This is a genomic window from Rhizobium sp. P1_B8 (genome assembly GCF_056406515.1).
Map to the genome: position 1 here is coordinate 1 of NZ_JBFTZZ010000024.1, position 55,969 is coordinate 55,969.

The 55,969-nt window shown below is 61.9% G+C and carries 55 protein-coding genes and 1 pseudogene (1 of these 56 cut by a window edge); 31 read left to right on the forward strand and 25 right to left on the reverse strand.

Translation table 11 applies throughout. The features are described 5' to 3' along the window. Positions 1-189: 189 nt before the first annotated feature. A complete protein-coding gene (locus tag AC1D2N_RS25055; protein ID WP_018246832.1) occupies positions 190-1,101 on the reverse strand; it encodes an alpha/beta hydrolase in 912 nt (303 codons plus the stop codon). Between the two features lie 225 nt (positions 1,102-1,326). Here AC1D2N_RS25055 and AC1D2N_RS25060 point away from each other — a divergent pair, with 225 nt between their 5' ends. Next, positions 1,327-1,851 carry an RNA polymerase sigma factor gene (locus tag AC1D2N_RS25060; RefSeq protein WP_130653981.1) on the forward strand — a complete coding sequence of 175 codons (525 nt, stop codon included), beginning with the start codon at positions 1,327-1,329 and terminating at the stop codon, positions 1,849-1,851. Beyond that, the gene (locus AC1D2N_RS25065; protein ID WP_477982223.1) at positions 1,848-3,821 is read left to right on the forward strand and encodes a vWA domain-containing protein; all 1,974 of its coding nucleotides are present in this window, start codon (positions 1,848-1,850) and stop codon (positions 3,819-3,821) included. Before AC1D2N_RS25060 ends, AC1D2N_RS25065 begins: the two co-directional genes overlap by 4 nt. Before the next feature lie 61 nt (positions 3,822-3,882). On the opposite strand, the gene AC1D2N_RS25070 is transcribed toward AC1D2N_RS25065, so the two are convergent. Next, complete coding sequence (locus tag AC1D2N_RS25070) at positions 3,883-4,809, reverse strand: SMP-30/gluconolactonase/LRE family protein (RefSeq protein ID WP_130653979.1); 927 nt, start codon at positions 4,807-4,809, stop codon at positions 3,883-3,885. Between the two features lie 214 nt (positions 4,810-5,023). On the opposite strand from AC1D2N_RS25070, the gene AC1D2N_RS25075 reads away from it, so the two are divergent. After that, complete coding sequence (locus AC1D2N_RS25075) at positions 5,024-6,100, forward strand: LacI family DNA-binding transcriptional regulator (protein WP_130653978.1); 1,077 nt, start codon at positions 5,024-5,026, stop codon at positions 6,098-6,100. A 101-nt stretch (positions 6,101-6,201) separates the two neighbouring features. On the opposite strand, the gene AC1D2N_RS25080 is transcribed toward AC1D2N_RS25075, so the two are convergent. Together AC1D2N_RS25080 and AC1D2N_RS25085 are read right to left on the reverse strand one after the other, a co-directional pair. After that, entirely contained in the window at positions 6,202-7,233 is a 1,032-nt protein-coding gene (locus AC1D2N_RS25080; RefSeq protein ID WP_130653977.1) for an L-idonate 5-dehydrogenase, read from the reverse strand. Positions 7,234-7,243: 10 nt separating this feature from the next. Further along, on the reverse strand, positions 7,244-8,185 hold the full coding sequence (locus AC1D2N_RS25085) for a 2-hydroxyacid dehydrogenase (protein ID WP_130653976.1): 942 nt from the start codon (positions 8,183-8,185) through the stop codon (positions 7,244-7,246). Positions 8,186-8,320: 135 nt separating this feature from the next. Here AC1D2N_RS25085 and AC1D2N_RS25090 point away from each other — a divergent pair, with 135 nt between their 5' ends. The 13 genes from AC1D2N_RS25090 to AC1D2N_RS25150 all read left to right on the forward strand — a co-directional run bounded on the left by AC1D2N_RS25090 (position 8,321) and on the right by AC1D2N_RS25150 (position 22,787). Beyond that, positions 8,321-9,085 (forward strand): SDR family oxidoreductase, encoded by a 765-nt coding sequence (locus AC1D2N_RS25090; RefSeq protein WP_130653975.1) that lies wholly within the window; start codon positions 8,321-8,323, stop codon positions 9,083-9,085. A gap of 13 nt (positions 9,086-9,098) precedes the next feature. Continuing rightward, positions 9,099-9,656: a gluconokinase gene (locus tag AC1D2N_RS25095; protein WP_130654229.1), complete on the forward strand. Its 558-nt coding sequence runs from the start codon at positions 9,099-9,101 to the stop codon at positions 9,654-9,656. Next, positions 9,646-10,539 carry an NAD(P)-dependent oxidoreductase gene (locus AC1D2N_RS25100; RefSeq protein WP_130653974.1) on the forward strand — a complete coding sequence of 298 codons (894 nt, stop codon included), beginning with the start codon at positions 9,646-9,648 and terminating at the stop codon, positions 10,537-10,539. Before AC1D2N_RS25095 ends, AC1D2N_RS25100 begins: the two co-directional genes overlap by 11 nt. Before the next feature lie 108 nt (positions 10,540-10,647). Further along, entirely contained in the window at positions 10,648-12,144 is a 1,497-nt protein-coding gene (locus tag AC1D2N_RS25105; protein WP_130653973.1) for a sugar ABC transporter ATP-binding protein, read from the forward strand. A gap of 18 nt (positions 12,145-12,162) precedes the next feature. Next, the gene (locus tag AC1D2N_RS25110) at positions 12,163-13,203 is read left to right on the forward strand and encodes an ABC transporter permease (RefSeq protein WP_018449098.1); all 1,041 of its coding nucleotides are present in this window, start codon (positions 12,163-12,165) and stop codon (positions 13,201-13,203) included. A gap of 51 nt (positions 13,204-13,254) precedes the next feature. Next, positions 13,255-14,352, forward strand: a complete 1,098-nt coding sequence (locus AC1D2N_RS25115) for an ABC transporter substrate-binding protein (protein WP_018246844.1) — start codon at positions 13,255-13,257, stop codon at positions 14,350-14,352. A gap of 95 nt (positions 14,353-14,447) precedes the next feature. Beyond that, complete coding sequence (locus tag AC1D2N_RS25120; RefSeq protein ID WP_130653972.1) at positions 14,448-14,786, forward strand: hypothetical protein; 339 nt, start codon at positions 14,448-14,450, stop codon at positions 14,784-14,786. Between the two features lie 287 nt (positions 14,787-15,073). Continuing rightward, the gene (locus AC1D2N_RS25125; protein ID WP_130653971.1) at positions 15,074-16,099 is read left to right on the forward strand and encodes an ABC transporter substrate-binding protein; all 1,026 of its coding nucleotides are present in this window, start codon (positions 15,074-15,076) and stop codon (positions 16,097-16,099) included. Between the two features lie 33 nt (positions 16,100-16,132). Beyond that, on the forward strand, positions 16,133-17,029 hold the full coding sequence (locus AC1D2N_RS25130; protein WP_047620511.1) for an ABC transporter permease: 897 nt from the start codon (positions 16,133-16,135) through the stop codon (positions 17,027-17,029). Further along, complete coding sequence (locus AC1D2N_RS25135) at positions 17,005-17,754, forward strand: ABC transporter ATP-binding protein (protein WP_130653970.1); 750 nt, start codon at positions 17,005-17,007, stop codon at positions 17,752-17,754. The genes AC1D2N_RS25130 and AC1D2N_RS25135 overlap by 25 nt, the downstream gene beginning before the upstream one ends. A 37-nt stretch (positions 17,755-17,791) precedes the next feature. Next, a complete protein-coding gene (locus AC1D2N_RS25140) occupies positions 17,792-19,168 on the forward strand; it encodes an LLM class flavin-dependent oxidoreductase (RefSeq protein ID WP_018246849.1) in 1,377 nt (458 codons plus the stop codon). 58 nt (positions 19,169-19,226) lie between these two features. Next, on the forward strand, positions 19,227-20,297 hold the full coding sequence (locus tag AC1D2N_RS25145; protein WP_115157874.1) for an LLM class flavin-dependent oxidoreductase: 1,071 nt from the start codon (positions 19,227-19,229) through the stop codon (positions 20,295-20,297). 528 nt (positions 20,298-20,825) lie between these two features. After that, positions 20,826-22,787: a HAMP domain-containing methyl-accepting chemotaxis protein gene (locus AC1D2N_RS25150; RefSeq protein WP_130653969.1), complete on the forward strand. Its 1,962-nt coding sequence runs from the start codon at positions 20,826-20,828 to the stop codon at positions 22,785-22,787. A gap of 90 nt (positions 22,788-22,877) precedes the next feature. Here AC1D2N_RS25150 and mctP read toward each other — a convergent pair whose 3' ends face one another. From mctP to AC1D2N_RS25175, 5 genes are all read right to left on the reverse strand, one after another. Next, positions 22,878-24,353 carry a monocarboxylate uptake permease MctP gene (mctP, locus tag AC1D2N_RS25155; RefSeq protein ID WP_115157876.1) on the reverse strand — a complete coding sequence of 492 codons (1,476 nt, stop codon included), beginning with the start codon at positions 24,351-24,353 and terminating at the stop codon, positions 22,878-22,880. Further along, positions 24,343-24,540, reverse strand: coding sequence for a DUF3311 domain-containing protein (locus AC1D2N_RS25160; RefSeq protein ID WP_018517713.1), 198 nt, complete (start codon positions 24,538-24,540; stop codon positions 24,343-24,345). The genes mctP and AC1D2N_RS25160 overlap by 11 nt, the downstream gene beginning before the upstream one ends. Before the next feature lie 271 nt (positions 24,541-24,811). After that, positions 24,812-25,456, reverse strand: a complete 645-nt coding sequence (gene mctR / locus AC1D2N_RS25165; RefSeq protein ID WP_018246854.1) for a two-component system response regulator MctR — start codon at positions 25,454-25,456, stop codon at positions 24,812-24,814. After that, on the reverse strand, positions 25,453-26,838 hold the full coding sequence (gene mctS / locus AC1D2N_RS25170) for a two-component system sensor histidine kinase MctS (RefSeq protein WP_018246855.1): 1,386 nt from the start codon (positions 26,836-26,838) through the stop codon (positions 25,453-25,455). The genes mctR and mctS overlap by 4 nt, the downstream gene beginning before the upstream one ends. Positions 26,839-26,940: 102 nt before the next feature. Next, on the reverse strand, positions 26,941-27,405 hold the full coding sequence (locus AC1D2N_RS25175) for an Lrp/AsnC family transcriptional regulator (protein WP_065277281.1): 465 nt from the start codon (positions 27,403-27,405) through the stop codon (positions 26,941-26,943). 162 nt (positions 27,406-27,567) lie between these two features. On the opposite strand from AC1D2N_RS25175, the gene AC1D2N_RS25180 reads away from it, so the two are divergent. The 6 genes and pseudogenes from AC1D2N_RS25180 to AC1D2N_RS25205 all read left to right on the forward strand — a co-directional run. Beyond that, on the forward strand, positions 27,568-28,347 hold the full coding sequence (locus AC1D2N_RS25180; RefSeq protein ID WP_018246857.1) for an ABC transporter ATP-binding protein: 780 nt from the start codon (positions 27,568-27,570) through the stop codon (positions 28,345-28,347). A gap of 47 nt (positions 28,348-28,394) precedes the next feature. Then, entirely contained in the window at positions 28,395-29,168 is a 774-nt protein-coding gene (locus AC1D2N_RS25185) for a transporter substrate-binding domain-containing protein (protein ID WP_027683029.1), read from the forward strand. A 12-nt stretch (positions 29,169-29,180) separates the two neighbouring features. Continuing rightward, a complete protein-coding gene (locus AC1D2N_RS25190; RefSeq protein WP_018449087.1) occupies positions 29,181-29,906 on the forward strand; it encodes an ABC transporter permease in 726 nt (241 codons plus the stop codon). A gap of 12 nt (positions 29,907-29,918) precedes the next feature. Next, entirely contained in the window at positions 29,919-30,608 is a 690-nt protein-coding gene (locus AC1D2N_RS25195) for an ABC transporter permease (protein ID WP_065277280.1), read from the forward strand. 120 nt (positions 30,609-30,728) lie between these two features. Continuing rightward, positions 30,729-31,637, forward strand: coding sequence for a homocysteine S-methyltransferase family protein (locus tag AC1D2N_RS25200; protein ID WP_065277279.1), 909 nt, complete (start codon positions 30,729-30,731; stop codon positions 31,635-31,637). A 47-nt stretch (positions 31,638-31,684) separates the two neighbouring features. After that, positions 31,685-31,858, forward strand: a pseudogene (locus AC1D2N_RS25205) (chloride channel protein); the annotation flags it as partial. Positions 31,859-31,878: 20 nt separating this feature from the next. On the opposite strand, the gene AC1D2N_RS25210 reads toward AC1D2N_RS25205, so the two are convergent. The 5 genes from AC1D2N_RS25210 to AC1D2N_RS25230 form a co-directional block, all read right to left on the reverse strand. Beyond that, the gene (locus AC1D2N_RS25210; protein ID WP_028732415.1) at positions 31,879-32,649 is read right to left on the reverse strand and encodes an ABC transporter ATP-binding protein; all 771 of its coding nucleotides are present in this window, start codon (positions 32,647-32,649) and stop codon (positions 31,879-31,881) included. 9 nt (positions 32,650-32,658) lie between these two features. After that, positions 32,659-33,642 (reverse strand): ABC transporter substrate-binding protein, encoded by a 984-nt coding sequence (locus tag AC1D2N_RS25215; RefSeq protein WP_028732416.1) that lies wholly within the window; start codon positions 33,640-33,642, stop codon positions 32,659-32,661. 41 nt (positions 33,643-33,683) lie between these two features. Next, complete coding sequence (locus tag AC1D2N_RS25220) at positions 33,684-34,535, reverse strand: ABC transporter permease (protein WP_130653966.1); 852 nt, start codon at positions 34,533-34,535, stop codon at positions 33,684-33,686. 10 nt (positions 34,536-34,545) lie between these two features. After that, positions 34,546-35,898, reverse strand: a complete 1,353-nt coding sequence (locus tag AC1D2N_RS25225) for an LLM class flavin-dependent oxidoreductase (RefSeq protein WP_130653965.1) — start codon at positions 35,896-35,898, stop codon at positions 34,546-34,548. Positions 35,899-36,305: 407 nt separating this feature from the next. Continuing rightward, a complete protein-coding gene (locus AC1D2N_RS25230) occupies positions 36,306-37,091 on the reverse strand; it encodes an IclR family transcriptional regulator (protein ID WP_018246869.1) in 786 nt (261 codons plus the stop codon). A gap of 217 nt (positions 37,092-37,308) precedes the next feature. Here AC1D2N_RS25230 and AC1D2N_RS25235 point away from each other — a divergent pair, with 217 nt between their 5' ends. From AC1D2N_RS25235 to AC1D2N_RS25270, 8 genes are all read left to right on the forward strand, one after another. After that, on the forward strand, positions 37,309-38,382 hold the full coding sequence (locus AC1D2N_RS25235) for an ABC transporter substrate-binding protein (RefSeq protein WP_026188806.1): 1,074 nt from the start codon (positions 37,309-37,311) through the stop codon (positions 38,380-38,382). 22 nt (positions 38,383-38,404) lie between these two features. Then, the gene (locus tag AC1D2N_RS25240) at positions 38,405-39,919 is read left to right on the forward strand and encodes a sugar ABC transporter ATP-binding protein (protein ID WP_166465934.1); all 1,515 of its coding nucleotides are present in this window, start codon (positions 38,405-38,407) and stop codon (positions 39,917-39,919) included. After that, a complete protein-coding gene (locus AC1D2N_RS25245; RefSeq protein ID WP_065277274.1) occupies positions 39,916-40,878 on the forward strand; it encodes an ABC transporter permease in 963 nt (320 codons plus the stop codon). The genes AC1D2N_RS25240 and AC1D2N_RS25245 overlap by 4 nt, the downstream gene beginning before the upstream one ends. Next, positions 40,875-41,816, forward strand: coding sequence for an ABC transporter permease (locus AC1D2N_RS25250; RefSeq protein ID WP_065277367.1), 942 nt, complete (start codon positions 40,875-40,877; stop codon positions 41,814-41,816). Before AC1D2N_RS25245 ends, AC1D2N_RS25250 begins: the two co-directional genes overlap by 4 nt. Further along, positions 41,813-42,769: an amidohydrolase family protein gene (locus AC1D2N_RS25255; protein WP_130654227.1), complete on the forward strand. Its 957-nt coding sequence runs from the start codon at positions 41,813-41,815 to the stop codon at positions 42,767-42,769. Before AC1D2N_RS25250 ends, AC1D2N_RS25255 begins: the two co-directional genes overlap by 4 nt. Then, a complete protein-coding gene (locus tag AC1D2N_RS25260) occupies positions 42,762-44,072 on the forward strand; it encodes an alanine racemase (RefSeq protein ID WP_130654226.1) in 1,311 nt (436 codons plus the stop codon). Before AC1D2N_RS25255 ends, AC1D2N_RS25260 begins: the two co-directional genes overlap by 8 nt. A 36-nt stretch (positions 44,073-44,108) precedes the next feature. Next, positions 44,109-44,453 carry a RidA family protein gene (locus AC1D2N_RS25265; protein WP_477982238.1) on the forward strand — a complete coding sequence of 115 codons (345 nt, stop codon included), beginning with the start codon at positions 44,109-44,111 and terminating at the stop codon, positions 44,451-44,453. 135 nt (positions 44,454-44,588) lie between these two features. Beyond that, a complete protein-coding gene (locus AC1D2N_RS25270; RefSeq protein ID WP_130654225.1) occupies positions 44,589-45,602 on the forward strand; it encodes a succinylglutamate desuccinylase/aspartoacylase family protein in 1,014 nt (337 codons plus the stop codon). Between the two features lie 15 nt (positions 45,603-45,617). Here AC1D2N_RS25270 and AC1D2N_RS25275 read toward each other — a convergent pair whose 3' ends face one another. The 7 genes from AC1D2N_RS25275 to AC1D2N_RS25305 all read right to left on the reverse strand — a co-directional run bounded on the left by AC1D2N_RS25275 (position 45,618) and on the right by AC1D2N_RS25305 (position 51,620). After that, entirely contained in the window at positions 45,618-46,802 is a 1,185-nt protein-coding gene (locus AC1D2N_RS25275) for a hypothetical protein (RefSeq protein ID WP_115157888.1), read from the reverse strand. Positions 46,803-46,969: 167 nt separating this feature from the next. Then, entirely contained in the window at positions 46,970-47,644 is a 675-nt protein-coding gene (locus AC1D2N_RS25280) for a 4-carboxy-4-hydroxy-2-oxoadipate aldolase/oxaloacetate decarboxylase (protein WP_026188807.1), read from the reverse strand. A gap of 84 nt (positions 47,645-47,728) precedes the next feature. After that, positions 47,729-48,565, reverse strand: coding sequence for an ABC transporter substrate-binding protein (locus AC1D2N_RS25285; RefSeq protein ID WP_047620532.1), 837 nt, complete (start codon positions 48,563-48,565; stop codon positions 47,729-47,731). A gap of 31 nt (positions 48,566-48,596) precedes the next feature. After that, the gene (locus AC1D2N_RS25290) at positions 48,597-49,361 is read right to left on the reverse strand and encodes an amino acid ABC transporter ATP-binding protein (protein WP_018246881.1); all 765 of its coding nucleotides are present in this window, start codon (positions 49,359-49,361) and stop codon (positions 48,597-48,599) included. Then, on the reverse strand, positions 49,358-50,116 hold the full coding sequence (locus AC1D2N_RS25295; protein WP_018449058.1) for an amino acid ABC transporter permease: 759 nt from the start codon (positions 50,114-50,116) through the stop codon (positions 49,358-49,360). Before AC1D2N_RS25295 ends, AC1D2N_RS25290 begins: the two co-directional genes overlap by 4 nt. Next, positions 50,113-50,820, reverse strand: coding sequence for an amino acid ABC transporter permease (locus tag AC1D2N_RS25300; RefSeq protein ID WP_047620533.1), 708 nt, complete (start codon positions 50,818-50,820; stop codon positions 50,113-50,115). The genes AC1D2N_RS25295 and AC1D2N_RS25300 overlap by 4 nt, the downstream gene beginning before the upstream one ends. Next, positions 50,817-51,620 (reverse strand): SDR family oxidoreductase, encoded by an 804-nt coding sequence (locus AC1D2N_RS25305; RefSeq protein ID WP_130654224.1) that lies wholly within the window; start codon positions 51,618-51,620, stop codon positions 50,817-50,819. Before AC1D2N_RS25305 ends, AC1D2N_RS25300 begins: the two co-directional genes overlap by 4 nt. 193 nt (positions 51,621-51,813) lie before the next feature. Here AC1D2N_RS25305 and nac point away from each other — a divergent pair, with 193 nt between their 5' ends. Then, on the forward strand, positions 51,814-52,773 hold the full coding sequence (nac, locus tag AC1D2N_RS25310; RefSeq protein ID WP_018449055.1) for a nitrogen assimilation transcriptional regulator NAC: 960 nt from the start codon (positions 51,814-51,816) through the stop codon (positions 52,771-52,773). 19 nt (positions 52,774-52,792) lie between these two features. Here nac and AC1D2N_RS25315 read toward each other — a convergent pair whose 3' ends face one another. From AC1D2N_RS25315 to pxpB, 4 genes are all read right to left on the reverse strand, one after another. Continuing rightward, positions 52,793-53,995, reverse strand: a complete 1,203-nt coding sequence (locus AC1D2N_RS25315) for a pyridoxal phosphate-dependent aminotransferase (RefSeq protein WP_130654223.1) — start codon at positions 53,993-53,995, stop codon at positions 52,793-52,795. Between the two features lie 61 nt (positions 53,996-54,056). Then, positions 54,057-54,824, reverse strand: a complete 768-nt coding sequence (locus tag AC1D2N_RS25320) for a 5-oxoprolinase subunit PxpA (RefSeq protein WP_130654222.1) — start codon at positions 54,822-54,824, stop codon at positions 54,057-54,059. A 37-nt stretch (positions 54,825-54,861) separates the two neighbouring features. Beyond that, positions 54,862-55,857 (reverse strand): 5-oxoprolinase subunit C family protein, encoded by a 996-nt coding sequence (locus AC1D2N_RS25325; protein WP_130729847.1) that lies wholly within the window; start codon positions 55,855-55,857, stop codon positions 54,862-54,864. Continuing rightward, positions 55,854-55,969 carry the end of a 5-oxoprolinase subunit PxpB gene (gene pxpB / locus AC1D2N_RS25330; RefSeq protein WP_130654220.1) on the reverse strand. 592 nt of this gene lie beyond the right edge of the window, so only the last 116 of its 708 coding nucleotides appear in the window; the start codon falls outside the window, past its right edge; its stop codon occupies positions 55,854-55,856. The genes AC1D2N_RS25325 and pxpB overlap by 4 nt, the downstream gene beginning before the upstream one ends.

A 55,969-nucleotide genomic window follows, 5' to 3' on the forward strand; every position in this document is an offset into this window, starting at 1 on the left:
CCAGTTCTACGGCCAAGCCGGCCGGTCGATCAGCTGGCCCGTTTCAGCCAACCCGAAGGGCCGGGCATCTTTCCGCCAGGATCAAAGGCGATCGGCTCGGACGTACCGGGAGGTATGCCCGTCGCCAATCGCCTCTGCCCTGACGAAAACCTGCTCCGGCAGAATGCTTCAATCTAACCCGGAAAGGCTCTAGGCCACTGCCAAACGCCTTATGGCCTCGCACACGGCACGGAAGCCGTCCCGCGCGCCATCGCTCATGTGGCGGGCGCGCAGCCACGCGTGCACCATCTGCGGCTCCTCCCGGAACCAGACTTCGACGCCCTCCGCGGTGAGCCGGGCGGCATAGTGCCGGCCGTCGTCCCGGAGCGGATCGAAATGCGCGACCGTGATGAAGGCCGGCGGCAGCCCGGCAAGCGAAGCTGCCTGCAGTGGTTCGGCAATCTCGTTGCCTGCTGGCGCCCGCAAGATCTCGCGATAATAGGCGACATCCGCTGTCGTCAATCCGGGGGCCGCGGCCATTTCGACATAGGAGCCTGCAGTAAGGTCACCGCCGAGCGCCGGATAGATCAGGACTTGGCCGACGACGCCTGACAGGCCCGCGTCGCGCGCGCGCAACGCAAGGCCCGCCGCAAGATTGGCCCCAGCGCTGTCGCCGATCAGCACGACCTTGCTGTTGGCGGAAAGCAGATGTTTCAACACGGTAAAGCCGTCATCCGTCTGTGCCGGCCAGCGATATTCTGGGGCTAGCCGGTAATCGACCGAAACAAGTTCTGCGCCGGCAAAATCAGCAATCTCGGCGCAGATGGCATGATGGCTCTCGAGCGAACCGACAACGAAGCCACCGCCATGAAGATAGAGCAGAATGGTGCGCGTGCTGATTTTCCGCGGACGGTAACGCCGGATCGGTATGCGCTGGAGCATGCCGTCCGCAAAGATCATCTCCGGGGGCAGCGGGCGATCGAAGCGTGCGCAGAGAGCGTCGTACCAATGTCGCTGCTGTTCGATCGATGCTTGAACGGCGTCTGGCGGATAGAAGGCATCGCAAATCGCGAGAAACTGCAGGATGCCCTTTTCGGTGGGGGCAGGTGGTTGAGCGGACATGGAGGTCCTTTCGCGATTTGGGACGTGACAGGTCATGTCCCTGGCCGACTCTGTCCTCATCATGCGCCTACGTGGCGTGAACAACCTGTCTGGTCGCGACCCGTGAATGTCGCGCCAACTCAAAATTCCCGATAATTTTTTGGCCATCGACCCAAGGAAAGCCATCCGAGAAACGTCTCAATCTGGAAATAGCATCTTGCTTGGCAGCATGGGGTAGGTGCGGAATTGGACGCGGAGCTCATAGAACGAGCGCAGGGCGGCGACCGGGAGGCCTTCGGGCAACTGGTCTCGCGCCATTATGATTTCGTCCATGCGACGGCGTGGCGTTGGTCGGGCAGTTCCACGCACGCCGACGACATTGCCCAGGAAGTCTGCGTCAAGCTCGGCGCGGCCATCCGCAGCTTTCGCGGCGCCAGCCGCTTCAGGACATGGCTCTACACTCTGACGCTCAACGCCGCCCGCGACCATAGACGCAAGCTTGCACGAGAGGCGCAGACATTCCGCGCTTACGCAGCCGAACCACCGCAGGATGCGCCGGGCGAAAATGACGACGAGATATCGAGCGAATTGTGGGCGGCCGTGCGCGCCTTGCCGGAGAGGCAATGCGACGCCGTGCTGCTCGTTTACGGCGAAGGTCTCAGCCATTCGGCTGCTGCCGATATCATGGGCTGCTCGGAGGCGACCGTGTCCTGGCAGGTCCATGAGGCGCGCAAGAGGCTGAAGGCCGTGCTTGGGAAGGAAGAGGTATGACCGTGGACAAGGAACTCGAAAAGCTCTCCCACTCCACACCGCCGGCAGCGACGCCGGAGGCGCGCGCGCGCGCGCTTACTGCTGCGATGCAGGCCTTCGACACCGCCGGAAATAATGCGCTGGCGCCCCAAGGAAATGCGAAAGGCTGGCGTCAAAGCTCCATCATCAACTGGATATGGAGCCCTGCCATGAACAAGAAATTCCTCGCCGGTTCAGCCCTTGCGACGCTGCTCGTCATTCCGGCCGCCGGTTATCTCGCGATCGAGCTGACCCGCAACGGATTGCCGATCGTCGACCAGACTGAGATCGCCGGCAACCTTTCGCGAGGTGAGGCGTCGAAACAACCGGTCGCGGTCGCGCCGCAAGCACCGGCCGAAAACGGTACCCTGGCTGAGCAATCTGTCGTTGACGCGCAAGCGCTGCAGGACAAGGAGACACCGGCCGTCGCGAAACCCGGCGCGGCGCGGATATCCGAATTCGACGCCAACAACATCGCCGCCCTCACGAACAAATCGGAGGGTTCCGCCACGGCACTTGGGGCCGCCAAACGCTCTGCGCCGGCCGCTCCCGGCATCGCCCCCCAGCAGCAATTGGCCGAACCGATGGCCGTCATCGCCCCCTCGCCTGCTCCGCCTGCGGAGGGGCGTGTCCAGATTCAGCTCGATCCCAATCGCGAGCGGTTTGCCAATGCCGCGGCAAATCCGATCAAGAGCGTCGCGACGGATCCGGTCTCGACCTTTTCCGCCGATGTCGACAGCGCGTCCTATGCCTTCGTCCGCCGGTCCCCGTGGAACCACGACACGGAATTGATGCATGTGGCGATCAAGGGCTATGACATCGCGCCGGCGACCACGCCGCATGCCAATCTGGTCTTCCTGATCGACGTGTCGGGTTCGATGGACGAGCCAGACAAGCTGCCGCTGCTCAAGAGCGCCTTCCGGCTCCTCGTCAACAGGCTGAAGGCCGACGATACCGTCTCGATCGTCACCTATGCAGGCAATGCCGGCACCGTGCTGACGCCGACACGCGTGGCGGAGAAATCGAAGATCCTGTCGGCGATCGACAAGCTGGAGCCCGGCGGCTCGACCGGCGGCGCCGAAGGCATCGAGGCGGCCTACGATCTTGCCAAACAGGGCTTCGTCAAGGACGGCGTCAACCGCGTGATGCTGGCGACGGACGGCGACTTCAATGTCGGCCCGTCGAGCGACGAGGATTTGAAGCGGATCATCGAGGAGAGACGCAGGGACGGCATCTTCCTCACTGTTCTCGGTTTTGGGCGGGGCAATCTCAACGATGCCCTGATGCAGACGCTGGCGCAGAACGGCAACGGCAGTGCTGCCTATATCGACACCCTGGCGGAGGCGCAAAAGACGCTAGTCGAAGAAGCCGGATCGACGCTGTTTCCGATCGCCAGCGACGTCAAGTTCCAGGTTGAGTTCAACCCGGAACGGATCGCCGAGTACCGCTTGATCGGCTACGAGACGCGGGCGCTGAAGCGCGAGGACTTTAACAATGACCGTGTCGATGCCGGCGATATCGGCTCCGGCCACAGCGTCACGGCGATTTACGAGATTACGCCGAAGGGAAGTCCCGCGGTCATGAATGACGACCTGCGTTATGGCGCCGCCGATAGGGCGCCGGCCGCGAACGCCGATACCGCGCATCAAGGCGAGCTTGCCTTCGTCAAGATGCGTTACAAGCGGCCGGGCGAGGACAAGAGCGCCCTCATCACCACGCCCGTCAACGACGGCAACGCCGTCGCCGCCGTCGATGCCGCGCCGCAGGATGTCCGGTTCTCGGTGGCCGTCGCCGCCTTCGGTCAGAAACTGAGCCGGATCGCCGCCGTCGATTCCTATTCTTACCAGGCGATCGCCGATCTCGCCGCGGCATCGCGGGGAACGGACACTTTCGGCTACAGGTCGGATTTCCTCAGCCTCGTTCGTTTGGCGGACGGCCTCGGCCAACGGTGAGGCAAGACGTAAAAACCGCGGCAAACGAGAGGCCGTCCCGGAAGGCGGCCTCTTTTCGGCGTTATCCGAGTCTCGATCCGTTGGCAGTCAGATAAACAGCGTAAAGAGAGGTGCTCGCGGTGATGAAGAGACGGTTCGATCTCTCTCCGCCGAAAGTGACGTTGGAGACGCCCTCGGGAATATGGATCTTGCCGAGCAGCGTTCCATCCGGATCATAGGCGTGGACACCATCGCCGGCGCTCGTCCATATCCTGCCTTTGCGGTCGACGCGAAAACCATCGAACAGACCTGAGGTGCATTCTGCGAAAACGCCGAGATCGGTCAGCCTGCCCTCATTCGAGACTGCGAGCTTTCTGATGTGGCGCGGACCGCCGGGCAGATGCGTTGCGCCGGTGTCTGCAACATAGAGCACCGTCTCATCCGGGGAAAAAGCCAGCCCGTTCGGCTTGACGAAATCGGACGTCACCTGATCGGTCGTGCCCGTTGCCGGATCATGCTGGTAGACGTGGCATCCGCCGATTTCCTCCTCGCCGTAGTCGCCCTCATAGTCGTGGAGGATGCCGTAGCTCGGATCGGTGAACCAGACGGTCCCATCGGACCTGACGGCGACGTCATTTGGAGAATTGAGCCGCTTGCCTGCAATTCGATCGGCCAGAACGGTGATCCTGCCGTCGAATTCGGTTCGCGTGACACGGCGCGTCAGATGCTCGCAGGTGATGAGCCGTCCCTGATTGTCGACAGTGTTGCCATTCGCGTTGTTGCTGGGCGAGCGGAATACCGATGTGTGCCCGCTGGTATCGTCGTAGCGCATCATCCGGTTGTTGGGGATGTCCGAGAAAACCAGATAGCGCCCGGCGGCAAACCAGGCCGGCCCCTCCAGCCAGCGGCCACCCGTCCAAAGCCGCTCGACGCGAACGTGACCGACGAAGCAGCTTTCAAAGCGCGGGTCGAGAACCTCAAAACCCGTACCGTCAATTTGCCCGAACATGATGCTCCTCCGTTTCCTCTAATTGTTATCGATATCATCTTGTCGCGTTTTGAGGGGTTCGTATAGACATCGATCTGCCGACCGCTGCGAAAAAACTTGGTTTTCAGACTTTGGAACGGTGCATTCCTGCAATAATATTGATTGTGCGATGATAGCGATAACTTTATCGTGTCTTGAATTGCCCAACTCGGAAGCTTTGTGAAAGCGGAGACCAGTGAAAAACGAGGATGAGCCGAAAGACAAGCGTCTCAAGCCGGGAGACGCTCAAAAGCTGACGATGGCGGAGGTCGCCAAATATGTCGGCGTCTCCGCCATGACCGTCTCGCGTGCCTTTCGCCAGGATGCGAGCGTTTCCGAGGAGACCCGCAAGCGCATCATGGAAGCCGTCGACGCGCTCGGCTATGTGCTCGATCTGTCGGCCGGCAGTCTTTCGTCGCGGCGGAGCGGTTTCATCGCCGCCCTGGTGCCTTCCATCAACAATTCGAATTTTTCCGACACCGCACGCGGCATTACCGATGCGCTGCAGAATACCGGCCTTCAACTCCTTCTCGGCTATACCGACTATTCGGCGGAGAAAGAGGAAGAGCTGATCGAGGCGATGCTGCGCCGCCGCCCTGAAGGCATCATCCTGACCGGTGGTTCGCACACGGCACGCGCGCGGCGCATGCTCGCAAAAGCCGGCATTCCCGTTGTCGAGACCTGGGAACTTCCGGAAAATCCGATCAATCAGGTCGTCGGCTTTTCCAACAGCGAGGCGATGGCCTTGCTGGTGCGGACGCTGGCCGGCCAGGGATATCGGAAGTTCGGCTATATCGGCGGAACGACGGCGCGCGATACGCGCGGCAGCCAGCGGCGAAGCGGTTTCCAGAAAACTGTCGAAGAACTCGGCCTGGGGCCGGGACGGATGATTTCCTTCGGCGTCCCGCCTATCACCATGGAACAAGGCGGCCAGGCAATCGTCAGCCTGCTGGAGCGCTGGCCTGATACAGAAGTGGTTCTCTGCGTCTCCGACCTTTCCGCCTTCGGCGCCATCATGGAATGCACGCGCCGGGGAATGAAGGTTCCGCGGGACATCGCCATTGCCGGTTTCGGCGATTACGAGATCTCGTCCATCTGCCATCCGCGCATCACCACCATCAATGTCGATTGTTATGGCATCGGCCGTCAGGCGGCCGCCCGCCTGCTGGATGCCCTCCATACCGGCAACTCGACCGGCGATGAGATCACATTGACCGGCTACAAGGTTGTCTTGCGCGAAAGCACGGATCGTAACGGCGCGCCGTCCGCTTAAGTACTGCAGCGCCGCGCGTCTTTTCACATGCGCGGCGCCGTAACACTTTGAAGGCAATTTTATCCCTACATCGATTCCGATCTAAGGAGTTATGCAGCCGGTCAAAAGGCGATCTGGACTTTCATGGATTTGCTGCGGTCGCCCGCCAGTTCGAAGGCGGCGACGGCCTCTTCGATCCCGAAAACACCTGTGAGCAGTGGATTTAGATCGACGCGGCGCGCGTTGATCAGCTCGACGGCGAGCGCAAATTCCTCGTGAAAACGGAATGTGCCGCGCATCTCGATTTCCTTCGCCACGATCATGTTCTGTGGAATGGAAACATCGCCGCCAAGGCCGAGCTGCACGAGAATGGCGCGGGGCTTAAGCGTCTCCAGGCCCGCACGCACCGCCCGCTCATTGCCTGACGCCTCGAACATGACATCGAAGTATCCCTTGTCAGCGCTGTAAGCCGCAAGGTCGGAAGCATGCGTGGCAACATTGATCGTTCGATCCGCGCCGCTGGTGCGGGCAATTGCCAGAACGCTGTCGGTCACGTCGGTCGCAACGATCTCGCGGGCGCCGAGAACGCGCGCCGCGACGATCGCCAACATCCCGATCGGGCCGCAACCCGTAACAAGGACCCGTTTGCCGAGCAGCGATCCGGCGCGGTTTGCCGCATGCAACGTCACCGCAAAGGGTTCGGCAAAGGCGGCCTCGTGAATGGAGATGCCATCGGCGACCTTGTGGCATTGCCAGCGCTCCGCCACCAGCCGCTGGCGAAAGCCACCCTGAATATGCGGCATCGGCATGGCACTGCCGTAAAACCGCATGTTGAGGCAGTGGTTTTGCTGCCCCTTCAGGCAATATTGGCAATGGTTGCACGGCCGGCTCGGGGAAACCGCGACACGGTCTCCCACGGCAAGATCGGTGACGCCGGAGCCCAGCGCCTTGACCGTGCCGGCGATCTCATGGCCGAGGATCATCGGTTCGCGCAGGCGAACGGTGCCGAAACCGCCGTGATTGTAATAATGCAGGTCGGAACCGCAGATGCCGCCGGCTTCGATGGCAATCTCCACCTGCCCGGCGCCCGCAACCTCCGGCTCGCGCTCTTCGATCCTCAGATCCTTGGCGGCATGAATGACGATGGCTTTCATATCGGGATCCTCACACGACGGGAGTTGGAAGCGGGCTGCCTGCAAAATGCGCAGCGAGATTGTCTCTGACCAGTTGGCCCATGGCCTTGCGGGTCTCGACAGTGCCAGAGCCGTGATGGGGCTGCAACACGACGTTTTGGAGGGTCAGGAAACGGGCATCGATCCTGGGTTCGTTCAGGAAGACATCAAGGCCAGCAGCCTGGATGGTGCGGTCTTGAAGGGCCGCGATCAGCGCCTCTTCGTCGACGGTCGTCCCGCGCGAAACATTGATCAAGATGCCGTTCGGACCGAGCGCTTTAAGCACCTCAGCATTGATGATTTTCATGGTCGCCTCCCCACCGGGGACGATGACGATCAGAAAGTCGGCCCAATCCGCAAGCGCGATCAGGTCGGGTTCATAGGCGTAAGCTACATCCGTGTGGTCATGGCGGGCGAAATAGGAGATGTCGCAGCCGAAAGCGGCAGCCCTCTTGGCGATCGCCTTGCCGATCCGCCCCATGCCGGCGATCCCCACTTTCTTGCCCGAGACGCGCGTCACCAGCGGCATGGCGACACTGCCCCACTGGCCGGAGCGGACCAAAACATCGGCCTGCGGGACCTGCCTCGCCGTGGCAAGCAGCAGTCCGATGGCGATATCGGCGACATCTTCGGTCAGCACATCAGGGGTATTCGTGACGCGAATGCCGTTGGCGCGGGCATAGGACAAGTCGATTGCGTCGGTGCCGACGCCGTAACAGGAGACGATTTCCAGTTTCGGCAATTGCGCCATCAGTTCTGCAGACGCTCCGAGTTCGCCTCGGGTCGCTATGGCGCGAATATCCTTGCCGACCCTGGAAATCAGCTCGTCCCGGTCTGCCGCTTCCCACAGGCGATGGACGCGGTAGTTCGCCTCCAGATCCACCATGTCCCATTCCGGATAAGCTCCAGCCATCAAGATTTCTACCTCAGGCATTCCGTTTCCATCCCGCATTTTGACAGTTGATTATGTTATCGATAACATATAATTCGGAAAAGGGATGTCAAGTGAGTTTCGCCGTCAGCGGCAGTTGAAGCCGTCGCCTGCGGGGAGACTGGAGGAGTGATTTACATGAAGAACTTGTTTGATCTTACCGGACGCCGTGCCCTGATCACCGGCTCCAGCCAGGGGATCGGCTATGCCCTGGCCGAAGGCCTGGCGCAGCATGGCGCCGAGGTGATCATCAACGGCCGCACACCCGAAAGCGTCAAACGCGCGGTCGAGAGCCTCAAGGATCAGGGCCTGTCTGCCCATGCGGCGATCTTCGACGTGACCAGCAAGGATGCTGCCAAAGAAGGCATAGACGCGATCGAAGCCGATATCGGGCCGCTCGACATCCTGATCAACAATGCCGGCATGCAGTTTCGCACGCCGCTGGAAGATTTTCCGGCGGACAAATGGGAGCTGCTGCTGACCACCAATATTTCGAGCGTGTTCTACGTCGGCCAGGCAGTGGCCAAACCCATGATCGCCCGCGGCCAGGGCAAGATCATCAACATCGCCTCCGTTCAAAGCGAACTGGCGCGCCCCGGCATTGCTCCCTACACCGCGACCAAGGGCGCGGTGCGCAATCTGACCCGCGGCATGTGCGCCGACTGGGCCAAGTACGGTCTGCAGATCAACGCGATTGCGCCGGGCTATTTCAAGACGCCGCTCAACCAGGCACTCGTCGACAATCCGGAGTTCTCGTCCTGGCTCGAGAAGCGGACGCCGGCCGGACGCTGGGGCAATGTTGAGGAACTGGTGGGTGCCGCTGTTTTCCTGTCAGGCCGCGGTTCGTCTTTCATCAACGGGCATACGCTGTATGTCGACGGCGGCATTACGACCTGCCTCTGATAGAGACGAGATGATGGATTTCGAGAAGAAGGCACCGCCTCTGGCTGTCGTCGTCATGGGCGTCAGCGGCTGCGGCAAATCCTCGGTCGGAGAACGCGTCGCTGCTCAAAACGGCATGGTGTTTGTGGAAGGCGACCAACTCCACCCCGCTGGAAATGTCGAGAAGATGGCGCAGGGCATACCGCTTACTGACGACGACCGCCTACCCTGGCTCGACCGGATCGGCGAGGAACTAAGGACCGCGCAAGAAACGTCGCAAGGATTGGTGATTTCCTGTTCGGCGCTGAAGAGAAGCTATCGGGACAGGTTGAGGCAGTCGGCGGGTGGGCGTCTGGCCTTTGTTTTCCTCGAAGGATCCCGCGACCTGTTGCTGTCGCGGATGCAGGCTCGCCGGGGCCATTTCATGCCGGCGTCGCTGCTCGACAGCCAGCTGCAGACGCTGGAGCCGCCGACCGGTGAAGCTGGTGTTGTGACGGTGGCGATCGATAATGCGTTGGATGATATTGTGGCGCTGGCTTGCAAGGGACTGAGCGGCATGGCCGTCAAGGGAGGAGATTATCATGCAGGATGACTACAGAGCAGATGTCGCCGTCATCGGTGCCGGCATCATGGGAACCGCGATCATCACCCGATTGATCGAAACCGGGCATAAGGTCTCCGTCTTCGACCTGGATACCGAAAAAGTCGCGGTTTTGGCGGCCAAGGGCGCACGCGCGGCCGGCTCCGTGGAGGAGGCGGTCTCACGGTCGGCGTTTTGTGTGCTGAGCCTCAATCACGCAAATATTGTTCGCGCTGTCGTCTTCGGCGAAAAGGGTGTTGCGGCGGCTGCAAATGCCGACAAGCTGCTGATCGACATGTCGTCGATCGACCCCGCCGAGACGGTTGAGATGGCGATGCGGCTGCGTCAGGAAACGGGCATGGCATGGGTGGATTGCCCGCTCTCCGGCGGCGTGCCAGGTGCGCTGAGCGGACGCCTGACGATTATGGCCGGCGGCAGCCCTGAGGATTTCGAACGGGCGCGCGTGGTGATGCGGCATCTTGCCGCCAATTACACGCTGATGGGTGTATCCGGCGCCGGGCAGACCACCAAGCTGATCAATCAGCTGTTTTGCGCCGTGCTGTTTCAGGCCGTCGCCGAGGCGGTCAAGCTCGCCGAAGCTGGCGGCGTCGATCCGGCCGCCATTCCGGCAGCCCTTGCGGGCGGCAGGGCGGACAGCCGGATAATGCAGGAATTCATGGCGAAATTCGCCGCCCGGGATTTCTCGCCGACAGGCAGAATCGACAACATGTTGAAGGACCTGGATTCACTTCAGGCCTTCGCGCTGAAGACCAAGACGCCATTGCCGATGACCGGCTCCGTGGTCGAAATTCACCGCCTGCTCTGCGCTGCCGGCCTCGGGCCGAAGGACTCCGCCGAGATGATGCGTCTTCTCGACGGATTTCAGGCCGGCTGACGTCAATCTCGCTGAGAAATTCGAGATCGTCATCTTTCCGCTTGACCATCCATAAATGTTATCGATAACATACGATCAATGACAACCGCAGCTTTGGGAGGAGCCTCAGTGGAAGCCAAGAGACTGCTGGAGTTCCAGTCGATCACCAAGAGCTTCGGCGGCACGCAAGCGCTGCGGGACGTCTCGATCGATCTGCGCGAGGGCGAAATCCTCGCGCTGCTGGGGGAAAACGGCGCCGGCAAATCGACACTCATCAAGACGCTTGCGGGCATCTACAAGCCCGATAGCGGCGACATCCTGTTTCGCGGTCAGAGCTACCATCATCGCCCCCCGAAGCCGAACGAGCGACAGCCGGTTGCCTTCATCCACCAGGATCTCGGTTTGATCGAGTGGATGACGGTCGGCGAGAACATGGGCCTGTCGCAGGGTTTCTCGATGCGTCGCGGCCTGATCGACTGGAACAGGACGCAGGCGCGTGCCAAGGAAGCGTTGAAACTGGTCGGCTGCGATTTCGATCCCACCACGCGGGTCTCGGCGCTGTCGCGCACCGAAAAATCGCTTGTCGCCATCGCCCGTGCACTTGCCGTCGAAGCCGACGTGCTGGTGCTCGACGAGCCGACGGCGAGCCTTCCCGCCGATGAAGTCGATCGGCTGTTCAACGCGATCCGCCCCTTAAAGGATCGCGGCGTCGGCATGATCTACGTCTCCCACAGGCTGGACGAGATTTTCCGGATTGCCGATCGGGTCGCCGTTCTGCGCGACGGATGCATGGTGGGACAGAAGCCCGTCAGCGCGACGACCCCCGACGAGCTGGTGACGATGATCATCGGCCGCAGCGGTGACAGCCTCTTTTCCAAGACCCAGATCACGCCCGGCAAGGCAATCGTCAAGGTTCGCGATCTCGTTTGCGCCGGCACAGGCCCGATATCGTTCGATATCCGCGAGGGCGAGCTTCTGGGCTTGGCTGGATTGCGCGGCGCCGGTCAGGAACGGATCGGCCGCGCCCTGTTCGGTTGCGAGCCCTTCAACGGCTCGGTTCTGCTGCATGACGAGGCCCCCGACCTTTCCAGTCCGCGGCGGGCCATGGCGTCGGGCATCGGCTTGATTGCTCGTGACCGGACGGAGGAATCAGTGGCGCTCTCGCTTTCCATTCGGGAAAATACCTATCTCAATCCGGGAGCCGTCGGACGTGGGCTTTTGTCCTTCCTGTCGCCGCGCGGCGAAGCCGATCTTGCCCATAAGATCGGCCATTCCGTCGGCCTGCGGCCGAACGATCCGGATCTGCCGGTGGAGGCCCTGTCGGGCGGCAATCAGCAGAAAGTGGTCGTCGGCCGCTGGCTGGCGACCGGCCGCAAGCTGTTGGTCGCAGAAGATCCGACCGCCGGCGTCGATATCGGAGCGCGCGCGGAGATCTACCGTCTGATCACCCAGGCGCTCGAGGCCGGTCTCGCGGTTGTCGTGGTGTCGACGGACTTCGAGGAAATCGCCCATATCTGCCACCGCGCGCTGGTTTTCTCGCGCGGCAAAATCGTCAGCGAACTGACTGGAAGCGCTCTGACGACGGAGGCGGTCATCACGGCCGCCTCCGCGTCGGAAGCCGCTTGAGCCATCGGGAGAACAGCCATGCAATCCATTGAATCCACGGCTCTGGAGCCGACCAAGAGCGAAATGGCCGGTCTGTCCACCGGACAGAAGATCGGGCGCCTGATCCCGGTTTACGGTTTGGTGATCCTGACCGTCGGTCTGATCGTGATCTTCTCGATCCTTCTGCCCGATACGTTCCCGACCGTGTTGAACGTCCGCTCGATTGTATCAGACAAGGCAATCATTGCGCTTCTGTCGCTGGCTGCGATGATCCCGATGGCATCCGGTCGCATTGATCTGACCGTCGGCTATGGCATCGTGCTCTGGCACATCCTCGCCATCAGCCTGCAAACGGCCTACGGCCTGCCCTGGCCGGTCGCGGTTGTCATCGTCCTCGCCCTCGGCGTCCTGACCGGCTTCATCAACGGGCTGCTGGTCGAAGTCGCAAAGATCGACAGTTTCATCGCAACACTCGGCACCGGAACGGTTCTCTACGCGCTTGCCCTCTGGCACACCGGCGGGCGGCAGGTGGTCGGCGTCCTGCCGGAGGGATTCTATGCGCTGAACGGCACCATGCTGTTCGGCCTGCCGATCACCGGCTTCTACGTGCTGCTGATTGCGATCTGCATGTGGATCGTGCTCGAATACCTGCCGATCGGCCGCTACCTCTACGCCATCGGCGCCAATCCCAAGGCGGCCGCCCTCAATGGTATTCCGGTCCGTAAATTCGTGATCGGCGCCTTCGTCACTTCGGGTCTGCTTGCGGCCCTGACCGGGGTTCTTCTCGCCTCGAAGCTGCGGATCGGCCAGGCGAGCGTCGGCCTCGAATATCTCCTGCCGGCGCTTGTCGGCGCGTTCCTCGGATCGACGACGATCAAGCCCGGACGGGTGAACGTCTGGGGCACCTTGATCGGCGTCATCATCCTGGCGGTCGGAATATCAGGAATTCAGCAATTCGGCGGGTCGTTCTTCGTCGAACCGCTGTTCAACGGTGTGACCCTGCTGATTGCCATCGGCATAGCAGGTTACGCCCAGCGCAAGCGCGGAGCTGTGAGGAGGATCACACCCGCATCCAAATGAGGATGCCGGCTCATCCCGGCATTTCATAACAAACAAAATGGAGGAGTGAACATGAAGCGCAGAACGTTATTGCAGGCAACGGTCGCAACCGTCGCCGTTATGTTGAGCATGCCGGCATTCGCCGATTCCATGACCGATGCCAAGGCTGTGGTCGAAAAGTATGCTTCCAAGGTGAGCGCCTGGGATGGCCCGACGAGCGGCCCCAAGGGCGCTGCCGGAAAGAACATCGTCATACTTGCGGGCGATATGAAAAACGGTGGCATCCTCGGCGTGGTCAATGGCGTGCAGGAAGCGGCAGGCGCGCTCGGCTGGACGGTGAAGGCGCTTGACGGCGCCGGTTCAATCGGCGGACGGACCGCGGCGTTCGGCCAGGCCATGGCGCTAAAGCCGGATGGCATCATCATCAACGGCTTTGACGCGGTCGAACAGAAGCCGGCGATGGAAGCAGCCAAGGCTGCCGGCATTCCAATGGTTTCCTGGCACGCCGCCTCGGCCGTCGGTCCGGTTCCCGAGGTCGGTGTCTTCGCAAATGTGACCACCGATGCGATGGAAGTGTCGAAGTCCGCGGCGGACTGGGCTTTTGCCGATGCCGGCGGCAAGCCGGGTGTCATCATCTTCACCGACTCCACCTATGCGATCGCGATCGCCAAGGCCGATCGCATGAAGAAGGAGATCGAGGATCTTGGCGGCACGGTGCTCGAATATGTCGACACGCCGATTGCCGAAACCTCTCAACGCATGCCACAGCTCACCACGTCGCTTCTGCAGAAGTATGGCGCGAAGTGGACGCATTCCCTGGCGATCAACGACCTCTATTACGACTTCATGGGACCTTCGCTCGCCTCGGCCGGCATTGCAGGCGACGGAAAGCCGGTGAACGTCGCAGCCGGCGACGGTTCGGAAAGCGCCTATCAGCGTATCCGCGCCAAGCAGTTCCAGGCCGTCACGGTCGCCGAGCCGCTCAACCTCCAGGGCTGGCAGCTCGTCGACGAATTGAACCGCGCCTTTGCAGGCGCTCCATGGTCCGGCTATGTGTCGCCGCTCCATGTGGTGACCAGCCAAAACGTCGAGTTTGACGGTGGACCGAAGAACAGCTTCGATCCCGACAACGGCTATCGCGATCAATACAAGAAAATCTGGGGCAAATAACCCTCCCAATCAGGGCGTATCGACCGATACGCCCTGATATTCCGACAACACACCACCATCGATCCAGCTCCGGCGAGTTTTGGAAAAGAGAACCTATGATCATTCGTTATGCTTTGTTTGAAGGCGAAATCCATTCCGGGCGGGAAGAAGAATTCCGCGAATTCGTGCGGCAGCGGCTCGTCCCTCTCTGGACGAAATTTCCGGGCGCCGAGGAAATACGAGTGCTGGATGGGATGGAGCGCGACGAGGGCGCCCCGGTCTACGCCATGGCCTTGGCCATTCGCTACCCCGATATGGATGCGGTGAAGGCGGCACTTCTCTCCGATGTGCGGTCCGAGAGCCGCGAAGTCACCGGCGAACTCCTGCAACTCTTCACCGGCAAGGTGCATCACCACGTATTCTCGGCCAATGAATACGCACCACATATTGCCTGACATCAGGCGAGCCTGACGTTCCGACGGTTCGGGCGCCTGAAAGGTGGTTGAACAAAGACCCGTAAAGCGCCCGCGGACGACGGTCCCAGGCGCTTTTTTCACGCCTGCTAACGCCGATCATCCTGCGAAGGCGCCGGATGCGATCGTTCCGGTTGCTCGACTTTTGGGGACAATTTTCCACCAGCGGCGCTTTTATTAAACTAAATAGTCTATCGATTTAGTAGATTATCCGCCATCTTACCGTGCATCGTTCCTGCAAACAACAATCCGAAACGGGAAGATCGACGATGACATTGGCAAAGACATTCAAAATTGCGTTGTTCAGTCTGCTTGGTCTCAGTGCCATTCATGGTCTGGCGTCAGCCCAGACAGACGTCCCCCTGCTTTCCAAAGTGCCGCCAGGCACGGTGCTGACGATCGGCGATCCGGTCACTCAGAAAGCTCTCGATGTGTCCGGCCTCGACAAAGAGCTCAGTTTTGAAGTCAAATGGGCCAATATCAGCGGCGGGCCGCAGACATCGGAAGCTTTCCGCGCCCATGCGCTCGATGTCGGATCGGTGGCCGAGATCCCCTCGATTTTCGCCAACTGGAACAACCTGCCCGTCCGCAACATCGCCTATCGCGAACGCCGTGACCCGATCGCCAATCCCATCTATCGCTTCGGCATCGCACCGGGCGTAGCCGTCAAGACGCTGGCGGATTTCCGCGGCAAACGCATCGCCTTCAGCCCGGGGCAGGCTCAGGGCACGCTCGTTCTGCGTGCCCTCCATGCCGCAGGCTTGAAGAGCGGCGACGTCACCTTGGCGGAACTGCCAAGCACCAGCGACGTCTATCCGAAGGCATTGGCGAGCAAGCAAGTCGACATCGCACCGCTCGGCGGCGTCTATATCAGGCGCTATATCACCCAATACGGATCGGACGGAGCGACCCTCGTGGAGCACGGCCTGCGGGACGATCCGAGCCATCTTTATGCGCCGCAATGGGTTCTGGACGACCCCGCCAAGGCGGCCGCGCTCGCCGAATATGTCGGTCTGTGGGCACGCGCCACCGAATGGGTGAACCGGAACCCGGATCTCTGGATCAAGGAATATTACGTCGGTCAGCAGGGCCTTAGCCAGGAGGACGGGGAGTTTCTCGTCAAGCTGACCGGCGAACAGATCGTTCCCGCCGATTGGAGCGAAGTGAAGAAGCGCCACCAGGAAACCATCAACCTGCTGGCGGACGAGCTCGGCTACAAACCCTTCAATGTAGAGCAGATTTTCGACAACCGCTTCGAAAAGCTCGGTGCCGCGGCTTTGGCCAAGAGCCAGTAACGTTCGACACCCTTCGGAGAGGAGATCTGAAACATGGCAACCACTTGGGATGCAGATGAGGCGAAACTATCCCTGACAACAAGCGGGAGAGTTCATGGAGGCCCGCGCGCGACAAAGCCGGCCGGTCCGGCTAGCTCTGCTGGCCCCCGCGCCCGGCGCAGGCTGGGTCCCGGACCCGCGATCCCTTTCGGGTTGCAGATCGGGCCGGTATTGCTTGTCCTGACCTGGGTCGTCGGTTCGGCATTGGGATGGATCGACCCACGCATCCTGTCGGCGCCGTGGACTGTCATCGAGGCTTTCGTAAGGCTGATAGAGCAGGGTCGCCTGCAGGACAATTTCGTGACGTCGGCGACCCGCGCCCTGCTCGGCCTTAGCATCGGATTGCTGATCGGCACGATCCTGGCGATTATCGCCGGCCTGTCCCGGATCGGGGAAGCCCTGATCGACGGGCCGGTCCAGATCAAGCGGGCGATACCGACGCTGGCCCTGATCCCCTTGCTGATCCTGTGGTTCGGCATCGGTGAGAGCATGAAGGTTACGACCATCGCGCTTGCCGTGATCGTGCCGATTTACATCCACACCCATAATGCGCTCCGCAGCATCGACAGCCGTTACGTTGAGCTGGCCGAGACCCTGCGCATGAGCCAGAAGGACTTCATCCTTCAGGTGGTGCTGCCCGGCGCCCTGCCGGGGTTCCTTCTAGGTCTGCGGTTTGCCGTCACCCTCTGCTGGGTTTCTCTTGTCGTCGTCGAGCAGATCAACGCCACCAGCGGGCTCGGTTACATGATCGATCTTGCCCGCAATTACGGGCAGACCGACGTCATTCTCGTCGGTCTGGTGGTCTATGTGCTGCTCGGTCTCGTCTCGGACGGTCTCGTCCGCCTGCTTGAACGGAGGGTCCTCTCATGGCGCCGCACCCTGGCAAACTGAAGTCCGCAATCAAAGCCGTCCACGTGCGAGACCTCGTACGCCGGTTTGCGACGAAGACGATCCTCGACGGCGTCGATCTCGACATCGAGGAAGGCGAGTTCGTTGCTCTGCTCGGCCGCAGTGGCTCCGGCAAAAGCACGTTCCTCAGGGCTCTTGCCGGTCTCGATCATGGTGTCGAGGGAACCGGCACCCTCGAGACGCCGGAGAGCCTCTCGGTGGTTTTCCAGGACGCCCGCCTGCTGCCGTGGCGCAGCGTCATCCAGAACGTCACGCTCGGCTTGACCGGCGCCTCCGGCCAGGAAGCGGGACGGAAGGCTTTGGCGGAGGTAGGACTTGCGGGTCGGGAAACGGCGTGGCCGAACCAGCTTTCGGGTGGCGAGCAGCAGAGGGTCGCTCTTGCCCGTTCGCTGGTGCGCGAACCGGCCCTGCTTCTCGCCGATGAGCCGTTCGGCGCCCTCGACGCGCTGACCCGGCTGAAGATGCACGATCTGCTCAGGGAGTTGTGTGCAAGACACCGTCCTGCCGTGCTGCTCGTCACCCACGACGTCGACGAGGCGATTTCGCTGGCCGACCGGATACTGGTTCTCGACGAAGGCCGCCTTATCGAGGACCTCAAGATCGATCTGCCGACGCCACGCGATCACGGGGATCCGCGCTTTGCGCAATTCCGAATCCATCTCCTCAGCCGGCTCGGGGTCGAGCTTCCGGGCCGTAAGGCCGCCTGACATCAGCAACAGTTCAGTTTGATCTGGAGATAAGCCAATGAGCACATCGAAAAGGCAAATGCGGCTTGGCGCGTTCATCATGGCGACCGGCCATCATATTGCCGCCTGGCGTCATCCGGAGGCGCAGGCCGATGCCGGCCTCAATATCGATCACTACCGCGAGCTTGCGCAGACCGCCGAACGCGGCAAATTCGATCTCGTCTTCGTCGCCGACAGTCCGGCTGGATGGGACCGCGCCAAGGACCCGGAAGCGCTTCGCCGCACCGCCCAGGGCGCGCATTTCGAGCCTCTGACCCTCTGGGCTGCCCTCTCGCAGGTGACCAAACATATCGGCTTCGTCGCCACGGCATCGACGACCTACGAGGACCCTTACCTCCTCGCCCGCAGATTTGCGTCGCTGGACTATATCTCCAAGGGTCGTGCGGCATGGAATGTCGTCACGACGGGAGCGGATGTTTCGAAGAATTTTTCAATCGCAGGCCATCCCGCCCATGCCGATCGTTATGAGCGGGCCGAGGAATTCGTCGACCTGGTTAAGGGCCTGTGGGATTCTTATGAGGACGATGCCTTCATCCGCGACAAGGAAAGCGGGGTCTATCTCGATCCTGACAAGGTGCATCTCGTCGATCACAAGGGCAAATTCTTCTCGGTGGCCGGTCCGCTCAACGTCGGCCGTCCGGTTCAGGGCTATCCTGTTATCGTGCAGGCCGGGGCATCCGAACCGGGGCGCGAACTTGCCGCCCGCACGGCCGAGATGATCTTTACCGCCAACCAGACCTTCGAGGATGCGCAGGAATTCTATTCCGACGTCAAAGGGCGGCTGGCCCGCTATGGACGCCGGCCGGACGAACTGCTGATCAGTCCCGGCATATTCCCTGTTCTCGGCGGGACGGAAGCGGAAGCCCAGGCGAACTACGACCATATCCAATCGCTCGTTCATCCCTCCATCGCCTGGAATATCCTTGCCCGCCACTACAAGGGAGTCGACCTTTCCGGCTACTCGCTGGACGATCCCGCCCCTCCCCTGCCTGAAAATACCGAACTCAACAAAAGCCGCCTCAAGCTGGTTTCCGATCTGGTCTCGCGCAACAATCTGACGCTGCGCCAGTTCTATCTGGCGGTCGCCACCGCTCGTGGCCATCGGACGGTTGTGGGAACGCCCGAGCAGATCGCCGATGCGATGCAGAGCTGGTTTGAGAATGGTGCTGCCGACGCCTTCAATATCATGCCGCCGATCCTGCCCACCGCTCTGACCGATTTCGTCGATCAGGTCGTGCCGATCCTGCGCAAGCGCGGTCTGTTCCGGCACGAATATGAAGGCACGACGCTGCGGGAGAACTTGGGCCTTCAGCGCCCGCCGAATGGCTTTGTGGTTCAGGCGGGGCAGCAGCAAAAGGTGCAGGCGGCCGTATGATTTCCCAGGGGGCTTCCCCCTGGTTTCCTTGTTCCAATCACACAGAACTGCAGCATGCATGAGCAATAATTCCGAATTTCTCTGGTATATTCCCAACGACGTCAAAGCCGGTCATCGCGGCGATTCCGCTGTCGAGAACCACAACAGCCTGGATACGCTGACCAGCCACGCAAGGGCGCTGGAGGAACATGGCTGGAAGGGCGCGCTCATCGGCACCGGTTGGGGCCGTCCCGACACGTTCACCGTCGCGGCCTCACTTGCCGCCCGGACCACCACCTTCGAGCCGCTGATTGCGATCCGCCCGGGCTATTGGCGACCGGCAAACTTCGCGTCCGCGGCGGCGACGCTGGACCACCTGACGGGCGGCCGGGTGCGGATCAACATCGTGTCGGGCAAGGACAATCTGGCTGCCTACGGCGACAGCGAGGGCGATCAGGCGCATCGCTACGGCCGCACCAAGGAGTTCATGCGGCTGGTCCGCAGACTGTGGACCGAGGACAATGTCACTTCGGCGGGTGAGCACTTCCGGGTTGCCGACTCTACCGTGGTGCCGCGCATCCAGGTCCGCGGCGACCGTCGGCACCCGAAATTCTATTTTGGCGGTGCCTCGGAAGCGGCAGAGCGGGTGGCCGCCACCGAGGCCGATGTCCAGCTCTTCTGGGGCGAGCCGCTCGATGGTGTCCGCGAACGGATCGCGCGGCTCAAGGCGCTGAGCAGGGAGCTGGACCGCGACCTCCCGCCGCTGGAATTCGGACTGCGGATAACGACGCTGGTCCGGGACACCACCGAACAGGCCTGGGCCGATGCCGAGGCGAAGGTCGCAGAGATGGCCAGAAGCAAGGGCAGCGGCTGGCACGATCACCAGCGCGCGCTCGCCGTCGGCCAGCAGCGGCTGCTCGAGCTGCATGAGCGTGGCGACGTCCTCGATGACAACCTCTATACCGCGCCGGGCAAATTCGGTGGCGGTGGTGCCGGCACCACCTGGCTGGTCGGTTCGGCGGCGGATGTCGCCGGCTCGCTGCGCAAATACCAGGATCTCGGCATCACCCACTTCGTGCTGTCCGACACGCCGTATCTCTCCGAGATCAAGCGGCAGGGCGATCAGCTTCTTCCGCTGCTACGCCGCTAAAGCCGGAAGCGCCAGCGCTCCGGCACCGCAGTTGCAACTCATGCCGTTGCCGAGACCTTTCAGCAAATCACCACCCGATGCCAGGACGGCGTCGCGTAGTCGCAGGTAAGCCGCAGAGCCTTGTTGCGCAGGGGAGTCCGCGGATTTCGCAACCACCGGGAGAGCGCTCTTCAAATAGTCCGTCCGAAAAGCGCAAATGCTATCCAGATATGGCGATATAGCATGCTCCGTCGGCTCCGTTTACACTCTCTAAAATATATTCCTCTAATTTTTTTTAGACATCGGGGCGACGTTCTTTAGGCTCGTCACCTCCGCCATGATGGCGGGTCAGGCACCCGAACTTCGCATGAAATCGGCTTTTATTGCTTTGACAGATGTTCCGTATCTCAAGCGCGATTCCGGGCACAGGGGTGCCTGTCGGAATGCACTCGGAGACATACCGAGGCTCGGCATTCGAACGAGATATGACAAGCAATCCTGGCTGCGAGACATCCTTCCAACAAACCTCACCGCGAGGGGAGAGTGCATATGAAGAATACCATGAGTTTCGGGGTTGTGGCGCGCTTGGCGCTTGGCTTCAGCGTTCTCCTATTGCTGATGGTCGGCTTGACCATCTATTCGACGGAAAAAGTTGCGCAGATCAACGATAAGCTTGGAACCATCAACGACGTCAACAGCGTGAAGCAGCGGTTTGCTATCAACTATCGCGGCAGCGTGCATGATCGGGCGATTGCCATTCGCGACGTCACTCTGGTGACGTCTGCCGATGAACGGAAGGCCGCCGAGGCATTGATCGAAAAGCTGGCGGCCTCCTACGCCGAAAATGAAAAGCGCATGGCGGATATGGTCGCCTCTCCGGCCGGTGCGACGGAACAGGAAAAGACCATTCTCGGTGAGATCGCGGACATCCAGGCGAAGACCAATCCATTGGTCGCCCAGATCATTGCACTGCAGGAGAAGGGCGACGGCGAGGCTGCCCGCAAGATCCTGCTCGAACAGGCTCGACCGGCCTTCGTTGCCTGGCTTGGCGCCATCAACAAATTCATCGACTATCAGGAAGCGCTGAACAAATCGATTGGCGGCGAGGTTCGCAGCACGGCAAGCGGCTTCAAGCCATTGGCGCTGACCGCGCTCGGCATTGCGGCTGTCCTTTCACTGGTTGCAGCCGCCGTCACCGCACGCACGATCGTCGGCCCGCTGGCAAAACTTCAGCTTTCGCTGAAAGCAATGGCGGAGGGCAATCTTGATGGCGATCGTCGCCTCGAAGCGCGGGGCGACGAGATCGGCAAGCTTGCACGGGCGGTGGCAGGGCTGCGCGACGCAATTTCAGCAAAGGCGGAACGGGAAGCTGACGCCGAGGCGAAGAGAGCCGTGACGGAGCGGCATCGCCTCGAACAGGATGCCGATGAACGCCGCACCCTTGCCGAGCAGACGGACCAAGCCGTCGGCCAGCTTGGCGATGCATTGCAGGCGCTGGCTGACGGCGACCTCACACAGCAGATCGGCACTCCGTTCATTCCCTCTCTCGAAAAGCTCAGAGCCGACTTCAATTCTGCAGTCGAAAAGCTCCGTGCCGCCATGCAGAAGGTTGCCCAGAACGCCAGCGCCATCGCGGCCGGTGCACAGGAAATCCGCTCCGCCTCCGACGATCTCGCCAAGCGGACCGAACAGCAGGCAGCCTCCGTCGAGGAAACCGCGGCTGCGCTGGAAGAGATCACGACCACCGTTGCCGACTCGAGCAACAAGGCTCAGGAAGCCGGCCAACTCGTTCGCAAGACGAAGGACAGTGCGGAGCGCTCGGGCAGCGTCGTTCGGGATGCGGTCGATGCCATGGGCAAGATCGAATCCTCCGCCACCGAAATCGGCAGCATCATCGGCGTCATCGATGAAATCGCGTTCCAGACCAATCTGCTTGCGCTCAATGCCGGCGTCGAAGCCGCCCGCGCCGGTGAGGCAGGCAAGGGTTTTGCCGTCGTCGCTCAGGAAGTGCGCGAGCTGGCGCAACGTTCCGCCAAGGCAGCAAAAGAAATCAAGGAACTCATCAACGCTTCGAACGGCCACGTGAAAAGCGGCGTTGCCCTGGTTGGCGAGACCGGAAAGGCGCTGAAAGAGATTGCGGAGCAGGTACAGCAGGTCGACGGCAATGTGGGGGCCATCGTCGGCGCTTCGCAAGAGCAGGCGACGGGGCTGAAAGAGATCAATACCGCTGTCAACAAGATGGATCAGGGCACGCAGCAGAACGCCGCCATGGTGGAAGAAGCCACAGCGGCCGCCCACAACCTGGCCAAGGAAGCCGACGCGCTGTTCCAGCTGCTGGGCCAGTTCAACATTGGCGGAGCGGTGGCACCGAAGCGCGTAGCGCAGCCCGCTGCCGCGGCGCCACATGCTCAACCGGCGCCCTCGCCTGCGCGCCAGATGGTTGCCAAAGTGAGTAAGTCGTTCCAGACGAATGGGAATGCGGCATTGGCCGGCGATTGGGAAGAGTTTTAAGTCGCCCTGATTTCCCTCCAGTCTATGCTGGAACGCCAAAGCGGCATGATTTTACGAAGGGCAGTGTTTGCTGCCCTTCGCATTTGAATCTTATGCCCGAGCCGGAGCCTTGGCCGGAAGCAGGGCATTGACCACGAGGGCAACGCCTATGTTTGCCGCAAGCGCCAGCAGTCCCGTGTAGACGGTGAAGGGTTCGCCGCCGAGGCTGATCAGATGCAAAGGTTTCCAACCGGCATCCCAGACGAGGAAAGTACCGCCGCCGAAGCCGACGAACCAGCCGGCAAGCAAACCGGGTGCGCGGAACCAATTGGTATAGAGGCCAAAGACCAGCGCCGGAAGCGTCTGCAGGATCCAGATGCCGCCGAGCAGCTGCAGGTCGAGTGCGAACTGCGTCGGCAGGAAGATGATGACGAGAAGCGCACCGATCTTCACCACGAGCGAGGTGATCTTTGCAACCTTGGCCTCACCGGCATCGCTGACGTCAGGATCGACATAGGCTTTCCAGAAATTGCGGGTGAAGAGATTGGCGGCACCGATGCTCATCACCGCTGCCGGCACCAGCGCGCCGATAGCGATCGCCGCAAAGGCGAAGCCGGAGAACCAGCCCGAAAACAGCGTCTTGAACAGCGTGGGAACAACGTCATTGGCGCTGTCGAGCTTCAGGTTGGCGGCATGCCCCATATAGCCGAGCAGCGCCAGAAGGCCGAGCAGCAGCGTGTAGGCGGGCAGCATGATCGCATTCTTGCGGATCGTCTTGCCGCTGTTGGAGGCAAAGATGCCCGTCAGCGTATGCGGATACATGAAGGCCGCGAGCGCTGAACCCAAAGCGAGCGTGGCATAGGCGACATACTGATTGCCGCCGAGCAGCAGGTTGCCGGAACCCTTGGCCTGGAAGGCCGCATCGGCCGAGGCGAAGACGTTGGCGTAGCCTCCGAGTTTCGACGGGATCAGTGCGACGGCCGCGATCACGACGATATAGATCATGATGTCCTTGACGAAGGCGATCAGCGCCGGTGCGCGCAAACCCGCGGAGTAGGTGTAGAGCGCCAGCACGATGAAGGCGATCGCCAGCGGCAACTCGCCATGCAGCCCGAGCGCCTTCAGGACCGCCGTCATGCCGACGAGCTGGAGGGCAATATACGGCATGGTGGCGATGACGCCCGTTGCCGCCACGGCGAGTTCGAGACTGCGCGATCCGTATTGACCGTGAACGACGTCGGCAGCCGTTACATAGCCGAAATCCTTGGCGCGTTTCCACAGCACCGGCATGACCATGAAGACGAAGGGGTAAACGACGATGGTGTATGGCAGCGCAAAGAAGCCGTAGGCTCCGACAGTATAGACCAGCGCCGGGACGGCGATCACGGTGTAGGCGGTATAAAAATCGCCGCCGACGAGGAACCAGGTGATCCAGGTGCCGAAGTTGCGTCCGCCAAGGCCCCATTCATCGATATGGGCCAGCGTTTCGGGCTTGCGCCAGCGGCTGGCGACGAAGCCCATGACCGTGACGAGCGCGAAAAAGAAGATGAAGACGGCAAGCGCCGTGCCGTTGATGTCAGTCGTCATGGCGGGTGCTCCGATAGGCGATCCAGGTCAGCGTCGCAGTGATCGGCACCCAGAGAAGCTGATACCAGTAAAAGAACGGAAAGCCGAAAAGCGACGGCTCGCGGACATTGTAGAAGGGCGGCCAGAGCAGACCTATGTACGGAATGATGAGCAGCCACAGCGCTGCCTTGCTACGTGGTTTTTCCATGTCGGAATACCTTTCAGGCGCCGCGACGGCGGTCGCCATGTTCCAGTTGTCGGCGTGGAAGGCAGGTCTGTCAGCCGGCGGCCGCGGCAGGCCGGGTTCGGGTCGCTTGAGGTTTTTCGACCGATCGAAAGCTGATGTAATACATGTGAATTCCTCCCACCGGCTCGCACTTGGCCAGCCGTGGATGGAGTCCTATGGCGTTGATTTTGTCCTCACAAGATGGGCGCGCCGCCGAAATGCCGGAGCCTACCCAGAAGTGGGTAGGCTAGATTTACCCGACTTTCGAGACGATGCCGTGATCGAGCGCGTAGCGGATGAGGCCCGCCGTGGTGGTGATGCCGAGCTTTCTCTTGAGGTTCTTGCGATGGGTTTCCGTGGTGGCGGAGGTTATCCCGAGCACGTCGGCGATCTCCTTATTGCTCCTGCCGGCAACGATCAGCCCGAGAATGTCGCGTTCGCGCGGCGTCAGGGGATCGCTCCCCTCCTCGGCGCGTTCGCCCATCAGCGCGTCGAACACGCCGGACGAGAAATATGTCCCCCCACCTGCCACGGTCTCGATGGCCGAGACGATCTCGTCGGTCGAAACGTCCTTCAGGATGTAACCGGCAGCGCCATGCATGACCGAGGAGGAAATATACTCGCGGCTGTCATGCATGGAGAGCATCACGACCCGCGCCTGGGGAAGTTCGTTCCTGAACAATTCGATGGCATCGATGCCGCTCAGCTTCGGCATGTTGATGTCCATCAGCACGACCTGCGGCAGGACTTGCCGGCCGATCTCGAGACCTGTTTGAGCAAGCCCGGCCGTTCCGGCAACTTCAATATGCTCGAATGTTTCGAGCACGGCCTTCAACCCGTCCAGTACCAGCGGATGATTGTCGATCAAGAGCACCCTGATTTTCGGGCGTTCCGTCATGCGGCTTCAGCCTGCTGGTCGGCGGGACGATTGGCCGATTTCGGCATCATCGCCGTCAGCGTCGTCCCGGTCTCGCTGCTGTTGATCAACAGCAGGCCGCGGAAGTGGGCCATCCGCTCCTGCATGTTGCGCAGGCCGAGACCCGATCTGCCGGAGACCCCCTCCTTGATGCCGTCGAAGCCACTGCCGTTGTCTGTGATAGTCATGCGGGCCCGGCCGCCGTCGCTCCAGAGCTTGACCGTAAGCCGGGAGGCGCCCGAGTGCCGCTCGACATTGTTGAACGCTTCCTGTGCGACGCGATAAAGCGCGGTATTGGCTTCGGCCTTCAGCGTGTCGGTGAAGCCCGAAGCGTCGATTTTCGTCTCGATCCCCGTCCGCTCGGCAAAATGATAACACAGCGCCTCGAGAGCAGCCGTCAGGCCGAGGTCGTCCAGCACGCGCGGGCGCAGATCGTGCGACAGCCGCCTGATTTCCTTGATGGCGCTGTTCAGCGCTTCGACACCGCGGTCAATGGTGACAGCCGCATCGTCGACATTGGTTCTGACTTTACGGCCGGCAAGATCCATCGCATAGCGCACGCCGACGAGATTTTGGGAAATGCCGTCGTGCAACTCGCGCGCCAGCCGTGCGCGCTCTTCTTCCTGCGTATCGATGACCCGCTGTGTCAGCGCCTTGAGCCGGCTGTCGGCCATACGCCGCTCGTGGAACGTCAGCAGCATACAGGTCGTGAAAACGACGAGCACCGAAGGCACGGCGATCAGCGCGACGATGACGAAGGTCCGTCTTATGTTGGCGCGCATCCCGGCGTTGGCGGCGGCACTTTGGGCAAAGACGTCATCCAGGTAAACGCCGGTGCCGACGACCCAGTGCCATTTGTCGAGACTGACGACGAAGGAGAGCTTGTCGGCGATCTGTCCGGTCGATGGCTTCTGCCATTTGTACTGATGCAGACCGCCGCCCGCTCTTGCCGTGGCGATCAGTTCGGCAATGACCTTGTCGCCATCCGGGTCGGTGAGGTCGAGCCAATTGTGCCCATGGCGGAAACTCTGGCGCGGATGGACGATGTTGTTGCCGTCGTAATCATAGACAAAGAAATATCCGTCCTTGCCGTAATCGAGCGAGGTCAGGATCGCCGCGACCTGCTGCTTGGCGGCTTCGTCATCGGAACCGGCATTGTCATAGATCGTCTGGATGGCGGACAGGGCAAGGTTGGTCAGGTTGAGGATCTCGGCTTCCTTGGTCTTCAGCATGTTCTGCTCGAACGTGTCGATGCTGTTCTTGGCGAGGTTTGCCGATTGCCATGTGATGAAGGTGGTGATCGCAAGGATCGAAATGACGAGTGGAACGATCGCCAATGCGATGATCTGGTGTCGTAACGTCAACGATCATTCCTCCCGAGAATTTGCGCCGGGAATTATGCCCTTTGTCAAATGCGAGTCCAGCGGCTTGTCGGGACCAATGCCGGTGGAGCCATCGCGTCTGCGCTATTCCAGCGGGACGAAGAGGCCGAGTTTGACGTCGCGCAGAACGACATTCGTGTGCATGCGGCGGATCTGCGGATTGTCAGCCATGATCAAGGCAGCGATGTCGTCGTAATGCTCGACGTCGCGTGCGGTGACGATCGCAATCAGATCGACCGCGCCTGTGACATAATAGACCTGCTGGACGTGATCCTGCTTCTCCGCCCAGAGGCGGAACTTGGCCAGCGCGTCGTAATTGTCCCGCTCGATCTCCATCCCGACGATGAACACCATCGCTGTGCCCGTCGCCTTGCGGTCGACGACGGCCACCTCCGCCTTGATGATCCCTTCTTCGCGCAGCCGCTTCAGCCGCCTCTGCACGGCCGAGACCGACAGTCCGATCCGTTCGGCGATCGTTTCGGCTTTCAGCTGGCAGTCGCGCTGAACGATATCGAGAATGTCACGGTCAAAACGATCGAGTTGTTCCATTGTCCAATCCTAGTCTCGCCGCAACAATTCGCGCATTCTGCCGTACTTGCCGCACGAGGAAGATTATTTTGCATAAAATATGCAGAATAGATGAAAACTGCGCGAAAAAACCGCGTTATTTTATCATTATCCTTCGCAAATTCAATTCAGCCGGAACCATGCATGCCAGATCAACCCTTTCCTGCTCTTCGCGTCGAAGATCTCCATAAAAGCTTCGGCTCGCAAGAGGTTCTCAAGGGTATCTCGACGCAGGCCGCAAAGTCCGATGTGATTTCGATCATCGGCTCGTCGGGCTCCGGCAAAAGCACCTTTCTCAGATGCATCAATTTCCTGGAAACGCCTGATCGTGGCCGCATTGCCGTAAACGGCGAGGAAATCGCGCTCAAGATGGGGCGGGGCGGCCGGCTGCAGCCGCGCAGCTGGCGGCAGATCGAGCGGATACGGACCGGATTGGGGATGGTCTTTCAGAGTTTCAATCTCTGGGCCCATCGTACGGTGCTGGAAAACGTCATTGAGGCGCCGGTACACGTCATGGGCATTTCGCGGCGCGAGGCTATCGAAAAGGCTGAGGCCCTGCTCCACAAGGTCGGGCTCTTCGATAAACGCGACGCCTATCCCGCTTTCCTCTCCGGCGGTCAGCAGCAGCGTGCTGCGATTGCCAGAGCGCTCTGCGTGGATCCTGATGTCATGCTGTTCGACGAGCCGACATCGGCGCTTGATCCGGAACTGGTCGGCGAGGTGCTGAAGGTCATCCGCGATCTGGCGGAAGAAGGCCGGACCATGCTGATCGTCACGCATGAAATGCGCTTTGCCCGGGATGTCTCCAGCCGTGTTCTCTTCCTGCATCAGGGACGGATCGAGGAGGAAGGCTCGCCGGAGCAGATATTCGGGGCGCCGGTCAGCGCCCGCTGCCGGGAATTCACCGGCCTCAGCGCCCACTGATGCGCATCGATCTATCATCGACAACACAAACCAGGAGAATCCTGCGAATGAAACTGCTCCCCACACTGTTCGCCGGTGTAGCGCTAGCGCTTTCCGCCGTCACCGCACAGGCCGAAGTCCGCTTCGGCGTCATGAACGAATCCTATCCACCCTTCTTCGCCAAGGACGCCTCCGGCCAATGGCAGGGATGGGAGATCGACCTTATGAATGCCGTATGCGAAGAGATGAAGGAGAAATGCTCGATCGTCGAGATTTCCTGGGATGGTCTCATTCCGGCGCTCCAGAGCAAGAAGTTCGACGTGATCTGGTCGTCGATGTCGAACACCGCGGAACGCTCGAAGGTGATCGACTTCACCGACAAATATTACAACACGCCGAGCACCTTGATCGGTCCCAAGGACCAGAAGCCGGGCGCCACTGCCGAGGACGTGAAGGGCAAGACCATCGGTATCCAGGTGTCGACGATCCAGTCGGAATATTACAAGAAATATTTTGCCGAGGCTGCCGAGGAAAAGACCTATCAGACGCTCGATGAGGCTTTTCAGGATCTCGCTTCCGGTCGTATCGACTATGTTTTTGGCGATTCACTGGCACTTGACGCGTTCCTCAAAAGCGATGGCGGCAAGGATTGCTGCGCCAAGATGGGCGACGTCGCCGACGACAAGGAGATTCTCGGAGCTGGCGTTTCGGGCGGCCTGCGCAAGGAAGACACGGAACTGAAAGCCAAGCTAAACACAGCCATTGCCGCCGTCCGTGCCAGTGGCCAATACGACGCCATCAACAAGAAGTACTTCGATTTCGACATCTACGGCGCGAAGTAAGCAGTCGGAACGATGGCGACCACGCAACAAGGTATTCTGGACCTGCTGTCTCCCTATCCTCCGGGATGGGGCGGCGTTCTTCTGGCAGGTGCGGTCTCCACGGTCGCCATCTCGGCTTGCGCCTTCGCGATCGGCCTGCTGCTCGGCACGGGCGGCGCGCTTGGAAAGCTTTCGGGCAATCGCATGCTTCGTCTCCTGCTCGATCTCTACACCACGCTGATCCGCGCCGTTCCCGAGCTGATCCTGATCGTCGGGCTCTATTATGCCGGCACCGATGGTCTCAACCGGCTGCTCGCCGCGTTGGACCTGCCACCGGTCAATGTGAACGGCTTCGTCGCGGCCGTCGCCGTGCTGGGCTTCGTCCAGGGTGCCTACATGACGGAGGTGCTGCGCGGCGCGATCCTCGCCATTCCCGTCGGCCAGATCGAGGCCGCCAAGGCCTTCGGCATGGGACCGGTGCTGAGGTTCCGCCGGGTCCTGCTGCCGGCGCTCCTGCCAAACGCGCTGCCGGGTCTTGCCAATCTGTGGATGTCGGTCACCAAGGACAGCGCGCTGGTGGCGGTCGTCGGCTACCAGGAACTGGCGCTCGCCACCCGTCTTGCCGGGGCAAGCACCAAGCATTACTTCGTTTTTTTCCTTGCTTCGGCCCTTCTCTATCTCGCCATCACGCTTGTTTCCAACGTCGTCTTCAAACTGATCGAGGGACGGGTACGGCGGGGACAGCCGCGCCTTGCCTGAAGAAAGCGCCCCATGAGTTTCACCTGGATCTCTTCCTATTGGCCACTGCTTCTGACCGGCGCCTGGCAGACTGTTTGCCTGCTGGTAATCTCCGTGGTGTTCGGCTTCGCCATCGCCATAGGCCTCGCCTTCGCGCAGGTCAGCGGCGGCAGACTGACGCGGCTGCTCGCCCGCAGCTACTGCACCTTCTTTCGCGGCACGCCGCTGCTGATACAGCTGTGGCTTCTCTACTACGGGGTGGGCTCGCTGCTGCCGATGGTCCCCGGCATCCGCCAGAGCCTGTTCTGGCCGATCCTGCGCGAGGGCTTCTTCTTCGCGGCCGTCAGTTTTACCCTGAACTACGCAGCCTATGAGGCAGAAGTGTTGCGCGGCGCGCTGCTTGCCGTTCCCAAGGGCGAGCTCGAAGCCGGCCGGGCCTTCGGCCTTTCACCCTGGATGCTGACCCGCCGCATCTGGCTGCCGCGCGCCATTCGCATCGCCCTGCCGACGATTGCGGGAGAGATCGTCATGCAGCTCAAGGCGACACCGCTCGCCTTTACGGTGACGGTGATGGATCTCTACGCCGTGGCAAACAAGGTTCGGCAGGACACTCTGCTCGTCTATGAACCGCTGCTGGTCGTCACCCTCTTCTATCTCGCGCTGACCGCAGTGATCGCCCGCGTCTTTCGAGGTCTCGAAGCGCAGGTGCCGGTTCGCCGCTAGGCCGACGGAACAGGACCGCCCCATGAACTCCCTGGCGCACGAACCACGCGCACCTCGCCCACTTTGTTATGAAAAGCCCGCCGCCGATGACGGCGCGACAGACTGAATGGAGACTGCTTCATGAGCACGACGCGAATTCTCGATGGCGGCATGAGCCGCGAGCTGCTGCGGCTGGGTGCCGAACTGAAACAACCGGAATGGTCGGCATTGGCGCTGATCAATGCGCCGGATATCGTCCGTAGGGTACACCAGGAATTTATCGCCGCCGGTTCTGAGGTCGTTACGACGAACAGCTATGCGCTCGTGCCCTTTCACATCGGCGAGGATCGGTTCCGGAAGGAAGGGCCGGCGCTGATCCGTCTCGCCGGTCGCCTGGCGCGCGAGGCGGCGGATGCCGTTACCGATCGGAAGGTGCTGGTCGCCGGGTCGCTACCGCCGATCTTCGGTTCATATGAGCCGCAGAATTTTCAGCCTTCGCGGGTGCAGGATTATCTCCAGGTGCTTGTCGAGAACCTCGGCCCCTTCGTCGATATATGGCTCGGCGAGACGTTGAGCCTGATGGCCGAGGCAGAGGCCGTCCGCAAGGCGGTGGCGACATCAGGCAAGCCGTTCTGGATTTCCTTCACATTGGCGGATGACGAGGCAGCCATCAGTGGCGGCGAACCGAAGCTTCGCTCCGGAGAAAAGGTCGAGGATGCGGCATCCTGGGCGGTTTCATCGGGCGCTGAAGCTCTACTGTTCAATTGCAGCAAGCCCGAAGTCATGCAGGCGGCTGTGGAGACGGCAGCCCGGGTCTTCCGAAAGATGGATGCTCACATCGAAATCGGCGTCTATGCCAATGCCTTCGAAGGGGAAACAGGCGACGCAGCCGCCAATGAAGGCCTGCACGATACCCGCGCCGATCTGAATGACGACGCCTATTCGCGTTATGCCTGCTCCTGGGCCGAAGCCGGCGCGACCATCATCGGCGGCTGTTGCGGCATTGGCGCCGCCCATATCCATCGCTTGAGGAAGACGCTTTTGGGTTAAAGCGGCACGTCGGGAACTCGGCTATGTCGCAATTTGACGCCGTGTTCGTCAGCACGCTCGTTCCGCTCCTCGCCGCAACGGTGGTGGCCTATGCCGTCACCATCCTTCTGCTGTGTCGCTCGACCCTCACCGAGAAGATCGCGCGCCGCGGTCAGCACATCACACGCGGATATGGCGTCGACCCGTTCGAACTGTCCCGGGCAAATACTTTGCTCTTTGCGAAGGCTGGCGTCTGTAGACGTCAGTGCAGTCCGAACAGGTTCAGCAGCTCTTCGCGGTGTCGAACGAATTCCGGCGCGCTGCGGTCGCGAGGGCGGGGCAGATCGATTTCGATCAGACGCGGCTCGCCGCCCTTCTCCCGTGGCAGGATCAGGATCCGGTCGGCCAGGTAGATCGCCTCCTCGAGATCGTGGGTGACGAGGATGGTCGTCACATCCTCATCGCGCCAGATCCGTGCGAGTTCCTGCTGCATGCCGATCTTGGTCATTGCGTCGAGCGCGCCGAGCGGTTCGTCGAGCAGCAGGATCTCGGGCTGGACAGCAAGCGCCCGGGCGATGCCGACGCGCTGGGCCATGCCGCCGGAGAGCTGCCGGGGATAGGCCGCCTCGAACTGCTGCAGGCCGACGAGCTTGACATAATGGCGCGCCCGTCCCCTCGCCTGCTCACGCGACAGGCCCCTTGTTTTCAGCCCGAAGGCGACATTGTCGAGCACGGTCAGCCAGGGCAGAAGGCGCGGTTCCTGAAAGATGACGGCGCGCTCTGCGCCGACGCCTCGCACCGCCTTGCCATCGACGAGAACCTCACCCGTGTCGGAATCCTCAAGACCGGCCAGAACCCTGAGCAGGGTTGTCTTGCCCGAGCCGCTGGCGCCGACGATGGCGAGGCTTTCGCCGGAGCGGACGTGGAGGTTGACATCCCTGAGAACCTGTAGAGGTGCCCCGTTCAACCTGTAGGATTTGGAGAGGTGACGGATCGTCACTTCTCCGCGGCGCGTGTCCTCAGCGATGCTCATCACCATTCCTCAGTTGCTTGCCGGCTTGGCATCGGCGGTAAAGAGGATGTCTTTGGCCGCCAGTTGGCCCTGCTTCAGCTTGCCTTCGCGAACCAGCACGTCGATCCAGAACTGGATGTCGCGCTCGACCGGCAGGCCGCCGGCGCGCACGCCATAGCCGCGGAAGTATTGCGCGATATCAGCGTTCTCGCCGCGCTCGCTGAGGGCCTTGGCCAGGATCTTCTTGGTTTCCTCAGGATGTTCGCGGGCATAGTCGAGGGCGCGGGCCGACTGCTCGACGAAAATCTTCGAGACCTCCGGATGCTGGCGAATGAAATCGCGGCGCAGTACCACGAAGCCCCCGGCAATGTCTCCAAGCACGTCGGTATCGTCAAAAATCGGGCGCAGGCCGCCATTCTTGAGCGCGGCCCCCTCGAAGGTCGTCTGCCAATAGCCGAAGGCGGCAATATCCACCTGCTTGGAGCGCAGCACCTGCTCAAGCTGCGGCCCGGGAACGACGATCTGATTGGCTGCGTCCGTCGGCAGGTCGACGGAATGCAAGGCCTCGCGGATGGTATAGTCGAGATGCGCGCCGAGCGTATTGACCGCGATGCTCTTGCCGGCGATGTCCTTGATACCCTTGATGGGGCTGTCTTCCAGCACGTAAAAGGTCGACTGCACCTCATCATTAATGCCGTTCGAGGGATAGGCGGCGACGAAATCATTGCCGCCGATGATCGAATTCAGGACGGCGGAGGTTGCAGCGCTGCCGATTTCGACATCACCCGATGCCAGTGCAATCAGCGAGGCCGGGCCGCCCTGGGCGTAGCCGACATTTTCCAGCGTGATGCCCGTGCCTTCGAAATAACCGAGTTCGGCGGCGAGTTCATGGGCGGCAAGACCGCCCTGGCTGGCAAGGTAGCGCAGCTTCACCGTATCGGTGGCTGCGGCCGGCGTGGCAAGACCGAGAGCGATCACAGCCGGCAGAAGGATGTGGCGGGGATGGAATGTCATGTGGTGGTCCTTTTCGGAAGAGGAAAATCGGTGAAAGCAGGTCAGCGGCTCGGCTGAGACCAGCGGCAGAGGCGGCGCTGCAGCAAAACGAGCAAGGCATTGGCTGCAAGCCCAAGGAAGGCGAGCAGAAGGATCGCCGCAAACATCAGCGGGATCTGGAAATTGTACTGGGCGTTCATCACCTGGAAGCCGATGCCCTTGTTGGCGCCGATCATCTCGGCGGCAATCAGCAGGAGAAGCGCAGTCGTCGCCGAAAGACGCAGGCCGACGAAGATCGCAGGCACCGACGCCGGCAGGATGACGCGGTGGAAGATCGCCAGCGATCCGGCGCCATAGGTCCGCGCCATCTCGATAAGCTTCTTGTCCACCTCCTTGACGCCGCTGATCGTGGCGAGCAGGACCGGGAACAGCGTCGCCCAGAAGATCACGAAGATCTTGGATGTCTCGCCGAGGCCGAGCAGCAGGATGAAGACCGGATAGAGCGCCAGCGCCGAGGTCTGGCGGAAGAGCTGCAGGATCGGATCGAGCGCCTGTTCGACAGCACGAACCTGGCCCATGAACAGGCCGAGCGGAATGCCGATCACCACGGCAAAGGCAAAGGCGGTTCCGGATCGCTGCAGACTGATGGCGATATCATCCAGCAGCGCGCCGTTGGCAAGATTGGTCCAAAGAGCAGACAGGATCACGTTCAAGGGCGGGAAGACCGCGGGATTGACCCAGCCCCTGGTGCTCGACACCTGCCAGAGCACGAGGAAGCCGATGAGAAGGCCATAACGCGGCAAAAGCGATGCGAGCACGCCGCGCGCATGCGAGGCGAGAGTGGAAATATTGCTTTCGCTGCTCTTCAGGCGGCCGAAGCTTCTCGGAAGAGTCTGGTTGATCTCATAAGACATGGACCGCTCCTCACTCTGCTGCCTGGAGAGCGGCACGTCCTGCAGCCCATCGATTGGTCGGGAAAGGCAGGCCGAGGTTTTCGCGAAGCGTCTTGCCCTCATAAGCCGTCCGGAACAGCCCGCGGCGCTGCAGTTCCGGGATGACCAGATCGACGAAATCGTCGAGCGCTGTCGGCAGCCAGGGCGGCAGAATGTTGAAGCCGTCGGCAGCTTCGTTCTCGAACCATTTCTGCAGCGTATCGGCGATCTGTTCGGGCGTTCCGACGATGGTGTAGTGACCGCGAGCGGAGGCGATCCACTGATAGAGCTGACGAATGGTAAAGTTGTTTTCATCGGCGATCTGGCGGATGAGGGCCTGGCGGCTCTTCATGCCTTCCGTCGGCGGCGCGGGCGGCAGAGGCCCGTCGAGGTCATAACCGTGCAGGTCGAGCGTGCCGCCGGTCAGCCCATTGAGGAGGCCGATCCCGTCTTCTTCGACGATGAGCGAGGTCAGGCGGTCGTATTTCTCGCGCGCCTCCGCTTCGGTCCTGCCGACGAAAGCGGATACGCCGGGCATGACCAGGATGTGATCCGGATTTCGGCCGAGACCACGGGCGCGTGCCTTGATGTCCCGGTAGAACTCCTGGGCGGTTTCGATATGCTGATGGGCGGTGAAGATGACCTCGGCCGTTGCTGCGGCGAGCCCGCGTCCGTCTTCGGATTGACCGGCCTGGACGATGACGGGATGACCCTGCGGCGATCGCGACACGTTGAGCGGACCGCGCACGCTGAAGTGCTCGCCGCGATGGTCGGTGTCGTGCAGCTTCGACGGGTCGAAGAACACGCCGGAGTCCTTGTCCCGGATGAATGCGTCGTCTTCGAAGCTTTCCCAGAGTTTGCGGACAACGTCGACATGCTCGGCAGCGCGGCGATATCGGTCGGCATGCGGAAGCTGGGTGTCGCGGTTGAAGTTCTGCGCCGTCAGGTCGCCCGTCGTGGTCACGACGTTCCAGCCGGCGCGGCCCTCCGAGATCAGATCCAGCGAGGCGAACTTGCGGGCGGTTGTGTAAGGCTCTTCGTAGGTGGTCGAGGACGTGGCGATAAAGCCGAGATGAGTGGTGAAAGGCGCAAGGGCGGAGAACAGCGTCACAGGTTCGAAGCCGGCGACGCGGGCGTTGCCGCCTTCGCGCGCACCGCCAAAACCGACAGCCAGCCCGTCGGCGAGAAAGTAAGCATCGAAGAGCCCGCGCTCGGCCGTCAAAGCGAGACGTTTGTGAAACTCGAAACTGGTCGCGCCGTCGGCCGGCTGGTCGGGATGCCGCCATGAAGCAACATGCTGTCCGCCGCCGGGAAGAAATGCCCCAAGTCTGATTTTCCGTGTCATTTCGTGTCCTCTCCGTTTGCCGTCAACAGCTCGGCCTTCCCCAAGGCCAAGTATAAAATTGGCTGTTGGACTACTAAAATACGTTCTCTATTAATTTTATAGAGAAACTTAATTTCATAGTTTCGGAGGAAGAGTGAATAGATTTCCCGGATTGGCGGTAAATCGGAAATCAACGATCGGGGCGGCTACTCCGGGGTATGCGAGCGCGGTCCGGCAAGCGGGATCTGCCGGCGTGGCGAAGAGCCCGGCTGAGACGACAACAATAGGGATAGTTCTTCTTAGCGTCCTGTGCCCGCTGCAGCGCCGCCGGAGCGAACATGATCCGATTTGACGAGCATGGAATTGTATGCCGGGTTACACACGAGCATCCGTGCCACCAGACATCGATGCCTTGATGTACTCAGGCATCAGCCTCGTTTCGGCCGGGTCGGGGCATGGTCGAGGCCGGCGGCCGCCTTCTTCAGACAGTCGAGGTAGCGGTCGCGGTTGGCAATGCCGTCGTCGCGCGGCGTGACGAGGCAGAGCGTTGCGGCGGCATGACCTTCCTCGCCCCGCACCGGTACGGCAAAACAGTGGGTGAAACTGTCGACGATGCTGTTGAAGGTGAAGAGACCTTCACGCTCGGCTTGGCGCACCTCGGCGATGAAGGTTTGCGGCTCGAGCCATTCGCCGTTCGGCAGGCGAAAATCCTGCGGCGGAATAAAGGTCAGGATCTCCTGATCCGACAGATGCGCGACGAGCAGGCGGCCCGAGGCCGTCCACGGGATCGGCACCGACTGCCCGACATCCGTCGAAATGCGGAACGGGCGTGCGCCTTCGCGCATGCGAACGACCGTGTATCTGTTTCCATCCAGCATGCAGAACTGCGCCGTCTCCCGCGTCTCGTCGGCAAGCTGTTCCAGCGCTGCCTCGCATTCGCGGGTGAAATCGAAATGGTTCTCATAGGCGGCACCGAGGAAGTAGAGCTTGCGGCCGAGATAGACACGCCCCTCGCCGCCGGTGAATTCCAGAATGCCGTTCTGCAGTAGCAGGTTGACGAGCTCGTAGACCGACGAGCGCGGTGCGCCGATCTGTGCGGCGATTTCGTTCGGCTTCAAGGCCTGCCGCTTCTGGCGCAGGAAATCGAGGATCTCGAAGGCGCGGTCGAGCCCTCGGGCGCGCTTGCCGGCTGCTTCGTCCTGAACTGCATCCATTGCGTCGATCCTTTTTTGTCCGGCCAAGCTTTTCAAGCCGTCTGCCGCATCTGTCAATCGATCCCGTCATTCATCGCGAATGAAATTTTTGCACCCCTCTTGCGAGGTAAAAAAATCGGCATAAGATCGCCTCGTCCGGTATATAGATCACATGTACATTATATTGGACATAGATGGCAAGCCGTCAACGCTGCCGCACACAAAAAAGGGGATCGACATGAAGAATCTTGAAAACGGCATTTCCGCTTCGCTGCGCCGCCGCCTTCTTGCGGGTGCCGCCGCCGCTGCGGCACTCCTCGTCTTTTCGGCCGGCACGGCCTCAGCCGCCGCCAATTGCATCAAGGGTGACAGGAAGGCGCCCTATACGATCGGCTGGGCGAACATCTATTCGGTGCCGACCTGGATGAAGCAGACCGAAGGCACCATCACGGCTGAAGTGGAGGAACTGAAGAAGGCGGGCCTTGTGAAGGACCTGATGATCACGGACGCGCAGGGCAACGCCCAGACGCAGATCCAGCATATCCAGTCGATGATCGACGCCAATGTCGACGCCATCGTCGTGATCGCCGGTTCCTCCAACGCGCTCGACCGTGTCATATCAGACGCCTGCGACAAGGGCATCGCCGTCGTGAATTTCGACAGCCTTGTCAACACCGACAAGGTGACGGCGAAGATCAACACCGATTCCAACGAATGGGGCGCGACCGCCGCCAAGTGGATGGTCGGCCAGCTCGGCGGCAAGGGCAAGATCATCATCATGAACGGCCCGGCCGGCATTTCGGTGAGCGACGACCGCCGCAAGGGCGCCCAGCCGGTCCTCGATGCCAATCCCGGTCTCCAGGTGATCACCGAGACGAATACGGAATATAACGTCGCCCCGGCACAGGAAGCGATGACCAGCCTGCTTTTCGCCAATCCGGAAATCGACGGCGTGCTGTCGCTCGGCGGCGCCCTGTCGGCCGGCTCTGTCCTCGCCTTCGAGCGCCAGGGCCGCGACCAGGTGCCGACAACAGGCGAAAACGCAAGGCAGTTCCTGGAGCTCTGGAAGGAGAAGGGACTGAAGGGCTGGGCGACCATGCAGCCCAACTGGCTCGGCGCGCTTTCCGTTTACACCGCTGTGCAGGCGCTGGAAGGCAAGGACGTTCCGGCCTTCGTCAAGGTGCCGCTGCCTGTCATCGACGACAGCACGATCGGCAGCTACCTCGCACGGGCCGACAAGTTCCCGGCTGACGGCTATATCTACTCGGACTACGACAAGGCGCTCTTCGACAAGCTGCTTGCCACCAAGTAATCCCGGGTTGAGGAAAGCCGTCATGACGGAAGAAAGACCCCTGCTGGAAGCCCGGCAGGTGTTCAGGGGATTTTTCGGCAATCCCGTTTTGAAGGGCGTCGATATCGCCCTTCTGCCGGGCAGGGTTCACGCCCTGCTCGGCGAAAACGGCGCCGGCAAATCCACGCTGATCAACCTCCTGTCCGGTGCCCTCCAGCCGGACGGTGGTTCCATCCTCGTCGACGGCAAGCCCGTCGGGCGCTTCAGCCCGGCGGTTGCGCGCGCGGCCGGTATTGCTGTCGTTCAGCAGGAGCTGAGCCTCACCGCCAGTCTGTCGATTGCTGAAAACATCGGGCTCGGCGCATTTCCGCGCCGGTTCGGTCTCATCGACTACAGAGCGCTTCATCGCGGCGTGCTGGACGTCTGCGATATGGTGGGGCTCACCGAGCCGCTCGACATGCCGGTCGCCGATCTGGCGCTTGGCCGCCGCCAGATGGTGGAGATCGCCAAGGCGCTGTTCCGCAAACCACGCGTGCTGATCCTGGACGAGCCGACGTCGTCGCTTTCCGCACACGAAGCCGGCATCCTCGCCCGTCTGATCGAGACCCTCAAGGACCGTGGCACCGCACTTCTCTACATTTCTCACCGCCTCAACGAAGTGCAGGCGCTCTGCTCGCATGTCACGGTGCTGAAGGACGGCTTGGTCACCGCCGACCAGTCGCTGTCCGGCATCGACGGTGAAGGCCTGGTGCGCCTCATGGTCGGCCGCGAGACCGGCGACCTGTTCCCACCGCGCTCCGTCACAGCACCCGGCGCGATGCGCATCAACGTCGAAGGTTTTTCCGCCGGCATGGTGCGAGACATCGGCTTCTCCGCCCGTGCCGGCGAGATCGTCGGCATCGGCGGGCTCGTGGGGCAAGGGCAGGAAGACCTGCTACTTGGCCTCTACGGCGCGATTCCGGCAGCGGCTTCCAGAGCGGAGGTTTCCGGCAAACCCGCCCTGCCCGCCCATGTCGGCGAGGCGAATGCCGCCGGCATCGTCTATGTCCCGGCCGACCGCAAGCATGAGGGGTTGGTGCTGCCCCACTCCATCGCATCCAATCTCATCTTGCCCTCGCTTGGACGGCTCGCCAGCAAGGGCCTGCGGGACCGGCCGGCGGAAAACGGCCTGGTCGCCGATCTCGCGCGGCGGCTGACGATCAAGGGCGACACGGCCCGCCCGGTGCAGGCGCTTTCCGGCGGCAACCAGCAGAAGGTGGCGCTCGCCAAATGGCTGCCGCTCGACCCCTCCGTTCTGCTCCTCAACGATCCGACGCGCGGCGTCGACATCGAGACCAAGCGGGAAATCTACCTCATGCTCCGTGCCTTCGCCGCCGAGGGGCGGCTCGTCATTCTGGCTAGCTCCGATACGCCGGAGCTCGTGCATCTCTGCGACCGTGTCGTGGTTCTGCGCGAGGGGCGCGTCGCAGCGGCGCTGTCGCAAGATGAAATCAGCGAAGGAGCGATTGTTGGCGCAGCCATGGGTATTACGGCCGCGACGCAGGGAGAGGCGGCATGAGCACAAGTTCGTCATCCCGGCTCTACGCCTCGATCCAGCTCCGCCGCAACCGCGGCCTTGCCGGACTCTATCTGGTTGTCGCAGCCTTTCTCGTCATCTACGCGCTGCTATTTCCCGGCATCCTTTCGATCGGTGGCTTCTCCAAGTTCACGCAGAACTGGTTCCCGCTCGCGCTCGTCACCATGGCGCAGGCGCTACTCATGCTGAACGGCGGCATTACGCTGGCGATCGGCCCGCTCGTCAGTCTTGGAGCGGTGATCGCCGCGACGACGATGGAAGGGGCGCTCGGCGTGCCGGGCGGCATTCTTGCGGTCTCCCTCGCCGGCCTTTCGATCGGTGCCGTCATCGGCGCCATCGTGACGTATCTGAGGTTGCCTGCGATCATCGTCACGCTGGCCGGCTCCTTCATCATCGGCGGGGTCGCACTGATCCTGCTGCCGCGGCCGGGCGGGTTCATTCCCGATTGGCTGTCGACGATGCTGGCCGGCCACACGCCCGTCGCCTTCCTGCTGCTCGTCGTGATCCTCGTACTCTGGAAGGCCTTTCTGGCAACGCCGCTCGGCCTCGGCATCTACGCGGCCGGCGACAATCCGGTCGGCGCGTTCCGCTCCGGCGTCCCGATCGAACGGGTGAAGGTCGCAGCCTTCGCACTGTCCGGTCTTCTGGCAGCCCTGACCGGTCTCTTCGTCGCTGCGCAGACCGGGTCGGGTGATCCTGTTATCGGCACGCCCTTCACGCTGAACTCGATCGCCGCCGCCGTGCTCGGTGGCGTGGGTTTCCTCGGCGGCAAGGGCACGATGCGCGGCGCGATCTGCGGCAGCCTGCTGCTCTCGGTGATGATCAATGTCATGTTCTTCCTGGGCTTCCCGCCGGTCGCCCAATATGTCGCTCAAGGCCTGATCATCGTCGGCGCGGTCGCCGTGCCGGAACTTCTCGGGCAATGGAGGGCAAGACGATGAACATCATCAGGTCCGCGTTTCGCAATCCGCCGCTGCTGACCTTCCTTCTGGTCGCGCTCGTCTGGATCGTCGCAAGTGTCTCGCTGCGCGGTTTCGGCGCCTATGGCCACCTGCGCTATCTGCTCGAACTCGCCGCGGTGATCGGCATTGCCGCCGCCGGCCAGACGCTCGTCATCCTGATGGGCGGCATCGATCTGTCCGTCGGCGCGGTCATCACCGTCACGGCGATCCTGTTGCCGCTCATCTCGCCGGCGTGGGATCCAAGCGGCCTCGCCGGCATCGCGGCGGCCCTTACCATCGCCACGGCTATCGGCCTGATGAACGGCGCCGGTGCTGCCTATCTTCGCGTGCCGCCGATCATCATGACGCTTGCGATGGCGACCTTCCTGCAGGGCTTGCTCGTCATCGTCGCCGGCGGCAGTGCGGTCACCGTCAGCAATCCGGCGGTCATTCTGCTCGGGCAGGCGCGGCCGCTCGGCATTCCCTCAGGCATCATTCTGTGGCTCGTCGTCTCGATCGTCGTCCTGCTGCTCGTCCACCGCATGCCGATCGGCGCGCGTTTCCTTGCGCTTGGGGCGAACCCGCTGGCGGCCCGGCTTTCCGGCGTCAGCGTCACCCGCAACACGCTGATCGTCCACACTCTGTCCGGCTTTTTCGCAGGGCTTGCCGGCATTCTCGTGCTCGGTATGAACCGGCAAGGTTATGTCGGCATCGGCGACCCCTACCTGTTGACCTCGATCGCCGCCGTCGTGCTCGGCGGCACCTCCATCCTCGGCGGACGCGGCACCTATGCCGGGACCATTCCGGGGGCGATCCTGCTCGTCACGACGACGGCGCTGATCACTGTCGTCAATGCCTCGCCCGGCTGGCGATCGATCATGTTCGGCACCTTGATCCTTGCTCTTCTGCTCGTTTCCGGTCGTGAGGCGCGCCGATGACTGAGCTCTACGACGGGCCGGTGATCGACCCGCATCACCACCTCTGGGACCTCAGCCTGCAACGCCATCCCTGGCTTCAGAAGGCGCGGGCATCAGGCGAGGAGATGGTTTTCGGAAGCCTCGCACCGATCCTGCGCGACTACGGCATCGACGATTATCGCGCCGATGCTGCCCGCCAGAACGTGATTGCAACCGTGCATGTGGAGGCCGGCTGGTCCGTTGCCTACCCGCTGGAAGAGAGCCGCTGGCTGGATGGCCTCGACCGCAGCTCCGGCGTGGCGCGCCGTTATATCGCGCGCGTGCCCCTCGACGGGCCGGACGCCTTGCGCCTGCTCGAGGCGGAAGCGGCAAATCCCAAGGTCGTCGGTATCCGCGATATTCTGAGCTGGCATCCCGATGTGACGAAGAGTTTTGCTTCGCGCGCGAACCGCATGGGCGATCCCGCCTGGCGGGCGGGGTTAGCGCACGCCACGCGGCTCGGGCTGGTCTTCGACCTGATGCTCTATCCCTGGCAGATGAATGAGGCGCTCGAACTGGTGCGCGCTTTTCCGCAAACGCTTTTCGTACTCAACCACGGCGGCAGCCCTGCTGACCGGACGGAGGACGGCATGGCGCTCTGGCGCCGTGGTCTGCGGGCACTCGGCAGCGAGCCGAATCTGCACCTGAAGATTTCCGACCTCGTCGCCTACGACAATAAGTGGACGCTCGAAAGCCTGCGGCCGGTGATCGAGCATTGCCTCGATTGTTTCGGTCCGGCGCGCACCATGTTCGCGAGCGACTTTCCGGTCGCGGGCTTGCACGCTTCTTTCGACGAGGTTTACCAGGTTTTCCGAGCGGTCGCCTCAAAGCTCTCTTACGACGAACAGCGGGCCCTGTTCTTTGCCACCGCCAATGACACCTATCGGCTCGGCATCGCCGATCCCGCCGAGATCGGGAGGGGCTACCATGTCTGACCTTCATATCGCGACGGAAAACGTGCTGATCGACGAGCGGGTGCGCGGCTTTCCGCCGGGCAATTCGTCGCTCCCGCTGGATGCAATCGGCAAGCAGGGATGGAAGCCCTATGACGGCAGGATGGCCCTGCCGCTGATCTCGCTCGACCGGCAGGCCTTCTCCGGCAATGTCGAACTGATGATGGCCTATGTGAAGAGCCTCGGCGCCGAAATCGCCCCGCACGCCAAGACACCGATGTCGACGGCGCTGTCGGAGGCACTTCTGGCGGCAGGCGCCTGGGGCACGACGGTCGCCGACATCCGCCAGGCCGCCGTCCTGCTCAAGGCGGGACAGCGCCGGCTGATCCTCGCCAACGAGATCGGCGGGGCCGCCGCCGCCCGCCGGCTTGCGGCCCTGCTTGGCCACTATCCCGATGCCGAACTCCATATCTTCGTGGATTCCGCAGCACTGGTCGAGGCTCTTCGCTCCGCATGGCAGGAGCGCGCAGATTTACCACCCCTCGGCCTGCTGGTGGAATTCGGCGCGGGCCGCGCCGGTGCTCGCAGCGTCGACGCCGCCGAGGCAATTCTCGAGGCGATCCTTGCCGTGGAGACGCCGACCTTTAGGTTGACCGGCATCGCCGCCTATGAGGGTGCGGCGGCGACCGCCGATGCGGAAGAGACGATGCGTCGCATCGATGCGCTGATGGCGGTGACATCGGATTTCCTGCCGAAGCTGCGCGCCCGTATAGGGGACGAGCGGCCGCTCCTGGTCACGGCTGGCGGCTCGGTGTTTTTCGACCTTGTGATTGCCAGGCTTTCGGCCGCTGTTGCGGCCGATCCCGGCTGCCGGCTGGTGCTGCGCAGCGGCGCGATCTTCTTCCACGACCACGGCATCTACGAGCGTGGCCTTGCCGGCCTCGATGCACGCGGCGGTTTCCGCATCGGCGGCGAGACGGTTTCGGCGGCTGCAGCTTTCCGTCCTGCGCTGCGGGTCTGGGCCGAGGTCCTCTCCCGGCCGGAACCGCGGCTGGCGATCTCAGGCATGGGCATGCGCGACGTGGCGATGGATCAGGGTCTGCCGCGGCCGCTGGCGCTCTATCGCAATGGGGCGTATCTCGCCGATCTCGTGGGCGCCGACGTGTTTCGCCTCAACGATCAGCACGCCTTCGTCGCACTTGCCGACGGCAGCGACGTCGCGGTCGGCGACGTCATCGAGTACGGCATCTCTCATCCCTGCACCTGCCTTGACCGGCATGCCATCCTCTACGGCCTCGACCCCGACCATTCGGTGACGACAGCCTATCTGACCAGCTTCGGCTGAACTTTCCCTCCAAAAGCAAGAAAAGGAAAACCCGCAATGATCCAGCGTTATCAGAAAGGTTCGCGTATGAGCCAAGCCGTTAGCTACGGCGGTCTCGTCTATATTGCCGGCCAGGTCGCGGAAAATCGCAAGGCTGATATCAAGGATCAGACCCGAGACGTGCTCGGCAAGATCGACGCCCTTTTGAAAGAAGCTGGCATCGACCGCTCGCGTCTCATCGCCGTCAATGTCTTCCTGCCGGCGATCGTCGATTTCGAGGCGATGAACAGCGTCTATGATGACTGGATCGACATCGAAAACCCACCGGCCCGCGCCTGCACCGAAGCTCGTCTCGCCGATCCCGATCTGCGCGTCGAAATGACCGCGATCGCCGCGATCTAGCGCATCGGCCCGAAAATCGGATTCGATTTTCGGAAAGCGCAATGCGTAAGTTGAAAGTGTTACAGCGTCCTTTGCGCGTCCCAAAAAGACGCGCGGCGCTGTAACGGCATCGCAACCACCCGCACTGGAGACATCATGCATAGCGGTCTCGTCAATCCGATCGACTTTTCGCGCGAGGGCCGGCAGGCCGGCCACCTCGCCATTCCCTATTCGATCGATCGGTCGCCCTATTATCAGATCCGCATTCCGGTCCTTCGCCTGAAAAATGGCGAGGGGCCGTCTTTGCTGCTGATGGCCGGCAACCATGGCGACGAATATGAGGGCGAACTCCAGCTCGGCCGGCTGATGCGGCTGCTTGATGTCGCTGAAATCCGCGGCGCCGTCACCATCCTGCCGATGGCGAACCTGCCGGCGGTGATGGCGGCCAAGCGCTGCTCGCCCTTCGACGGCGGCAACCTCAATCGAGCGTTTCCCGGCGATCCCACCGGCTCGCCGACAGCGCGGATGGCGCATTTCCTCGAACACGAACTTTTTCCGCGCCATGACGTCGTGCTCGACCTGCATTCGGGCGGCACGTCCATGGCGCACCTGCCCTGCACGCTGATTGAGCGGCAGGCCGATGCCGCCCGTTTCGAACGGTCCGTTTCGCTGATGCGCGCCATGGGTGCGGCGCATGCCTTCATCGCCGACAACGGGCCGACCGCGCCGACATCGATGGGGGCTGCGGCAAGGGCCGGGACCGTAGGGCTTTCCGGCGAGTTCGGCGGCGGCGGCACCGTGACGCCTGAGACAATGGCCTTCACGGCGGCGGCAATCGACCGGCTGCTGGTGACACTCGGCACCGTCGAGCGTCCGGTGCTGTCGCGCGCGCCGCTCACCGAGCCCGGGCCGTTGCAGCTGCTTTCGCTATCCCGCCATAGCCAGGGCGTCTATGCGAACCACAGAGGCTGGTTCGAGCCGGCCGTGGCACTCGGCGCCACCGTTTCCGCCGGCGACCTTGCCGGATGGTACCATGACCTCGAACGCCTGGATCAGCCGGAGGAAGAGCTGCGCTTTGCCGAGAGCGGCATTGTCATTTCCCACAGGCTGCACTGCGACAGCCAGGCCGGCGACTGCCTGATCCAGGTCGCCGAACCCATCGCATCCTGAGGAGCGCTGATCTGCTTACGTGATTGCGCCGACCGACGTCTTGACCCAGTCGAGGCGCTTAGCCGGTATCAGGCCGTAATTGTAGAAGTTCACGCCGTCAGCGCCGGCATCGACGGCGGCCTTGGCGCGTGCGGCGAGCACCGCCGGCCCGCTGACCTCAGGATAGAAGACGCGCAGGCCCACCCCGAGGAACTTGCCCGGTCCGATTGCCGCCCTGCCGGTCCGGATGACATCGCCGACGGCATCCGGCTCCATGTCGTAGCAGCAGAGGATCGCCCCGTCGCAGAGCTTGCCGGCGGCTGCGAGATCGACGCCGCCGAGCCAGCCGTCCTTGAGGTCGATGAGCACGATGCGTGTCGCCGGATCGGCGGCCGCCTTGATCTCGCCGATCAGGCTGGTCACCGGTTCGCTGCGCCAAGTGAGATAGGCATGCAGATCGGGATGGTCGCGAAAGGCGGCGATGCCGGCCGCCGGGAAGTCAGGGAACTGCCGTTCCGGGACAGCTCGTTCGCAGAGTTCCGCGATGAAGCGCCCGACCGACCGGCGCGCGCCTTCGACCGGCACGCCGGCCTTTTCGGCGCGCGCCGTGCAATGGTCGCAGAAGCAGAGCGACAGCAGGAAATCGTCTTCGGCGTTCAGGCCGACGCCGTCTTTCTCGTGATGATATTCATGCGCGAATCCCATGAAGTTCGGGCTCTCGAGTTCCACTATATCGGGCTGGTAGTTGGTCGTGATGTCGCGAACAAGGGTGACGGCATAGGCCCGCGCCGCCGGGCTGGAGGGGCAAAGATTGTAGTAGTTGGGATTGCCGAAGGCGTTCCGCGTCACGTGATCGGGATGCAGCATGCCGAGACGGGTATTGTGGAGGCAGACCGTCCAGCAGGAGACCTTGAGACCCGTCGCCTCGCGTCCTTGGACGAGGGCTTCCAGCATGTCGCCGCGCTCGGTGACATTCCCAGCCATCAGCGGCCGGATCAGCTTATCCCGCCATAGGCTCTCATCCGGCCGGAAGTAAACCGTCCCGTCTTCGGGGAAATAGGCCTTCTGCCGCGGGCTCCGCGGCTGCAGGAACCGGCCAGCATGATAGGACGTCGCCAGGCTGACCGTCGTCAGGCCAGCACGGTCGCGAAGGTCGGCGGCGAGTGCGGCGAGCCCCTGGTCCTGGATATCCCAGGGGTAAGTCCACATGGAAAGATGCATGGCGTGCTCCCATCAGATCTGTCCATTGTATAGAACATGTGTCCATAATAGTGTCCAGACTGATCTTGAGGCGGGCGCCTGCTAGTAGCATTTATGCATAAGGCGGCTGGCCGAAAAGGCCAGCCGCCCTTTGAAGTGGCAGGGCTGATAGCTATTGCGCTGTCGCGTCAGATGTCGACGACGAGGCCTTTGGCTTTCAGCACCGGTTCGAGATTGCTGACCTCGATGACCGATTTACCCTGCTTATATGCCGCGATATAGCCGGCCTCGGCATCTTCGCGGGCCTGTGACAGCCTGGCGACTTCCTGCGCTTCCTGGCGACGCACGACCACCAAGCCGTCGGCATCACCGGCGATGATGTCGCCGGGATGGATGATTTCGCCGCCGACGATGATCGTGTCGTTCACCGCCGCAATAGTTTCTTTCACGGTCCCCTTGATGCAGACGCTGAGCGAGAAGACGGGAAAGCCAAGTTCCCTGAGCTGAAGGGTGTCGCGCACGCCGGTGTCGGTCACGAGACCGCCGATGCCCTTTGCCAGGCAGGCGTTGGCGAGGACATCGCCGAAGGATCCGGCCTCTTCGTATTCGCCGGCCGATACGACGATGATATCGCCCGGCTTTGCATAGTTGATGGCAAGCTGCAGCATGATGTTGTCGCGCGGCGCGCATTTCACCGTAAAGGCCGGACCGCAGAGTTTCATGCGGTAGTCGACGGGCTTCAGGCGGGAGGAAAGGGCTCCGCGGCGCCCTTGGGCTTCGTGGATCGTCGCGGGTGAAAATTTGGAAACGGCGTCGATATCGGCTTTGCTTGGCCGTTCGGCAATATCTTTAATATGGATCACGGATGCCTCCCATCGTTGGCCGACGGCGGGCATGCCCCGCCGTCTGATTTCGTTTGGACATTATTATCGGATGACACCGAGGTCCTAGGGGATCGGGTCGAACTTCAGCTCCGAGAGCGATACGACCTTGTCGGTGCGCGTCATCTTGTATTCGGTATCCGGGCCGAGCCACTTGTCCCAGATCTTGTTGATCTCGCCTGATGTGTCGAGCTTGCGAAGGATCTCGTTGATCTTGGCGGTCAGCGCCGGCTGATCCTTGGCCATGCCGATGCCGATCGGCTGATACAGCATCGGCTCCTCGATCATCCGCATTGGCTTGCCCTTGCTCTTCGATTCATTGACGAACTTGGTCGTCGTCATGGTGTTGGCCACCATGCCGCGGGCCTTGCCCTGTTGGACGGCGAGATAGGCAGAGGCGGTATCCTGGAAGGTCAGCGGATCGGATTTGTTGAGCTTGATCGACATCTCAGACGTCGAACCTTTGGTCGAAGCAATGCGCTGGCCTGCGTAGTCGGCCTTCTTCTTGCCGGCATCGTCCGCCGGCACGATCAGCATTTCCTTGGCGAGATAATAGGGGTCGCTGAACTGGATCTGCTCGGCGCGGCTCAGAGTATAGGCAAGGTTGGCAACGGTGATGTCGACGCGGCCGAGCTTGACCTCGGGCACACGCGCCTCGACCGAAACCGGCTTGATCTCGGCCTTGACGCCCAATTCCTTGGCGATGGCGCCGCAGAGATCGACGTCGAAACCGGCCATTTCGCGGGTCTTCGGATCGGGTGAGGCGAAGGGAGGAACGTCGGCGAACGTCGCGCAGCGCAGGGTTTTCGCCGAGATGATGTTGTCGAGCTGATCGGCTTTTGCGGGCACGGCGGCGGCCATGCCGGCAAATGCGACGGTGAGGGTTAAGCATTTCCAGTTCATTGCTGTTCTCCTTTGTTTTTGGTGGTTGGTATCAATGCCTGAGATCAGCGAGGAATCGCTGCGCACGGGGATGGCTTGGATTGTTGAAGAAGTCCTCGGGGGTCGCCATTTCGAGGATCTGGCCCGCATCGATGAACCAGACCCGATCCGCGACGTCGCGCGCGAAGCCCATTTCATGAGTGACGCAGAGCATCGTCATGCCTTCCGACGCCAGGCTCTTCATGACGGCCAACACTTCGCCGACCATTTCAGGATCGAGCGCGCTGGTCGGCTCGTCGAACAGCATCACCGGCGGTTCCATGGCAAGGGCGCGGGCGATTGCCACCCGCTGCTGCTGGCCGCCTGAGAGTTGACCGGGATAGGCCCGGGCCTTGTCGGCAAGGCCGACCCGATCGAGAAGCTTGAGGGCCTTGTCCTTTGCAACATCCGGCGCCACGCCTTTCACGCGGATCGGCGACATCGACACGTTTTCGACCACCGAAAGGTGCGGAAACAGGTTGAAGTTCTGAAATACGAAGCCGATCCGGCTGCGCAGTGCATTGAGTTCCTTCGCCCGCATGGCGGCGTGAATGTTTTGCCCGTCGAGCGTAATCGATCCGCTGTTGATCTCCTCGAGGCGATTGATCGTGCGGATCAGCGTCGATTTTCCCGAACCGGACGGCCCGCAGATGACCACGACTTCGCCGCGTGTCACCTGCGCATCGATGTCCTTCAGGACCGGGTAGTCGCCGTAGCTCTTGCAGACCTGCGAAAGCCGGATCGTCTGCAATTCCTGTGCTGAAACTGACATGGTCATAGCTGCTCCGATATGATTTTCGATGGCGCGACCAAGGCGGCAGAGGGAAGGTTGGAAAGTCCCGCACGCCGCCGCGTGATGCTCCGCTCGAGGCGATTTGCGAAGTAGGTGAGCGTCCAGCAGATGGCGAAGTAGACGATCGCCAGAATGAGGAAGACCTGGAAAGGCTGGGTCAGGAGCTGGTTGTTGACCTGGCTTGCGGCAAAGGTCAGGTCCGGCACGTTGATCACGTAGCCGAGCGTCGTGTCCTTGATCGTCGAGACGAAGGTGGAGATGATGCTGGGGATCATGTTGTAGAGCGCCTGCGGCAGGATGATGAAGCGCATCGCACCGAGATAGCCGTGGCCAAGCGCACGCCCCGCATCCATCTGGCCCGGTCCGAGCGCGACGATGCCGGCACGGACGACTTCGCTCAGGAACGCGCTCTGATAGACCACGAGTGTCGTCAGCATCGTCACGAAGCTCGGTACATCGGCGCCGGTCAGCAGCGGAACGAGGAAATAGCTCCACAGGATGAGCATCAGCAGCGGCACGCCCCTGGTGAAATAGACCAGCGCAGTGACCGGCCAACGCAGCAGTGGCGACTTGGAGAGCCGCGCCAATGCGAACAGGATGCTGACCGGAAAGGCGAGAGCGATGCTGAGCGCCGAAAGGATCAGCGTATTGGCGAGCCCGCCAAGCGGCCCATTGGGATATTGGCCGATCAGCAGCAGCAGCCAGTAGTCTCGAACGATGGCGATCATGTCGTGGATCATGCGCGCGCGCTCCTGGCAGGATCGGTGCGCATCGACAGATAGGCGCCGATGCTCATGATCACGAGCGAGAAGAAAAGGTAGAGAACCGTGCCGACCAGGTAGATCTCGAAGGTCCGGAAGCTGAGGTTCTCGATCTCCTTGACCGCATGGGTCAGCTCCGAGGCTCCGATGACAACGGCGAGACTGCTGTTCTTGAACAAGGAAACGCTGTGATTGATGAGCGGCGGCAGCGCGTTGCGCACGCCTTGCGGCATGATGACGAAACGCATCGCGGAGACATAGCCGTGGCCAAGCGCACGCGCTGCCTGCATTTGGCCGGGACTGACCGAGCGCACGCCGGACCGAAGATCTTCGCTGAAATAAGCCGCCTGGCAGAGCCCGAGCCCGATCACCGCGAAGATGGCCTCCGCATTATGGACTGCCAGCCATTCGGCTACCCCGCTCGGCATCAGCGTGAAAATCCCGAAGTACCACAGCATGAGCTGAACCAGGGTCGGGACGTTCCGGTGGTAGGAGACGTAAGCGGCGACTAACGGATCGCCGAAGCGAAAGGGCGACAAACGCAAAGCCAGCAGCAGAAGCGCCAGCGCCATCGCCATCGACCAGGAGCCGGCATAGATGATGAAGGTCATCTCGATGCCATGCAGCAGCATGGCGGTATATTCCGGATTTCCCAGGATTGCCGAAAGGTCGAAACCGCTCACGGGTTTGGCTCCCCGGATTGATCCGTCTTCGCCGCAGCGGATTGATCCGGCTTCGCCGAAGGCTGGGGCTTTGCCGTCTGCAGCCCGCCCATAACCTGTAGCGTCGGCGTGATCTCCATGTGCCCGATATTGACGGCGACGGGGGCTGCTACGGCGAAGGCAATCGCGTCGGCGATGTCGGCCGCCTGCGGCAGTTCGAAGCCGTCGATGAACCGTTCGCGGATGCTGGGGTCATCGCCGTGGACGTGATTGAAGATATCAGTGGCGACCCGGCCGGGGCAGATTTCCGTGACCCGTACCCGCTTGCCGAAAGCGTCGATGCGTAGCTGGTTGGACAGCATGCTCACCCCTGCCTTGGTGGCGTGATAGGATGAGTTGCCGCCGAAATTGTAGGCGCCGGCGATCGACGAGATGTTGATGACATGCCCGCGGTCGCGCGCCACCATGCCCGGCACGACCATCCGGCAGATGTGCAGGACCGCCCGGAGATTGACGTCGACGATGAGATCGATATCGCCCTCGTCGGCCTCCAGGAACTTCTTCGGCCGGTCGACACCGGCATTGTTGACGAGAATATCGAACTCCACCCGACGGGTGAGCTCGGCCATGGCCTGACGGTCGGCCACGTCGATGACGTGGGCGACGCAGCCCGTCCGCGCAGCCAGCTGCTGCAGCGCTTCGGCACTGCGGGCAACGGCATGGACCTCGATGTTCTCCCGGCGGAGCCGCTCAACCACGGCTGCGCCGATACCGGAGGATGCGCCGGTCACCAGTGCGGTCTTGTAGTCGGAGAATGGCATTGTCGTTCCCTTGTTGTTGATTGAGACAGTAGCGAAGCTTTAACCCCTTGCCTAAGACCGATTATCTCTGGAGCAATAAGCAACGGTTATGGAGCCGGGAGGGCTGCTGGAAGAAGAGAAAGAGGTGGTCTCAGCATCACCTCGCAGTATCTCTGCCTCGGGCTGCCAGCGACCGCGTCGCGTTGCAAAAGCAATGCGCGTCTGCAAACATGTAAGCAGCGCAGATCAGAACGGTACCCCGATCCTCATGGACATCAGACGCCTCAAATCTTTCATCGTGATCGTCGACAGCGGCAGCATCACGCGAGCGGCGGACCTTCTGCATATCGCCCAGCCGGCTCTCAGTCAGCAGCTTGCGGCACTGGAGGAGCATTTCGGCCACAAGCTGCTGATCCGCAGCCAGCAGGGTGTCAGCATGACCGATGCGGGACACGCGGTGTATCGCCATGCGCAGATTATCCTTCGGCAGATGGAGCAGGCGCAAGCGGATGCATCGGCAGCCGGCAATTCGCTTGCCGGCCGTGTGTCCGTCGGTCTGGTGCCGTTCAGCAGTGCGGCCACGCTGTCGGTCGACCTCCTGGCGGAGACCCGCAAACGACATCCCGGTATTCTGCTGCATCTGACCGAAAGCGTCGGCCAGACCTATAGCCAGATGATCATGAACGGCCGGTTGGAGATGGCGCTTCTCCATGGAACAGGACCGATCAAGGGCGTTCGGTTCGAGCCGATCCTGAGCGAAGAGTTTTTCCTTGTCGCGCATCGGGACTTTGCGATCGAAGCGGATGCGAAACCGGTTCCGCTCAATGCTCTCGACGGAATACCGCTGCTGTTGCCGCCGGCCTACAATTTCGTCCGCCGCGCGGTCGATACCGCCTTCACGCGCACCCGCACCAATTTGAAGGTCGTGGCGGAAGTCGAAATCGTCCGCACTCTGGCCCGCGCGGTGGGCAGCGGTCTCGGCGCCACGATCATGCCGAAAGCCATCGCCGACCGTATCGTATCGGAATCGAGTGAGCCGCTGATCTGCCGGCTCGTCTCGCCGCGGATCGAAGAAACACTGTCGCTGTGCGTTTCCGACCAGAATCCCTTGTCGGAACCGGCCCTCGCCGTCCGCGACATCCTTCTCGAGTTGACGGCGCGGCTGAAAAGCTAAACCAGAGGCGCGACGCCGATCAGCGCATATCCTTGCAGAATTGAGCTATGCGGGCGCATCCTTCGCCGAGCTTTTCCATGCTCGTGGCGTAGGAAATCCGGAAAAAGGGGCTCATTCCGTAAGCCGCCCCTTGCACGGTCGCGACATGATGCTCGTCGATGAGCGCCATAACGAAATCGACGTCGGTGTCGATCTTTCGACCGCCCTTGCTGGTCTTGCCAATCAGCCCGGAAATGTTGGGATAGATGTAGAAGGCGCCCTCGGGCCTATGGCAGCGCAGCCCTTCCACCTCCGACAATCTGGCGAGGACGAAGTCGCGTCTTTCCTTGTAGATCGCGGCACGCTCCTTCAAGAGATCCTGCGGCCCGTCCAAGGCGGCGGTCGCCGCAGCCTGGGTCAGCGTCGCGATGCCGCCGCCATTCTGGCCGTTGACGTTGCTGACGGCGGAGATCAGGTCTTTCGGCCCGGCGCAAAAGCCGAGCCGCCAGCCTGTCATTGCGTAAGCCTTGGAGACGCCGTTCATCGTCAGGACGCGATCATAGAGCCTGGGCTCGACTTCCGCGATCGTGCAGAACTGGAAGTCGTCATAGACCAGGTGTTCGTAGATATCGTCCGTCATGATCCAGACGTTGGGATGTCGCAGCATGACCTCGGCGATGGCGGCCATCTCCGCCCTGGAGCAGGCTGCTCCGGTCGGATTGTTCGGGAAATTCAGGAAGAGCCATTTGGTGCGCGGCGTGATCGCTGCCTCCAGATCCTCCGGACGCAGCTTGAAGCCGCCCTGCTCGTGACAGGAAACAGCGACCGGGACGCCGCCGGCGAATTTGACGATATCGGCATAGCTGACCCAGGAGGGTGTGGGGATGACGACCTCGTCGCCCGGATTGCAGGTTGCCAGCATGGCGTTGAAGATCACCTGCTTGCCGCCGCCCGAGACGACGATCTGGCTGGCATCGTAGTCGAGATTATTGTCCCGTTTGAACTTCCTGATGATGGCGGCCTTCAGCGCCGGTGTGCCGTCCATCGGCGGATATTTCGTGTCGCCGGCAAGAGCTGCCGCATGGGCCGCCTCAATCGCGTGGGCCGGCGTGGGGAAATCCGGCTCGCCGGACGAGAGGCTGACGACCTTGATGCCTTGGGCGGCAAGTTCCCTGGCCCGCTGGGTCATGGCGGCGGATGCGGAGATGGAGACGTTTTTCAGGCGGTCAGCGATGACGGACATCGACATGGTCCTTCGATGAGAGATCGGAACGGGAAATCGCCCGCGGGCGATCGGGATTGCGTCAGTCGGCGAGTTCGGCGGCAGGCGCGAGCGCGGCACCCGTGGCTTCGATCTCACCGCGCACGATGCCGGCAAGCTCAAGGGCGCCGGGCGTGTCGCTGTGGACGAGAATGGAGCGGGCCGGCATTGCGATCACCGCCCCGTCGATCGTCTCGACCGTGCCTTCGAGGAGGAATTGCCGCACACGTGCACGCACTGCGGCTTCGTCCTTGATGACGGCCCCCGGCAGCCCGCGCGCGACGAGTTTTCCGCCGGCGTCATAGGCCCGGTCGGCAAGGAAAAGCGCCAACGTCTTCAAACGTGCGCGTTTGGCCGCCTGCTGAATCTCGCTGCCATGGGTGACGAAGACGACGAGACCCGCGTCCACCGTGGCGATCGCATCCATCATCAGATCGGCCAGCGCAGGATCGCGATTGACCATATTGCCCATGGCCGCGTGGAAGCTGATATGAGAGACAGTGACACCCTCGGCTTTGGCGATCGCCATTAGAGCCCCCAACTGATAGAGCATCTGCTGGCGAAGCTCATCTGCCGGAAACGGTATTTCGCGCCGGCCGAAGCCGAGCCGATCAGGCAAACCGGGATGCGCGCCGATGCCGACGCCGTTCAGCTTCGCAAGCCGGACCATGCGCCCCATGATCTCCGGGTCGCCGCCGTGGAAACCGCAGGCGATGTTGGCCGACGAGACGAGTTTCATCATCGCTTCGTCATCGCACAGCCGGTAGGGACCAAATCCTTCGCCCATATCGGAATTCAGATCGATCTTCATCAGTTCCTCCTTTTGACGGCCTGTTGGGCGACACGCATCAGGCCATCGCCTTCAAGGCGCGCTTGACCATTCGGGATGTCTGCCTGACGTCTTCGACATAGCGGGCGACAGCCTGTTCCACCGTGCGCGCCTCCGCATGCGTCGAGCGAACGAAATTCAGGCGGGCGCCGATGCGGGCTTGCCCGAGCCGCCAGAGATCGCATTCGATCACTCCGGCGATCTTCGGATATCCGCCGGCGGTGTTGGCATCGCTCATTTGCACGATCGGTTCGCCGCCGGGCGGAACCTGGATCACGCCGGGCACGACGCCGTGGGAGCGCATCTCGATGGATGCTGTCGGCGTGATCGGCTCGCCTGATAAGCGGTAGCCCGTCCGGTCGCTTCGGGAGGAAATCCTCCAGGTCTGGCTCCAGAAGGCTTCGCCATCTCCGGCGAAAAGATCATGCTCGCCGGCCGGCAGGGCGCGGATCGGCAAAGCGCCGTCGACAGTGGCCGGGAAGACATCGCGCAGCGCCACGGCCGGTTCGACGACGGCGAGACCAGAGGCCGGCAACATGACCATCTCTGCGTCCTCGCCGACCGCGATCCGATCGCCCTTCGCCAGGGGCCGGCCGGCATTGCCACCAAAGCCACCGCGGAGCGATGTGCTTTGCGAGCCCATGACAACTGGGATATCCAGCCCGCCTCCGAGCGCAACATAGGAGCGTGCAAGCCGCGGGGGCTGTGTCAGTCCGAGAACCTGTCCGGGCTCCGCGAGATAGGCGCACCAGGGAAGCAGTTCCGATCCATCCAGATCGGGATTGCCGTCGGCACCGGTAACGGCAAAGACCACGCGCCGCTCGAAACGCAGGCTGAACGGGAACGTCTGCACCTCTATCGCGGCGGCATCTTCGTCATTGCCGACGAGAATGTTGCCGATCCGGACCGCGAGCGGATCCATTGCGCCGCTCGCCGATACGCCGATGTCGCGATAGCCGGGGCGGCCAAGATCCTGCACTGTATTGAACGGGCCGCTTTCCAAGATCTCGATCATAGCTCAATCCCTGCTGGCAGGAACCGCACCGTATCTCCCGGCGCCATCATGGCGGGGGTCGGTGACCTGGGGTCGAACATCTCAAGCGTCGCGAAGCCAATGGAATTCCAGC

Bases quoted from the DNA above. Each gene is read 5' to 3' on its own strand.
- mctR (WP_018246854.1), bottom strand. From the start codon at position 25,456: ATGACGGAACGCCCGAAAATCAGGGTGCTCTTGATCGACAATCATCCG.
- nac (WP_018449055.1), top strand. From the start codon at position 51,814: ATGCGCGTCTGCAAACATGTAAGCAGCGCAGATCAGAACGGTACCCCG.
- AC1D2N_RS25120 (WP_130653972.1), top strand. From the start codon at position 14,448: ATGATCATTCGTTATGCTTTGTTTGAAGGCGAAATCCATTCCGGGCGG.
- AC1D2N_RS25255 (WP_130654227.1), top strand. From the start codon at position 41,813: ATGACTGAGCTCTACGACGGGCCGGTGATCGACCCGCATCACCACCTC.
- AC1D2N_RS25320 (WP_130654222.1), bottom strand. From the start codon at position 54,824: ATGAAGATCGATCTGAATTCCGATATGGGCGAAGGATTTGGTCCCTAC.
- AC1D2N_RS25080 (WP_130653977.1), bottom strand. From the start codon at position 7,233: ATGAAAGCCATCGTCATTCATGCCGCCAAGGATCTGAGGATCGAAGAG.
- AC1D2N_RS25110 (WP_018449098.1), top strand. From the start codon at position 12,163: ATGCAATCCATTGAATCCACGGCTCTGGAGCCGACCAAGAGCGAAATG.
- AC1D2N_RS25325 (WP_130729847.1), bottom strand. From the start codon at position 55,857: ATGATCGAGATCTTGGAAAGCGGCCCGTTCAATACAGTGCAGGATCTT.
- AC1D2N_RS25095 (WP_130654229.1), top strand. From the start codon at position 9,099: ATGGATTTCGAGAAGAAGGCACCGCCTCTGGCTGTCGTCGTCATGGGC.
- AC1D2N_RS25175 (WP_065277281.1), bottom strand. From the start codon at position 27,405: ATGGAACAACTCGATCGTTTTGACCGTGACATTCTCGATATCGTTCAG.
- AC1D2N_RS25245 (WP_065277274.1), top strand. From the start codon at position 39,916: ATGAGCACAAGTTCGTCATCCCGGCTCTACGCCTCGATCCAGCTCCGC.
- AC1D2N_RS25130 (WP_047620511.1), top strand. From the start codon at position 16,133: ATGGCAACCACTTGGGATGCAGATGAGGCGAAACTATCCCTGACAACA.
- AC1D2N_RS25195 (WP_065277280.1), top strand. From the start codon at position 29,919: ATGAGTTTCACCTGGATCTCTTCCTATTGGCCACTGCTTCTGACCGGC.
- AC1D2N_RS25135 (WP_130653970.1), top strand. From the start codon at position 17,005: ATGGCGCCGCACCCTGGCAAACTGAAGTCCGCAATCAAAGCCGTCCAC.
- AC1D2N_RS25070 (WP_130653979.1), bottom strand. From the start codon at position 4,809: ATGTTCGGGCAAATTGACGGTACGGGTTTTGAGGTTCTCGACCCGCGC.
- AC1D2N_RS25225 (WP_130653965.1), bottom strand. From the start codon at position 35,898: ATGACACGGAAAATCAGACTTGGGGCATTTCTTCCCGGCGGCGGACAG.
- AC1D2N_RS25085 (WP_130653976.1), bottom strand. From the start codon at position 8,185: ATGCCTGAGGTAGAAATCTTGATGGCTGGAGCTTATCCGGAATGGGAC.
- AC1D2N_RS25190 (WP_018449087.1), top strand. From the start codon at position 29,181: ATGGCGACCACGCAACAAGGTATTCTGGACCTGCTGTCTCCCTATCCT.
- AC1D2N_RS25185 (WP_027683029.1), top strand. From the start codon at position 28,395: ATGAAACTGCTCCCCACACTGTTCGCCGGTGTAGCGCTAGCGCTTTCC.
- AC1D2N_RS25250 (WP_065277367.1), top strand. From the start codon at position 40,875: ATGAACATCATCAGGTCCGCGTTTCGCAATCCGCCGCTGCTGACCTTC.
- AC1D2N_RS25115 (WP_018246844.1), top strand. From the start codon at position 13,255: ATGAAGCGCAGAACGTTATTGCAGGCAACGGTCGCAACCGTCGCCGTT.
- AC1D2N_RS25230 (WP_018246869.1), bottom strand. From the start codon at position 37,091: ATGGATGCAGTTCAGGACGAAGCAGCCGGCAAGCGCGCCCGAGGGCTC.
- AC1D2N_RS25260 (WP_130654226.1), top strand. From the start codon at position 42,762: ATGTCTGACCTTCATATCGCGACGGAAAACGTGCTGATCGACGAGCGG.
- AC1D2N_RS25090 (WP_130653975.1), top strand. From the start codon at position 8,321: ATGAAGAACTTGTTTGATCTTACCGGACGCCGTGCCCTGATCACCGGC.
- AC1D2N_RS25290 (WP_018246881.1), bottom strand. From the start codon at position 49,361: ATGACCATGTCAGTTTCAGCACAGGAATTGCAGACGATCCGGCTTTCG.
- AC1D2N_RS25200 (WP_065277279.1), top strand. From the start codon at position 30,729: ATGAGCACGACGCGAATTCTCGATGGCGGCATGAGCCGCGAGCTGCTG.
- AC1D2N_RS25305 (WP_130654224.1), bottom strand. From the start codon at position 51,620: ATGCCATTCTCCGACTACAAGACCGCACTGGTGACCGGCGCATCCTCC.
- AC1D2N_RS25140 (WP_018246849.1), top strand. From the start codon at position 17,792: ATGAGCACATCGAAAAGGCAAATGCGGCTTGGCGCGTTCATCATGGCG.
- AC1D2N_RS25150 (WP_130653969.1), top strand. From the start codon at position 20,826: ATGAAGAATACCATGAGTTTCGGGGTTGTGGCGCGCTTGGCGCTTGGC.
- AC1D2N_RS25215 (WP_028732416.1), bottom strand. From the start codon at position 33,642: ATGACATTCCATCCCCGCCACATCCTTCTGCCGGCTGTGATCGCTCTC.
- AC1D2N_RS25180 (WP_018246857.1), top strand. From the start codon at position 27,568: ATGCCAGATCAACCCTTTCCTGCTCTTCGCGTCGAAGATCTCCATAAA.
- AC1D2N_RS25295 (WP_018449058.1), bottom strand. From the start codon at position 50,116: ATGATCCACGACATGATCGCCATCGTTCGAGACTACTGGCTGCTGCTG.
- AC1D2N_RS25055 (WP_018246832.1), bottom strand. From the start codon at position 1,101: ATGTCCGCTCAACCACCTGCCCCCACCGAAAAGGGCATCCTGCAGTTT.
- AC1D2N_RS25270 (WP_130654225.1), top strand. From the start codon at position 44,589: ATGCATAGCGGTCTCGTCAATCCGATCGACTTTTCGCGCGAGGGCCGG.
- AC1D2N_RS25275 (WP_115157888.1), bottom strand. From the start codon at position 46,802: ATGCATCTTTCCATGTGGACTTACCCCTGGGATATCCAGGACCAGGGG.
- AC1D2N_RS25240 (WP_166465934.1), top strand. From the start codon at position 38,405: ATGACGGAAGAAAGACCCCTGCTGGAAGCCCGGCAGGTGTTCAGGGGA.
- AC1D2N_RS25210 (WP_028732415.1), bottom strand. From the start codon at position 32,649: ATGAGCATCGCTGAGGACACGCGCCGCGGAGAAGTGACGATCCGTCAC.
- AC1D2N_RS25315 (WP_130654223.1), bottom strand. From the start codon at position 53,995: ATGTCCGTCATCGCTGACCGCCTGAAAAACGTCTCCATCTCCGCATCC.
- AC1D2N_RS25125 (WP_130653971.1), top strand. From the start codon at position 15,074: ATGACATTGGCAAAGACATTCAAAATTGCGTTGTTCAGTCTGCTTGGT.
- AC1D2N_RS25145 (WP_115157874.1), top strand. From the start codon at position 19,227: ATGAGCAATAATTCCGAATTTCTCTGGTATATTCCCAACGACGTCAAA.
- AC1D2N_RS25100 (WP_130653974.1), top strand. From the start codon at position 9,646: ATGCAGGATGACTACAGAGCAGATGTCGCCGTCATCGGTGCCGGCATC.
- AC1D2N_RS25265 (WP_477982238.1), top strand. From the start codon at position 44,109: ATGATCCAGCGTTATCAGAAAGGTTCGCGTATGAGCCAAGCCGTTAGC.
- AC1D2N_RS25220 (WP_130653966.1), bottom strand. From the start codon at position 34,535: ATGTCTTATGAGATCAACCAGACTCTTCCGAGAAGCTTCGGCCGCCTG.
- AC1D2N_RS25285 (WP_047620532.1), bottom strand. From the start codon at position 48,565: ATGAACTGGAAATGCTTAACCCTCACCGTCGCATTTGCCGGCATGGCC.
- AC1D2N_RS25065 (WP_477982223.1), top strand. From the start codon at position 1,848: ATGACCGTGGACAAGGAACTCGAAAAGCTCTCCCACTCCACACCGCCG.
- AC1D2N_RS25160 (WP_018517713.1), bottom strand. From the start codon at position 24,540: ATGGAAAAACCACGTAGCAAGGCAGCGCTGTGGCTGCTCATCATTCCG.
- AC1D2N_RS25235 (WP_026188806.1), top strand. From the start codon at position 37,309: ATGAAGAATCTTGAAAACGGCATTTCCGCTTCGCTGCGCCGCCGCCTT.
- mctP (WP_115157876.1), bottom strand. From the start codon at position 24,353: ATGACGACTGACATCAACGGCACGGCGCTTGCCGTCTTCATCTTCTTT.